We start from the raw sequence: 57671 nt of genomic DNA, 5'->3' as shown, positions 1-57671 counted from the left end.
CGGCTCGGCCGCGGCCAGCCACGACACGCCGCGGAGAAGACCGTCCTGATCGTCGTCGACCGCCCCCCTCGTACTCAAAAGGGTGTCGAGAACGTCTCGCATCGCGGCCGGAACCCGTGGGGAGACCGCGAGCAACCCCTCGGCCCGGCGCAGCCAGGCCTTCGTCGGGACCGGTTTGGTCAGCGACCTGGTGTGCTCCAGCGCGGCGAGCGTAGCCGGATCGTCGCGGAGCCGGGCGAGAACCGGATACACGGCCGTGCTGAACCGGTGGTCGGCGCCGTCGCCGCCGAGCCGGTGGTCGCTGCCCGGGAGGTCGGTGCCGAGCCGGGCCAGCGCCGCCCGGTAGCGCCCGGCGAGCAACCCGTCGCCGAGCTGGGCCGCGATGGCGGCGAGAGCCGCCGCACACTCGGCGAGCCAGGCGACCGGCGCCTCCTGGGCGATCATCGCGGGCACGTGGAAGGCGGCCGGCCCCCACGGGCGGTCGCCACGACTGAGTGCCCACACCAGGTCACCGCGCTGCCATGGCAGTGGCTCGCCGGGGACCTGCGCGAACACCGCGTCGCGATGCCAGCCGGCCACCGCCTGCGCATGCCACTGCAGCGCGTCGATCCGCAGGCACTCCGGGTCGTCGGGTGCGAAATTCAACGGCTCGGCCCGCTCCGGGTCGGCGGTGAAGGGTGCCGGCTCCGGCACGAGCGAACGCCACTGATCCATGCCCGGCATCATGCCGTCCGGGTACGACAAAAATCGCCGCCGGTCGGTATCGTGCGCCGGTGCCGAATCCATCACCGTCGCTCCGCGGCTCCGTACCCGAACCCGACCGCCGCGCGGAGCCCGGCCGCAGTGATGGGCCCGATCACCGCGCGGAGCCCGGCCGCAGTGAGGGGCCCGGCCGCAGTGAGGGGACGGGCCGTAATGAGGAGACCGGCCGCAATGACGAGCCCGGTGGGCCGGGCCTGGGCCGAGTGCTCAGGATCCTTCTCCCCGCGCTGCTGATCGCCGGTCTGATCGGGACCGTAGTGAGGTTCGGCCGCGAGGGCGAGGAGGCCGCCGCGAACCCGGTCGCCGCCTCGGTGTCCGTCCCGGCGCCCAGCACCGCGACGGCCACCGTCGCCGTGAAGGACACCGTGCGCGCGTCGATCGCCGAGGTGATGACCAGGCAGGGCGCCGCGCTGCTGGCCGGCGATCGGAAGGCGTTCGTCGGGGTGGCCGCGCCGTCGGCGAAGGACAGCGTGGCCTGGCTCGATGACCGGTTCACCACGTTGCGGGCGATGGGCGTCACCCGGTGGACGGTCACGGTCGGCGAGGTCCGGTCGTCGGCGAAATACTGGGAGGCCGGCGTCGACGTCGAATACTGCTTCGTGGCGAACTGTGTCAAGCCACTGAAGGCCGGCCTCAGCACCCACTGGAACGTGGGTTACGGCACGCGTACCGAGATCACCGAGATCTGGGACCGGGTCGTCGGCCGTACCATCCATCCCTGGGCTCAGTCGAAGCTGACCGCCGTGGCCGGCCGACGGGTGGTCGTCGCCGCGCCCGCCGCCCTGGCGGCGCGGATGCCGCGGGTGCTGGCCACCGCCGAGGCGGCCGCGAAGGTCGCGGACGGTTTCGCTGCGACCGACCGGCCCGGCCGGTACGTCCTCTACCTGGCGGGGGAGAAGGAGTGGGACGCCTGGGCGTACGGTGACGAGGGCAGCTGGGTCGACGGTTACGCCAACGCCGACAGCGAGGCCGTGGTCGTCCGCGCGTCGGCACTGAGCAGCGCCGATCTGGGCATGCTGCTGCGGCACGAGTTCGCGCACGTCGCGAGCCTGGTCGGGCGCAGCGTGGCGGTGAGCAACGCCGACGCCTGGTGGCTCAAGGAAGGCCTCGCCGACTACGCCGGCTTCGGGCCACGATCCTTCGGATCGTTCCCGCGTCGCACCGAAACCGCCGCTTTCGTCCGGAAAGGCTGGAACGGCGACCTCCGCGTGCAGGCACCCGGGCAGAAGGCCTCCGACCGGACCGCCTCGGCCCGCTACGGCGTCGCCTATCTCGGCGTCCAATGCCTCATTCAGCGGTACGGGCAATCGCGCGCGACGAGTTTCGTGCAGGCGGTGGCGGTCCAGGGAGTGACCATCGAAATCGCCGCGGCGCGGTCGCTCGGGGCGACCTGGAAGACGGTGAACAGCACCTGCGCGACCCAGATCCGCAAGACCGTCGGTTAGCTCGCCGGCACCTGTAGTAACCGCCGTGAGCTGCGGTGACGTATGTCGCACGGGTGCCGGACGGTTTCCGCGAGGTTGCCGGTTCCCTACCGACGGCCGGGCGGTCGCGCGCGGCGGACGGGTGTCCGGATCGGGACGCTCGGCCGGTGGGCGGTGGCTTCCCGGTGTGCGAGGTTGTCGCGAAGTTCCGCGCCCGAGACGGGGTGCGGAGATGAAACGCGATGCACACCGGCCCGCCGTGCCGGGGGAGAAGGACGAGATGGACGACGCTCTGGTGGCCTACAACGCCGGTCGGGTGGACGGGGCCGCCGGATACCGGGACCCGCAGATCGCTGAGGACCCGGAGGTCGGTGCCGATTACCGGGTCGGGGTCCTGGACGGCCGGATCGCGGCATTCCATCTGATCATGGAGGTGCGAAAGATCCTCGGAGTACAGGGGTCACTCTTCGAGCGCCCGGACGACGTCACCGGGTCATGATCAACAGCTCACAACAGCAGCTCGCGGCCAAGTGACCGGCCGTTATTCTGGCCGAAACATTCACTTGGTGGTCCCGAAACCAGGTCTTAGGACTCTTGCACCGGACGGCGGCACAGGATGGGGACCGGATGATCGAGGGCGCACTGGCCGGCTTCACCGTGGCGGTGACCGCGGAACGACGCCGGAATGAGATGGCTGCTCTGCTCGAACGACGCGGAGCACGGGTGATCAGCGCTCCCGCGATCACCATCATTCCACTGATCGACGACGAGGCACTGCACGCGGCGACCGCGGCCTGCATCGGGCTGGAACCACATCTGGTGGTCGCGACCACCGGTTTCGGGTTCCGGGGCTGGCTGGAGGCGGCCGAGGGCTGGGGGCTGGCCGAGACGCTGCGGGAGTCGCTGCGTAACGCGCGGATCATCGCCCGCGGCCCGAAACCGTGCGGCGCGATCCGGGCGGCCGGCCTGATCGAGGACTGGGCGGCCAAGACCGAAGCCTCCGAAGAGGTGCTCGAACGGCTGCTCAGCGAAGGTGTGGCCGGGCTCCGGATCGTCGTGCAGGAGCACGGCGAGCCGCAGACCGAGTTCGTGAAGGCGCTGCGTACCGCCGGTGCGGCGGTCGTCGAGGTGCCGGTCTACCGGTGGGCGATGCCACCCGACGTGGCGCCGGTCCGCCGGCTCGCCGAGCAGGTGGCGGCCGGTCAGATCGACGCGGTGACGTTCACCAGCGCGCCCGCGGTCAAGGCGTTCCTGCAGATCGCCGAAGAGGCGAAAGCGGACGTCGCGACGGCTTTCGGCTGCCGCACGCTCGCCGCCTGCGTCGGCCCGGTCACCGCGGCGCCCCTGGTCGAGCGTGGTATTCCCACCGTCATGCCGGAGCGTTACCGCCTGGGCGCGCTCATCAAGACGGTCACCGACGAGTTGCCGCGGCGCGCGGTCCGGTTGCAGGTCGCCGGAACCACCCTGGAGGTACGCGGACACGCCGTCCTGATCGACGAGGTGCCCCACGCGTTGGCTCCGGCGGCGATGTCGATCCTGTCGGCGCTGGCCCGAAAGCCGGGCGCCGTCGTCTCGAAGGACCAGTTGGCGGCAGCCCTACCCCGAGGCAACGACGGCCACGCGGTCGACGTGGCGGTGGCCCGCCTGCGCGCGGCCCTGGGTTCCGGCAAACACATCGAGACGGTGATCAAGCGCGGCTACCGCCTACGCATAGACGAAGAAGCCGCCTGAGACTCCGACCAGACCCGGCCCCACAGCCAACAGATCAACCCAAATCAAGACGTCAACTCAAGTCAAGACGTCAACTCAACTCACGACATCCGATCAACTCAAGACATCCGATCAACTCAAGACGTTCGATCGACTCAAGACGTCCGATCAACTGAAGCAAGACGAGTCGGCTGTTTGTGGGTCGGCTTGAATCCGGCGATGAGGCCGGAACTGGAAGTGCCCGATGTCCATGCCGGGCCACCAGGACACCGGGAAATGACGCTGAATCAGCGACGGCCGGCGGCGGTCATCGGAAATCCCGTCCGATGACCGTCCGGGCCGGAACGAACCGCGAGCCTGATGCGATGCCGGGCCGCTCCCCACCGCACTGCCTTGAGGAGATGCCCCATGAGCGAGTTCCCCACCCTGATCGCGGTCGCCCACGGCACCCGCTCACCCGCCGGTCGCCGGCAGATCCAGGAACTGGCCGCCTCGGTGGCCCGCCGCCGTCCCGGCCTGGACGTTCGCCTCTGCTACGTCGACGTGCAGGAACCCAAGGTCGCCGACGTCGTCGCCGGAGTCGGCAGAGAGCAGGAGGCTCGCCGCGGCAGGCCCGGGGAGACCGACGCCGTCGTCGTTCCGCTGCTGCTGTCCTGTGGATATCACGTTCGGGTGGACATCGCCGAGGCGGTGGCCGGGACCGGGATTCCGGTGACCGCGCCACTCGGGCCGGACGATGTCTTTCTGGAGAGCCTTCGCCGTAACGTGCCGGGCGGGGCCGACGCGATCGTGCTCGCCTCGGCCGGGTCTTCGGATCCGCTCTGGGTGCAGGGCATCCGCGAGGTGGCGGCGGAACTGCCCGGTCGGGTCGAGCTCGGCTACACCTCCGGCAGCGGGCCCCGGGTCGCCGATGTGGTGGCGCGGCTGCGGGCCGACGGGGCGAGGAACGTCGCGATCGCCGCCTACCTACTGGCCGAGGGCCTGTTCTACCGGACCCTGCACAACGCCGGCGCCGACTCGGTCACCCCTCCGTTGTGCCAGGACGGCGACGTCGCCGACCTGGTTCTGCGTCGGTTCGATAGCGCAATCCTCACAACCGTCGGTAGCGGTTTGTAGTCACAACCGTGGTGGAGCGGTTGTAGGGATTCCTGAACAACAGCGTCACCGCGAGGCGACGTAAGGGTTAACGGCAAGCCGAAAACATCTTCCCTGTGACGGCGACCCAGACGCATTGCCCGTACTGCGCACTGCAGTGCGGGATGACGCTGACGCCCGAGCTTCCCACGCGACTGGGGATGCCGGGTGTCCGGCTCGAGCCGGCCGAATTCCCGGTCAACCGGGGCGGCCTGTGCGCCAAGGGCTTCACCGCGGCGGACCTGCTGGACCACACGGACCGGCTGCTGACGCCGCTGGTCCGGAAGGAGCCCGGCAACCGGGAGTCTCCCCTGCGGGAGGCGTCCTGGGAGGAGGCGTACGAGCGGATCGTGACCGCGATCCGGGACAGTCAGGAACAGTTCGGCCCGGACAGTGTCGGCGCTTTCGGCGGCGGCGGGCTGACCAACGAGAAGGCGTACGCGCTCGGCAAGTTCGTGCGGGTGGCGCTGCGGTCGTCGGCGATCGACTACAACGGTCGGTTCTGCATGTCGAGTGCGGCGACCGCGGCCAACCGGTCGCTCGGGATCGACCGCGGCCTGCCGTTCCCGCTGGCCGACGTGGCCGAGGCGAAGACGGTGCTGCTGGTCGGCGCGAACCCGGCCGACGCGATGCCGCCGTCCATGCAGTACCTGGACACCGGCCGGGCCGGCGGCGCCAAGCACATCGTGGTCGACCCGCGCCGCACCAACACCGCGAACGGCGCCCACCTGCACCTGCAGCCGCTGCCCGGCACCGACTTGGCGCTGGCGAACGGGATGCTGCACATCGCGATCCGCGAGGGCTGGGTCGACGAGAAGTACATCGAGGAGCGGACCGAGGGTTTCGCGGCGGTCAGAACGGCGACCAACTCCTACTGGCCGGAGCGGGTCGAGCGGCTGACCGGCGTACCCGAGGCGCAGCTGCGGGAGACGGTGCGGCTGCTCGCCACCGAGGGCCCGAGCATGATCCTCACCGCCCGCGGCGCCGAGCAGCACAGCAACGGCACCGACACCGCGCAGGCGTGGCTCAATCTGGCTCTCGCGCTGGGCCTGGTCGGTAGACCCTTCTCCGGGTACGGCACGATCACCGGCCAGGGCAACGGGCAGGGTGGCCGCGAGCACGGGCAGAAGGCCGACCAGTTGCCCGGTTACCGCCGCCTCGACGACCCGGCGGCGCGCGCTCACGTGGCCGCGGTGTGGGGCGTCGACCCGGACGAGCTGCCACGGCCGGGCGTCTCGGCGTACGAAATGATCGATCGTCTCGGCGCCGAAGGCGGGGTCAAGGTCCTGTGGGTGCTGGCCAGCAACCTCGTGGTCTCCGCCCCGCACAGCAACAACGTCGTACAGAAGCTCAAGGATCTTGATTTTCTGGTCGTCTCCGACATCTTCCTGTCGGAGACCGCCGACCTCGCCGACGTCGTCCTCCCGACCGCCCAGTGGGCGGAGGAGGAGGGCACGATGACCAACCTCGAGGGCCGGGTGATCCGGCGGAAGATGGCGCTGCCGCCTCCGCCGCTGGTCAAAAGCGACCTGACGGTGCTGAACGAGCTGGCCGGGCACCTCGGCCGGGGTGAGTTCTTCACCGACGAGCCGCGTGCGGTGTTCGAGGAGCTGCGCCGGGCCAGCGCGGGCGGGATCGCCGACTATGCCGGCATCAGCTACGAGCGGATCGAGGACGAGCAGGGCGTGTTCTGGCCCTGCCCGGACGAGACCCACCCGGGCACGAAACGGCTGTTCACGGAGGATTTCCCGACGGCCTCCGGCCGGGCCCGGTTCATCCGGGTCGATCACCGCGATCCGGCCGAGGTTCCGGACGAGAGTTTTCCGTACGTGCTGACGACCGGCCGCAACATGCAGCAGTACCAGAGCGGCAACCAGACCAGACGGGTGCGGGCGCTCACCGTGGCGCTGCCCGAACCGCGCGCCGAGATCCACCCCGACCTGGCCCGCCGGCACGGGATCGCCGACGGTGACCTGGTCGAGCTGCGCAGCCGCCGGGGCGCCGCGACGTTGCGGGCCCGGCTCAGCGACGGCATCCGCCCGGACACGGTGTTCGCGCCGTTCCACTGGCCCGGCGCGAACGCGCTGACCAATCCGGCCCTCGACCCCCACTCGAAGATGCCCGCCTTCAAGGTGTGCGCGATCGCCCTGGCCAAAGCCGAAGACGGGAGCTTCTGACCATGTACTCCACACCTCGCTTTCTGCAGGGCGTGTTCGCCTTCGAGGGCAAGGGCCTCGACGAGCCGGCCCCGCTCGGCGCCTCGCTCAGCTACACGGTGCCGGCCGGCGCGACCGGTCAGGCCGTCTACTTCCGCGGCGGCAACGCCAGCGACGAACTGATCTGCGTCGTGCTGGTGCGCGACGGAGCTCCCATGCGGTACTTCCCGGTCGGCGCCAAGGGCGACGTCCACGTGCCGCTGCGGGTGCTGGAGGACCTCGCCGGTGGCACCACGGTGGAGCTGTGGCTCGCCGCGCCGGCCGGACTGAACGGAACTGTGATCGTGGACCTCGGACTGGTGGAGATCTGATGACTCAGCGACTCGTTGTCATCGGCAACGGCATGGCGGGCGCCCGGACGGTCGAGGAGATCCTCGCCCGCGGTGGGGACTTCTCCATCACGATGTTCGGTGACGAGCCCTACGGCAACTACAACCGGATCATGCTGTCCAACCTGCTCGCCGGGGTGGAGGACGAGGCCGGGATCTACCTCAACGACCTGAGCTGGTACGCCGACAACGACATCACCCTCAACGCCGGGGTACGGATCGAGCGGATCGACCGGTTCGCCAAGAAGGTGTACGCCACGGACGGCACCGCCACGCCGTACGACAAGCTGATCATCGCGACCGGCTCCAGCTCGTGGACGCCGCCGATGAAGAACGTCCACAACCCGAAGCGCGGCTTCCACCAGGGTGTCTTCGCGTTCCGGACGCTCGACGACACCCGCGGCATGATCCGTTACGCCCGGGACCACGAGCGCGCGGTGGTGATCGGCGGCGGCCTGCTCGGCCTGGAGGCGGCCCGCGGCCTGCAGAACCACCTGAGCGACGTGACGCTGCTGCACGCCATGGGCCACCTGATGGAGCGGCAGCTCGACGAGAAGGCCGGCCACATGCTGCAGGCCAGCGTCGAGAACAAGCTCGGCATCAAGGTGATCACCAATGCGATGACCACCGAGATCCTCGGCAAGGACCGGGTCACCGGGGTCAAGCTGGCCGACGGCACGGTGATCCCCTGCGACGTCGTGGTGATCGCCGCCGGCATCCGCCCGAACACCCAGGTCGCCGCGGACAGCGGGCTGACCGTCGAGCGTGGCATCGTGGTCGACGACCAGATGCGGGTGCAGGACGAGGACGACATCTACTCGGTCGGTGAGTGCGCCCAGCACCGCGGCAATCTGTACGGCCTGGTCGCGCCGCTGTGGGATCAGGCGAAGGTGCTCGCCGACCACATCACCGGCCGCAACGTCGAGGCCGCCTACACCGGCTCGAAGCTCTCCACCAAGCTCAAGGTCGCGGGTATCGACGTCGCCTCGATGGGCCTGATCGCCCCGGAGACCGACGACGACGAGGTGATCATCTACAGCGAGCCGAAGAAGGGCGTCTACAAGCAGCTGATCATCCGGGACGGCGCGTTGGCCGGCGCGATCCTGGTCGGCGACAACAGCAAGGCCGCCAGCCTGATCCAGTCGTTCGACCGCGCACAGGCCCTGCCCGAGGAGCGGGCCGAGATGCTCTTCGACATCGGCGGCCCGGCGGGTGAGGTGAAGCCCGAGGACATGCCGGACGACGCGCAGGTCTGCAACTGCAACGGTGTCAGCAAGGGCGCCATCTGCGGTGTCGTCAACGCCGGCTGCAAGACCGTCTCCGGCGTGATGGACAAGACCCGGGCCGGCAAGGGCTGCGGCACCTGCAAGCCGCTGGTGCAGCGGATCGTCGAGTGGGCGGCCGGCGGTGAGGCCGAGGAGGACCCGGCCGCCTCCTGGTACGTCCCGGGCGTGCCGATGCCGAAGCCGGAGCTGATGGCCGCGATCCGCAAGTACGAGCTGAAGAGCGTCTCGGCGGTCTTCGACAAGCTGGTGCCCGGCGGTGAGCACGACGCCAAGAGCAAGATGGGCCTCGCCTCGCTGCTCAAGATGATGTGGGCCGACCAGTACGAGGACGAGCGCGACGCCCGGTTCATCAACGACCGGGTGCACGGCAACATCCAGAAGGACGGCACCTTCTCGGTGGTCCCGCAGATGAAGGGCGGCGTCACCACCCCGGCCGAGCTGAAGCGCATCGCCGAGGTCGCCGAGAAGTACAACGTGCCGATGGTCAAGCTCACCGGCGGCCAGCGGATCGACCTGCTCGGCATCCCCAAGGAGCAACTCCCGGCCATGTGGGCGGACCTCGACATGCCTTCCGGGTACGCCTACGCGAAGAGCTTCCGCACGGTCAAGACGTGTGTCGGCTCCGACTTCTGCCGGTTCGGTGTCGGCGACTCGACTGCGCTCGGCATCGCGATCGAGGAGCGTTACCAGGGGCTCGAAGGCCCGGGCAAGATGAAGCTCGCGGTCACCGGCTGCCCGCGGAACTGCGCTGAGGCGTACGTCAAGGATCTCGGGGTCGTCGCGATCGACGGCGGTAAGTGGGAGATCTACGTCGGCGGCGCCGCCGGAGCCCACATCCGCAAGGGCGACCTGCTCTGCACGGTCGACTCGGCCGAAGAGGTGATCCGTCTGACCGGCCGGTTCCTCCAGTACTACCGGGAGAACGCGAACTGGCTGGAGCGCACCTACGCGTTCGTCCCCCGGATCGGCATCGAGCGGATCCGCGAGATCGTCATCGAGGACGTCGACGGCATCGCCGAAGCCCTGGACGCCGCGGTCGAAGAGGCCGTCCAGTCCTACAAGGACCCCTGGAAGGAGCGGGCCGTGCCGGCCACGCCCGGCCAGTTCCGAACATCTCTTCCCCTGACCGTTCTCCCCCAGGTTCCGGTGCGCTCATGACCATCGCCCCCATCGCCGAGACCGTCCTCGGCCCCATCGACGAGATCCCCTTCGGCGAAGGACGCACCTACGCCGTCGGGTCCGACATGATCGCAGTCTTCCGCCTCCGCGACGGCTCCCTGCGCGCGGTGTCGGCGGTCTGCCCCCACAAGGGCGGCCCGCTCGCGGACGGTCAGATCGACAACCGGGTTGTCGTCTGCCCCTTGCACCTCTACGCATGGGACCTCGCCACCGGGTGTTCCCAGTCCGGACAGCCCCCGATCAACGTCTACCCGGTCCGGGTCGATGACGGTCACATCATTTTGGGAGACTGACAATGACTGCGACACTTCCTACGATCTCTCCCGAAAGGCCCGCGGCGAAGACGCTGAAGGGCCACTGGATCGACGACTGGCGGCCCGAAGACCCGACGTTCTGGGACAACGGTGGCAAGCAGATCGCCAAGCGCAACCTGATCTTCTCGATCTTCTCCGAGCACATCGGCTTCTCGGTGTGGTCACTCTGGTCGGTCATGGTGCTGTTCCTCGGCCCCGCCTACGGCTTCGACCCGGCGCAGAAGTTCCTGCTCACCGCCGTACCCACGCTTGTCGGGGCGGCGCTGCGGATCCCGTACACCTTCGCCGTCGCCCGCTTCGGTGGCCGTAACTGGACCATCATCAGTGCGTCGCTGCTGCTCATCCCGTCGGTCCTGATGTCCTTCATGATTCAGCCGGGCGTCGAGTACTCGACCCTGCTGATCCTGGCGGCCCTCGCCGGTGTGGGTGGCGGCAACTTCGCCTCCTCGATGGCCAACATCAACGCGTTCTACCCGGACCGGCTCAAAGGCTGGGCGCTCGGCATCAACGCAGGCGGTGGCAACATCGGCGTCCCCGCGGTGCAGTTGGTCGGCCTCCTCGTCCTGGCCACCTTCGGTGCCGGCAGCCCGGGCATCGTGGCCGGTGTCTACATCCCGCTGATCGTGATCGCGGCGGTCGGCTCGGCGCTCTACATGGACAACCTGACGCAGGCCCGCAACGAGAAGCGCGGCATGCGCGACGCCGCCAGGGAGGGCCACACCTGGGTGATGTCGGTGCTCTACATCGGCACCTTCGGGTCCTTCATCGGCTTCGGGTTCGCCTTCGGCCAGGTGCTTCAGGTGCAGTTCGCGGACATCTTCAACACCCCGGTCAAGGCCGCCTACCTGACCTTCATCGGCCCGCTGCTGGGCTCGCTGATCCGGCCGTTCGGTGGCGCGCTCGCCGACAGGTTCGGCGGTTCCAAGGTCACCTTCATCAACTTCATCGCGATGGCGGCGGGCGCGTCGATCGTGCTCTTCGCGGCGCAGCAGCGGTCACTGCCGCTCTACCTGGTCGGGTTCATCACCCTGTTCATCCTCAGCGGACTGGGCAACGGCTCGACCTACAAGATGATTCCGGCGATCTTCAAGCAGAAGTACGCGGGGGACGAGCACCGGTCGAGGCGGATCTCCGGTGCGGTCATCGGCATCGCCGGAGCGATCGGCGCGGTCGGCGGTGTGCTGGTGAACCTGGCCTTCCGGCAGTCGTTCCTGACCTACAAGGACGCGGACGCGGCGTACATGGCGTTCATCGCGTTCTATGCGCTCTGTGTGGTGATCACCTGGGTGGTGTACCTGCGACCGGCGGCCCGCACCAAGATCGCTGTCTGATCGGCCCAGCAGCATACGGCTGAAAGTATGAACTCCCGCAGTGTGACTGCGGGAGTTCATGCTTTTGGGGTGCGCGTTGCCCGCGGTCAGCGGCCTTGATGGTTCCTACGATCCATCCTGTCCAGAAATTACCCTTTCCTCCAGAATCGGTGATCGTATGAACAAGATGACCCGTGCCCTCGTCATGACCGGTGCCGCCGTAGCCGCCGGTGTCTCGGTGGCCGCCGGGCCGGCCGCCGCTGGGCCCGCTGCCGGGCCTGCCGCCGTACGGTCGGCCCCGGTGGCCCCGGCCGGTGTCACCTCGGTCGCGCCGCAGAAACCGAGCTTCCAGCGCAGCGACCGGATCTTCGGCTTCTACAACAGCCCGCGGACCTGTCACAAGATCGGGCGGATGGGCCAGTGGAAGAACCAGTGGCAGCGGTACAGCTGCTTCAAGGTCTACCGGGGCTTCCACAGTGGGGAATGGGCGCTGAAGGTCTACTACGGCTGGAACTACCACCACGGTTCCAAAGGTGACTACGCCCCGGGCGGCGACAACTACGGCGGTTACGGTCAGCGGAAGAGCTGACTACGATCGGTTTTGGCAGCACTACCGTGCGTTGATCGATCGGAGAAGGCGGCATGGACCCGTGGCCCGAGATCCACCGGCAGCGGATCGCCGTCGCCGACCTGCTCGCCGGGCTCCGCGACGATCAGTGGGCGGTGCCGTCGCTGTGCGCCGGGTGGACGGTTCGGGACGTCGCCGGGCGCCTGACGTTGCAGCAGCTCGGACTCCGGGACCTGGGCGACATGCTGCGGCACTGGAAGGGCGGCATGAGCCCGACCATCCAGGACGCGGCACGTCGCCGGGCCGCCGCGTGGACCCCGGAACGGCTCGTCGCCGACATCCGCGACACCGCCCCGCTGCGCCGTCGGAACCTCGGCGTCACCCCGATGGAGACGCTCATCGACCTGCTGGTTCATTCGCAGGACATCGCCGTACCGCTGGGTATCGATCATCCGATGCCGCCTGAGGCGGCCGCCTCGGCCGCCCGGCGCACGCTCACCATGCGGTTCCCGCCGCCGCCCCCGTCGGTACGCCTGATGGCCGGAGTCCGCTTGACCGCCACCGACCTGCCATGGACGTTCGGTGACGGCCCCGAAGCCCGCGGCCCGATCGCCGCGCTCCTGTTGATCATCACCGGCCGCTCGGTGGTGTTGCCACAGCTCACCGGCCCAGGCGCCGAGCTCCTGGCGACCCGCCTGTCACCCTGACCGGTCCCCGCGCCCCGGGCCGGCGCGGGGACCTGTGTCCCGGGTCCGACCGCGACGCGCCCCTCGAAGCGGGAGAGCCGGTTCGCGCTTGGTGGCGGCTACGGGGTCGGGCGAGGGCGGCGGCCCCACAGGACCAGGCCGGTCAGGAGCAGCGCGCCGCCGAGGGCGACCATCGCCACCGCGGTGCCGGTGCGGGCGCCGCCGATGAAGTGTGATGCCACGATCCAGCCGCCGCTGATGTCGAAGACCAGCACCATCAGGCCCTGCGGGATGACCGGGATCCAGCCCGCCATCAGCAGGATCAGTGCCCAGGCGGTGGCGCGGTTGGCGCGGTACCAGTCGGCGTCCCAGGTCAGCGGGATCGGCGTCTCCGGTGGACGGGTTCGCTGGCCGGCGGCGGTCAGTACCTCGGCGCGGCCGGTGGTGAGGCGGTCGTCGGCCAGCCACACGCCACCGGACCAGGCCGCCGCGCCGGCGGCCAGACCGAGGAGCGGGGCGAGCCAGCGCAGGGACTCCAGCCCCCAGATGATCATGGCCATCGGTGCGGCCGCGACGACCAGGCCGGCTCCGGAGGCGACCAGCACGCTGATGATGTCGGTCGGATTGTCGGCCGACGTCGGGTGCCGCGGGTCCGGCACCGGGCGGACTCGCAGCAACGACACCCACACGGGTACGGCCGCCCCCGCCCCCAGCACCGCGGGCAGCACCGCGAGCGCGGGCAGCGGGTCGACGGTCGGGGCGAGCAGGACCCCGGCGAGGGTAAGGACCAGTGCGATCGGCGCGACCAGCAGCAGCCAGGCCAGGGCCCGTCCGCGGACCTCGGCCCGTTCGCCATCGGGAGTCGTGAACGGAATCCACAGCGCGGTGCCGTCCAGCCCGACCAGTCCGGCGGACATGGCGGCGGCCCACAGCGCGGCGAGCACACCGGCCCACGGCACGAACACCTCCGCGCCGGCGATCATCGGCAGCCCGGCGAGCAGTGTGCCGTAGACGACGGCGAACGCCAGATATTGCACCCGCAACGGATGCCGCACCCAGGTGCGCAGCTCCCGGCCGGCGACCGCCCACACCGGACCCGGCCCCCAGCGGTCACGGTCCGCCGCAGCCCGGGCGACAAAACCGGACGATTCGGTGGCCGGGATGGCTGTGGAGGAGACGGGTGGCGTGGCGGAGGCGGTAGCGGGGGTGGCTGTGGAGGAGGCGGTGGGCTTGGGGGAGGCGGTGGCCGGGGCGGGTGTGGTGGAGGCGGAGGGCCGGGCGGAGGCGGTGGCCGGGGAACGGCGCGGGCGCCAGGAGGTCCCGGCGACCAGGGCCCGGCGGACCAGCAGGAGGTACGCCAGGGCGAAGGCCAGCACGAGACCGGCCAGCCCGGCGATCATCCCGAAGCCGCGGGGCGCCGTGCCGGTCGCGGCGGACACCGGCCAGCTTCCCGGGAACCACGGCAGCCAGTGCACGACATCGGGCGGCACCCCGTCGAGCAGATCCGTGATCCATGGTGCGACCGCCCAGACCGAGCCGAGCACGCCCATCACGGTTCCGGTGAAGACTCCGGTGAGGATCGCCCCGACCGGGCCGCCCGCGTGTCCGATCGACTCCAGGGCGAACGCCGACCCGATCAACCCGACCAGCCACAGCAGCAGGGCGCCGAGTCCGGCGACCAGGGCGCCACCCGTGCCATACCGGGCGGCGTGGACGGGCAGCGACGCGAGCGCGATCAGCGACACCAGCGGACCGATTCCGACCGCCGACGCGAGAAGCAGCCCGATCGCGGCGGAGAGGCTCCCGACCGGCTCCAGGCGCAGATGCGACGGCCGGACCCGGCCGCGTCCGCCGCCGAGCATGAGCGGCAGCACGATCCAGCCGAGCACCCACGTTCCGGCCAGGATGGCGAGAGTGTGCGGGTTCCCGTACCACCCGAATCTGATCAGCCAGGCGGCCGCGAGCAGACCGGCGATCGCGGCCACCGCCGGACCCGGATGCTCGCGCAGCGAGCGCTGCAACATGGTCGCCCGCATCCGTGCGGGCGTGCCGACGGCGCTCATCGGACCAGCCAGGTCAGGCCGTCGCCGCCGGTCTCGGCGCCGACGAGTTCGACGAACCGGTCCTCGAGGGGGATGCCCCCGGCGACCTCGGCGACCGTGCCCGCCGCGACCACCCGGCCCTGGTGGATGACGGTGACGTCGTCGCACATCTGCTCGACCAGAAGCATCGAGTGGGTGGACAGGACGACCGTGCCGCCACTGTCGACGAACCGGCGCAGCACCCGCCGGATGCTCGCCGCGGACACCGGGTCGACGGCTTCGAACGGCTCGTCGAGCACCAGCAGCCGGGGCGCGTGCAGCAGCGCCTGGGCCAGGCCGACCTTCTTGCGGTTGCCGGTCGAGCAGTCGGCGAGCGGGGTGGCGGCGGCCTTGGTGATGCCGAGGACCTCGATGAGTTCACCGGCCCGCTCGGCCGCGGCGGCCCGCGACAGCCCGCGTAGGCCCGCGCTGTACCTGAGGAGTTCCGCTCCGGTGAGCCGTTCCGGCAGGTCCAGGCCATCCGGCAGGACACCGGTGACGGCCCGTGCGGCGGCCCGGTCGCGGATCGCATCGTGGCCGAGGATGTCGATCTCGCCGGCGTCCGGTACGACCAGGCCGACGGCCATGCCGATGGTGGTGGACTTGCCGGCGCCGTTGGGCCCCACGATGCCGTGGAACGTGCCGGGTGCCACGGTCAGGTCGACGTGATCCACCGCCCGGAACGTTCCGAAGGTTTTGCAGAGTCCTCGAATCCGGAGTGCAGGCGATGACATGCGCGACAGGATAGTCAACTGCGCATCGACGGGGGTTCCCATCGGCCTGCGTTGATGGCAGCGTGTCACCACATGGGATGGAGAAGATCTTTCACCGTGGCGGCCGTCGCGGTCCTCGTCGGAGCCTCGGTGGGATCCGCCGGGCCCGCCGCGGCTCACGGGTCGTCGTACCGCTATCTGAGCCCGGGTGGCCAGCCGCGCCTCGTCGAGAAGGTGCCGGTCAACGTGGTCTTCATCGGCTACGAGCCGCAACAGGTCGGGAAGAAGTCGTTCCTGGGCGAGCTGGCCGGCGGATACGAGCCGGTGGTCCGGTCGCGCCTCAACTACGGCGTCACCGAGAAGCTCGGCATCACGTACAAGTACGACTACCGGCTCACCTACGCCGACCGGAAGTACGAGGACCGGTTCTTCGGCCAGCTCAGCAAGCTCGCCAAGCCGGCTGACCTGACGACGTTCCAGCAGGCGTACAACGACCAGGCGAACAACGTCCTGGACATCGCGAACAACAACTTCATCGACGCGCCGAGTGTGGAGAAGTGGCTGGCCTACAACGCGCCGGCCGGCGTCGACACGCGACGTAACACCGTCTTCTTCATCAACTGGTTCGGCCGGTCCGACTTCAAGCACCACGTCTACACGAAGATCGGCGAGCCGGACCCGGACACCGGCTACGACTTCGGCGCCAACCGGGCCAGCCGTAAGGTGATCGCCTGGGGCGGCACCACCGCCGATGACGAGGAGACCGGTCTGGGCAGCACCCGCCGCGTCTGGTTCCACGACCTGTCGGCCGGTCCCGAGTCGTGGACCAGCAACTACGACGTCGACAACCGTGACCTCGACGGCGACGGTGTCGAGGACTACCGGATGCCGCCGACCTGGGAGTACACCGCGGGCGGCTACCGGGCCCCGGCGGCCCTCGCCGGCGACCTCGGCAAGATCACCCGCTACGTGGCGCTGAACCTGCTGTTCACCACCTCGCCGCTGTACCCGGTCGAGCTGCCGACGGCCGAGCCACCGAAGACACTGAACATCGACGACAACACGTACGAGGGCTGGCCCGGCGTCAACGCGTCCGAGGAGTACACCACGCCGTCGCTGCTCAAGGCCGAGCTGGCCGAGTTGCGCTGGCGCAACAAGTTCTCCTACGACACGCAGGATCTGCCGTACGACGCCAAGGCCGAGGCGTGCTACCTGGGCGCGGCGGTCACCGGCGAGTCCTGCTACCCGGAGACCGGTTTCCCGGCGTTCGCCAACCTGTACCTGTACAACAAGGAGAACCTGGACCGCGCTCTCGACGACCAGGGCAAGGTCGACTACGAGATCCCGCTGTTCAACTACTCCGTCGGTGAGGGTGTCCCGACGCCGGGTCTCGGTGTCGCCGACGACGACTACGTCACCGGCGACCAGAGCTACGTGTTCTCGTTCATCTCCCCGGACGTGGTCGCCGCCGGTTACGGCCTGACCACCACGCAGATCCACGAGGTCGGCCACCACCTGGGCATGAGCCACCCGCACGACGGCTACGACAGCGCGACCGGTGTGGACTACGGCCCGGGCAACGAGTTCTACTTCGTCAACGCCGGTGACGAGAACAACTCGATGATGAGCTACATCGACGTCAACTGGGACTTCAGCCAGTTCGACCGCGACAACAGCGACCGGTTCCTCACGGCCGCCTACTGGGAGGCCGCGAACCGTCTGGCCGCCGGTGTCCCGGCCGGCCAGGGCAAGTACGCGCTGAAGACCGCCGACGTCCTGCTCGGCGGCGCGTCGAAGGCGTTCGCCGCGCACGACTACCGGGCCGCCTACGCCCTGGCCGAGAAGGCCTACGGCACGGTCGCCGCGATCCCGGGCGTCGACGCCGACGGCTTCGCCGCCACCCTCAAGGCCGAGGCCGACCAGTCCCGCCGCACCACCGATCTGCACAGCCCGCACGAGTTCATCGACACTCTGGCTCCGGACAGCCCGCGCAGCCAGCCCTAACCCCCCTTGCCGGTCCCGGTTCGCGCCGGGACCGGCATCCTCATTCGGTACGGCTACCCGCTCCCCTCGCACCAGGAGGTTCGCCGGAGCGCATCCGGGAAAGGTCGGGGCGCCGTGTGGGCGGCGCTTGACTTCAACCGTTGTTGAGGGCCGAGCCTGATCCGATGACCGAGATCCCGCCCGCCCGTCCACTCACCGGCGGCCACGCCCGATGACCGGGACCGCGCATCTGCGCCGTACACCGCTCGATCGGCGGGTGCGTTCGATCGGGCTGTCCCTCGCCCTGGGCGGCCTGATGGTCGTGATCGACACGACGGTCACCACGGTGGCGGTGCCCGCGATCGTGTCCGGACTGGACGCCTCGCTGCCGGCCGCGCAGTGGGCGACCGCCGGCTACCTGCTCGGACTGGTCGCGGTCATCCCGCTGGCCGGTCGGCTGTCGGCCCGCTACGGCGCCCGTCGGGTCTACCTCACCGCGCTGCTCGGGTTCACCCTGTTCTCCGCCCTGGCCGGGCTGGCCTGGGACGTCACGTCGCTCGCCGTCTTCCGGGTACTCCAGGGCCTCGGCGGTGGCCTGCTGAACCCGGTCGGCCAGGCCATCGGGCTGCGGGCGGCCCCGCGGGAAGCCCGCGGCCGCCTGATGAGCCTGCTCGTGCTGCCGCTGGTGATCGGCCCGGTGCTGGGCCCGCTGCTGGCCGGCCGGCTGATCGACACCGCTTCGTGGCGCTGGATCTTCCTGCTCAACATCCCGGTGGGCCTGGCGGCCGTCCTGATCTGCGCCCGCGTCCTGCCCCACGACATCCTCCCGTCCCGTAGTCGTAGTGGTGGCCGACGGACCTTGGTCGGCCGGCTCGCAGGGCTGTCCCGGAGGCCCGGTGACAGCCCGGAGAGCCGGCCGGATTGGGGTGGCCTGGTGTTGCTCTCCGGCGGTGCGGTGACCGTCGTCCTCGGGGCCACCCTGGTCGAGCGGCCGGCGAGTGCCGGACTCGGGCTGATCCTGGCCGGGCTGGCGATGCTCGGCGGGTTCGGGTGGCGGGCGCGGCGGGTCGCCGAACCGATCGTCGACCTGCGGCTGCTGCGGTACCGGCCGGTCCGGGCCGGGGTCGGAGTGCTGATCCTCTTCGCGGCCGCCTACTTCGGGTCGATGGCGGTGCTGCCGCTGTTCGTGCAGGGGGTCCGGGGTGATCCGGCGTCCGTGGTCGGCGTGATCGGGATTCCGCAGGCGATCGTGGTCGGCCTGGTGGCACAGGTCGCGACCCGGCTCGTCGACAGGTTCCCGGCCCGGCGGATCGTGCTCGCCGGAACCGCCCTCGGCACCCTCGGCGGCGCGGCCCTGCTGGTGGCCGTCGGCACCGACGCCGGCTACCCGTGGATCATGGCGGCGACCATGGTGCTCAGCGCCGGTTCGGGGGCGACGCTGATGCCGACCATGACGGTCGCGCTGCGGGACCTCGACCACGCCGAGACACCCCGCGGAACCACCCTGCTCGCGCTCGTGGTCCAGCTGTCGAACGCGCTCGCCGGCGCGGTCACCGCGGTCACTCTCAGCGTCCTGGTGGCGAGGGCGATGCCCGGCTCGGGCGGGGGAGTCCCGGCGATGCTCGCCCTCGACGACGCGGCCCGCGAGGCGCTGCGCCCCGGCCTGGCCGCCGCGGTCGCCGCCGCCTACCTGCTCCCGGTCGCGCTGCTGGCCGGAAGCTGGCTGATCGCCTACCGGTCGCTGCGCCCCGCGAGATGACAGACCCGACCGCGAGCGACGGCTGGGTGGTGGCTCGGGAGGGCGGCTTCGCGGCCGGACGGTGTGCGGGACGGCGGGGGCCTTCTCCGGTCCGGGCGGTGCGGTGGGTGGACCGGAGGCGGCGGGACGGGTGGCGTGCGGTCGAGGCGGTTGTGGCCGTACCGGATGAGGGGTGGAGAAGCGGCCGGGCGCCGGAAGACGCGGGAAAGGCCGCACCCCCGTCGGAGGATGCGGCCTTTCGCGGTGATGCGGAGGGGTCAGCCCTTGACGCTGCCGGCCAGCAGCCCTCGGACGAAGTAACGCTGGAGCAGCAGGAACACCGTGACCGGCACGATGATCGAGACGAACGCGCCGGCGGACAGCAGGTACCAGGCGGTGCCCCGGGTGCCGGAGAGGTTGGACAGCTGCACGGTCAGCGGGGAGATCGCCGGTGCACCGGCGAACGTCAGCGAGACCAGCAGATCGTTCCACACCCAGAGGAACTGGAAGATGCCGAACGCGGCCAGGGCCGGGGTCAGCAGCGGCAACAGCACCCGGAAGAAGATCGACACGTGGCCCGCGCCGTCGATCCGGGCCGCCTCGATGAGGCTGGCCGGCACCTCCTTGATGAAGTTGTGCAGCAGGTAGATCGCCAGTGGCAGCGCGAACGTCGAGTGCGACAGCCAGACGGTCCAGAACGTGCCGTCGATGTCCCACGACACGAACAACTGGAGCAGCGGCAGCAGGGTGACCTGCAGCGGAACGATCTGCAACGCGAAGATCGCGATGAACAGGAAGTTCTTGCCGCGGAAGTTCATCCACGCGAACGCGTACGCCGCGAGCGACGCCAGGCACAGCGGGATGACCACCGACGGGATCGTCATGACCAGCGAGTTCAGGAACGAGTCGGGCAGGTTGGCGCCGGCCTGCTCCGGGTCCAGGACCGCCTTGTAGTTGTCCAGCGTGAACAGCGGGTTGGTGAACGCCGTCCACCAGCCGGAGCGCCGGATGTCCTCGGGTGTCCGGAAGGACGTGATGAGCAGACCGAACGTCGGGATCGTCCAGAGCACGGCCAGGACTACCGCGGCGAGCGACGCCCACGGCGAGGTGAGTTTCGCCTTCGCTGTGGCGGCTGCGGACAGCTTCTTGGTCTCCGACTTCGAGGCCGGCGTGGTGGTCAGCGGTGCTGCGGTGGTCATCACGCCTCCGATCGGCGAAGCTGGCGGATGTTGTACACGACGATCGGGATGACGAGGATGAACAGCACCACCGCGAGCGCGGCGCCGAGGCCCCGGTTGTCGCTGCGGAAGGTCTGGCTGTAGAACTCGTTCGCGATGACGCTGGTGTCGAACCGGCCGCCGGTCATGGTCTGGACGATGTCGAAGACCTTGAGCGTGCCGATGGCGATGGTGGTGACCACGACGATCACCGCCGGGCGGATCGCCGGGAGGGTGACGAACCGGAACATGCCCCACGGGCCGACACCGTCCAGGCGGGCGGCCTCGATGATGTCGTCCGGGATCGCCTTGATGGCCGCCGACAGCACGGTCATCGCGAAGCCGGCCTGGATCCACACCATGACGGCGATCAGCAGGAACGTGTTCAGCGGCGACTCGATGAGCAACTGCACGGGTTCGCCGCCGAGCCAGACGATGATCTGGTTGATCAGGCCGATCTGCTTGACCGTGCCCTGGTCGGGCCGGTACTCGTACATGAACTTCCAGATGACGCCGGCCGCGACGAACGAGATCGACATCGGCAGGAAGACCAGCGCCTTGGCGAACGACTCCATCCGGGCCTTGTCGACCAGGATCGCGTAGAGCAGGCCCACGCCGGTGGCGACGAACGGGGTGACGAGCACCCAGAACGCCGTGTTCCGGAGAACCGTCAGCTGCTCCGGATCGCTCAGGATGGTCGCGTAGTTCTCGAACCCGATGAAGTTCTTCAGCGACGCGTCGAAGAACGACTGGTAGATGGTCCGCAGACCGGGGTAGAGCAGCCCGACGCTGAGCATCAGCACGGTCGGGGCGAGGTAGAGCGCGGCGACCGCGCGGTCGGCCTTGCCGGTGAACCGGCCGGCGATGAACAGGATCAGGCCGATGACAGCGGCGAACAGAAGGATCGCCGCGCCCATCTGCAGGAGTTTCTGAGATGTCGTGGTGGCGGTGGTGAACACGCGGCCCGTTCCTCCTCAGTGCGTACGGAGGGGTGAAGAGGTATCTAGTGAAGAACAGAAGTGATCAGACTGCTAGGGCCGGTCGGGCGATATCCCGACCGGCCCCGGTGCAGCTAGTAGGTCACTTGGGCCACGCGGCCTCGATGGCGTCGAGGGTGGTCTTGGTGTCCTGACCGGTGATCCAGTTGGTGCTCTGCTTCCAGAACGCGTTGGAGCCGACCGCGGCGGGCATCATGTCCGAGCCGTCGAAGCGGAACTGCGCGTTCGGGTCCTGCAGGATCTTGGCCGACAGCTGGTCGATCGGGTTCACCAGGTTGGAGATCTGGAGGCCCTTGTTGGCGCTGACCCAGCCGGAGGAGACCTTCGCCTTGGCGTTGGCCCAGGTGTCGGTCGCCAGGTAGGTCTGGAAGGCCTTGACCTCGGGACGGTCCGCGAACGCGAGGACGAACTCGCCACCACCGAGAACCGGCTTCTTGTCGGCGGTCTCACCCGGCAGGTAGAAGGCGTAGACGTCGCCGTCCTCGGCCACCTTGGTGTTCTTGTCGAAGTTCGCCGCGTAGAAGCTGGCCTGGCGGTGCAGCGAGCAGTTGCCCTCGATGATCTGCAGGCCGGCGTCCTGGAACGTGGTGCTGGCGATGCTCTTGACGTCGCCGAGACCGCCGTTGACGTACTTGTCGTTCTTCAGGTACTCGCCGACGGCGTCGAGCGCCTTGGTCGACTCGGCGCTGTTGAACGGCAGCTCGTGCTTGACCCACTTGTCGTAGGCCTCGACACCGTTGAGCCGGAGGTAGAAGTCCTCCATCCAGTCGGTCAGCGGCCAGCCGGTCGCCTCACCGGAGGAGATGCCCGCGCACCACGGCTTCTTGCCGGTGGCGGCGATCTTGTCGCTCAGCGCCTTGAGGTCGGCGAGCGTGGTGGGGACGGTGTAGCCGTTGTCCTTGAACTCCTTGGGGGAGTACCAGACCAGCGACTTCACGTTGGCGCCGAGCGGGGCGGCGTAGAACTTGCCGTCGACCGTCCCGTACGCCTTCCAGTCGGCGCCGAAGTTCTTGTCGACGAGCGCGGCCGTCTCGGCGGGGGCCTCCTTGGCCTTGCCGGTGGCGACCAGGCGCTGCAGCAGGCCCGGCTGCGGCACGTAGGCGACGTCCGGCGGGTTGCCGGCCTCGGCGCGGATCAGGACCTGGGTCTCGAAGGACTTGTCGCCCTCGTACTTGATGGTGACGCCGGTGCAGTCCTCGAAGGGCTTGTAGGACTGCTTCTGCGGAGCGTCCTCCGGGGTCACGATGCCCGTGTAGATCGAGACTTCCTTGCCCTTGAGGTCACCGAACGCGGCGTAGGGCGCGCAGTCGATGGCTCCGACGGAGGCGGCCGGAACCGTGCCCGTGCCTCCGTCTTCCTTACTGTCCGCGCAGGCGCTCAGGCCGAGAACCAGGCCCGCGCTGAGGGCACCGGCGAGCGCGACCCGCGATCGCGAACTCCCACGTTGAACGAACATACCGCTCCCTATGTCATGTAGCGCCTCCGGCGTCTTGCGACACCGCCGTCCGAAGCGCTTCTTGACCAACAGTCAAGAGGTAACCAGCAAGTTGCGCAATGATTTCAGCGCGATCGAGTCGGTAACGATATCGCTGCGACCTACCGGCACCTTAACCGGTTAAGGAGATTGGCGGAAGAGCCTACCGTTCCCCGACTTGAGAGGTGGGTCTTTACCCGTATTTGTCCGTACTAAACGGCACTCGCGTATGGTGTGAGCCGGTTTTGCTGGGTTCGGGTTGACCCTTCTGCCTAAACCTGCAAAAAAGAACCGCCGCGGCGGCCAGTGGCCACCGCGGCGGTTGACGCGCGTCTACGTGCGGTTTATCCGGATACCGCCACGTAGCGGTAGCCGAGTCGACGCATCCGGTCGGCGTCGAGCACGTGCCGGCCGTCCAGCAGGATCGGGGTGCGCATCAGGCCGACGAACTTCGACCAGTCCAGTTCCAGGTACTGCGCCCACTCGGTGACCAGCACGACGGCGTCGCAGTCGGCGAACACGTCGTCGATGGTCTCGCTCAGGTAGGCCGACAGCTCCGGCTGCTCGATCCGGAACCGGCCGGTGGCCACCGGGTCGTGCAGCTTGACCCGGGCTCCACGGGCGATCAGCGAGTTCGCGATGTCCAGGGCGGGCGCGTCGCGCAGGTCGTCGGTGTTCGGCTTGAACGCCAGACCGAGCAGGCCGATCTTGCGGCCCTTGAGGATGCGCAGTTCGTCCTGCAGCCGCTCGACCGCGATGGCCCGCTGCCGGCTGTTGACCTCGCGGGCCGCCTTCACGATCGGCATGTCGAGGTTGTACTCCGAGGCGGTCGCGATCAGCGCCTTGGTGTCCTTGCCGAAGCAGGAGCCGCCCCAGCCCACGCCCGGCTGCAGGAACCGGGAGCCGATCCGCTGGTCCAGGCCCATGCCCCGGGCCACCTCGGTGATGTCGGCGCCCACCTTGGCGGCGAGCTGGCCGATCTCGTTCGCGTAGCTGATCTTCAGAGCCAGGAACGCGTTCGCCGCGTACTTGATCAGCTCGGCCGACGCCAGGTCGGTGGAGACCAGCGGGACCGCGTTGGCGTCCTCCGGCCGGGGCAGGAAGGTCGGCGGGGTGAACGTCTGGTTGATGATCGGCCGGTAGAGGCGGTTGAGCACCTCGAGGCTGCGCGCGTTGTCCGAGCCGATGACGATCCGGTCCGGGTAGAGGGTGTCGGCGATGGCGTTGCCCTCACGGAGGAACTCCGGGTTCGACGCGACGGCGAACTCGACGCCCTCGGGCCGGTCCGCGCGCTGCTCGAACGAGTCGCGCAGGATGGCGTCGACCCAGTTGCCGCTGCCGATCGGCACGGTGGACTTGTTGACCACCACGGTGAACTCGTGGTTCAGGCTCTGCGCGACGAGCTCGGCGGCACGGCGGAGGTAACGGAGGTCGGGACTGCCGTCCTCGGCCGACGGGGTCTGCACCGCCACGAACACGACGTCCGCGCCGGGAACGGCCTCCTCGTACGAGGTGGTGAAGGTGAGGTTCTGCGCCGCCTCGGCGAGCAGGTCCTCCATCCCGGGCTCGTAGATCGGGCACTTGCCGCCGCGCAGCATGTCGACCTTGGCCTGGTCGAGGTCGACACAGGTCACCTCGTGACCGAGGAAGGCCAGGCTGACGCCCGTGGTCAGGCCGACATAGCCGGTACCGATAACGCAAACCTTCATGCAATCTCCTCCACCGCTATGCCGTACCCGCGGTTACGCCACGTATTCGGAAAGTGGCCCAACCGGCCTCTCGCCGGGCCGGCCGGCCGGCGCCTCGGATGGTGCCGACCTGCGTGTTCCGGCCGAATGATACACAGCCCTTCCAGCGGTCAAATGTCACCGAATGTCGCATTGGTGCTGACGAGGTGAACGGTCGGTAGAACATAACCGCGACGTTTCCGGCTCTTGACATGAAGATGACAGCGACCGACGCTTCTGGGAGCGCTCCCACTCATGCCTTTCAATGAAAGGGTCATCCCCCATGCGAAGGTCCCCCGGCTTCGCCATCGTCGCCGCCCTCGTGGCGGCAGCGACGGCGGTCGTCGTAGCCTCCGGTCCACAGGGTGCCGCCGCCGCTCCCGCAGAGCCCTACACCTGGAAAAACGTTCGCATTGACGGTGGCGGGTTCGTGCCCGGCGTCGTCTTCAACCCGGGCGAGAAGGACCTCATCTACGCCCGCACCGACATCGGCGGGGCCTACCGCTGGAGCCAGTCGGCGCAGAGCTGGACCCCGCTGCTGGACTGGGTCGGACAGGACGACTGGGGCCACAACGGCGTTCTGAGCATCGCCGCCGACCCGGTCGACACCACCCGCGTCTACGCCGCCGTCGGCATGTACACGAACTCCTGGGACCCCAACAACGGCGCGATCCTGCGTTCCACGGACAAGGGAAACACCTGGTCACGGACGTATCTGCCGTTCAAGGTGGGCGGCAACATGCCGGGTCGGGGGATGGGCGAGCGACTCGCCGTCGACCCGCGGAACAACCGGAACGTCTATTTCGCCGCCGAGGGCGGAAACGGGCTCTGGCGCAGCACCGACTACGGGGCCACGTGGGCAAAAGTGGCCAACTTCCCGAACGTCGGTAACTACGTCGCCGACCCGACCGATACGAACGGCTATCTGAATCAGAACCAAGGTCTGACATGGGTCACCTTCGACCCGGCGTCACCGGCTGTATACGTCGGGGTGGCGGACAAGGAGAACCCGGTCTACCGGTCGCTGGACTCCGGCGCCACCTGGGAGCGGGTCGCCGGCCAGCCCACCGGATATCTCGCGCACAAGGGTGTCATTCAGGGCAAGTACCTCTTCATCGCGACCAGTGACACCGGCGGGCCGTACGACGGCGCGGCGGGTCAGGTCGCCCGCCTGGACACCACCACCGGCGTCTGGACCGACATCTCGCCGACCCCGGTCGCCGACCGCTACTACGGCTACTCCGGTCTGACCGTCGACGCCCAGAAACCGGGCACCCTGATGGTCGCCACCCAGATCTCCTGGTGGCCGGACGCGATCTTCTTCCGCTCCACCGACTACGGAGCCACCTGGACCCGCGCCTGGGACTGGAACGGCTACCCGAGCCGGACCAAGCGTTACACCATGGACATCTCGGCGAACCCGTGGCTGGACTTCAACAGCGCCGCCCAGGCGCCCGAGGAGAGCCCGAAGCTCGGCTGGATGAACGAGTCCCTGGCGATCGACCCGTTCGACTCCAACCGGCTGTTCTACGGCACCGGCGCCACCCTCTACGGCACCACCCAGCTGACCAACTGGGACAGCAACACCACGTTCACCATCAAGCCGTACGCCAAGGGCATCGAGGAGACCGCGGTCCAGGACCTGGCCAGCCCGCCGACCGGTGCCCCGCTGGTCAGCGCCCTCTATGACGTCGGCGGCTTCTACCACGCCGATCTCGACACGGTGCAGGCCGGCTTCCACGACACCCCGGCCCTGGGCAGCAACACCGGCCTGGACTTCGCCGAGCTCAGCCCGTCGTTCTTCGTCCGGGTCGGCAACGCCGACGCGGCACCGCACATCGGCATCTCCAACGACGGCGGCAAGAGCTGGTACCAGGGCCAGGAACCGTCCGGAGTCACCGGCGGCGGCACCGTCGCGGTCGGCGCCGACGCGAACGCCGTGGTCTGGTCGCCGGTCGGCGTGGGCGTGCACTACTCCACCACGCGCGGCAGCACGTGGAGCGCCTCGACCGGCATCCCGGCCGGGGCCAAGGTGGAGAGCGACCGGGTCAACCCCAAGACCTTCTACGGGTACGCCGCCGGCAAGTTCTACACGAGCACCGACGGCGGTGCGACGTTCACCGCGTCGGCCGCCGCGATGCCCGCCGACGGCCGGGTCAACCTGAAGGCGGTGCCGGGCGTCACCGGCGAGGTGTGGCTGGCCGGCAAGACCGGGCTGCTGCGCTCCACCGACTCCGGCAAGACGTTCGCCACCATCGGCGGCGGCGTCACCGAGGGCGTCAACGTGGCCTTCGGCAAAGCCGCGCCGGGGGCCACCCGCCCGGCGGTCTTCCTGGTCGGCACGGTCGACGGCGTCGACGGTGTCTTCCGGTCCGACAACACCGGCGCCTACTGGGTCCGGATCAACGACGACAAGCACCAGTACGGCAACGCCGGCGACGCGCTGGCCGGTGACCCGCGGATCTACGGCCGCGTCTACCTGGGCACCAACGGCCGGGGCATCCTCTACGCCGACCGGCAGGGCGGCCCGACCAGCCCGACCCCGTCGGTGTCGTCGTCCTCGTCGGCGAGCCCGAATCCGTCGGCCTCCGTGTCGATCTCGGTCCCGCCGTCGGTCACGGTCTCGCCCAGCACCTCGACCAGCGGTTCGGCCGGCTGCACCGCCACCTACAAGGTCACCGGCCAGTGGGGCGGCGGCTTCCAGGGTGAGGTCACCGTCAAGAACACCGGGACCGCCACCACCGGCTGGAAGGTCGGCTGGTCCTACACCGCCGGGCAGGTCGTCACCCAGAGCTGGGGCGGCACCGCCACCCAGTCCGGGTCGGCCGTGTCCGTCGTGAACGCCGGCTACAACGGCGCGCTGTCGTCCGGGGCTTCCACCACCTTCGGATTCCTCGGTAGCAACACCGGCACCACCAACCCCGTTCCGTCCCCGATCACCTGCTCCACCACCCCGTAGTCCGGGTACCAGGCGGCGCCCGGAGCCTTACCGGGCGCCGCCACCACCCGGCGGAGAGGAAATCCCCGTGACCCCATCCCCCAGAAGCGCCGGTAGGTTCCGGCGCAGAGTCGCACTCGCCGGCGTCGCCGTACTCGGCGCCGGCGCGGTCCTCGCGGCCGGCGCCCCGGCCTACGCCGCGGCCGGCTGCACCGTCGTCTACAAGGTGCAGAGCCAGTGGACCGGCGGCTTCACCGGCGACATCCAGATCAAGAACACCGGCGACCCGCTGTCCAGCTGGAAACTCGAGTTCGACTTCCCGGACGCGGCGCAGAAGGCCGTGCAGGGCTGGAGCGGCGTCTACAGCCAGAGCGGCCAGCACGTCACGGTGAACAACGCGGCCTGGAACGGGTCGCTGGCCACCAACGCCACGGTCGGTACCGGCTTCAACGGCACGTTCGGTACGGCCAACCCGGTGCCCACCGCGTTCACGCTCAACGGCACCGCCTGCAACCAGGCCGCCAACGCGCCGACCGTGGCGATCACCAGCCCGGCCGCCAACACCCGCTACACCGCGCCGGCGTCCATCCCGATCGCGGCGACCGCCACCGCGGCCAGTGGGCAGACCATCAGCAAGGTCGAGTTCTACCACGACGGCCTGCTGCTGGGCACCGACACGGCCGCGCCGTACACGTACTCCTGGGACGGGGTGCCGGCCCAGACCGCCGCGTACCACGTGCAGGCCATCGCGTACGACAACGCCGGCACCAAGAGCAGCACCGCCGACGTGCCGGTCTTCGTGGACGCCGCGACCACCCCGGCGATCGTCGCCGACGCCACCTCACTGGCGATCAACCCCGGCGCCAGCGGCTCGTTCAAGCTCGCGTTGAGCAAGGCGCCGACCGCGAACGTCACCGTGGCCGTGGCCCGCTCGGCGGGCTCCACCGCGGTCACCGTGACCCCGGCGACGCTCACCTTCACCACGTCGAACTGGAGCACCGGCCAGGCGGTCACCGTCGCGGCGGCCAGTACGGCGACGGCCGGTTCCACCGCGACGATCACCGCGAGCTCGACCGGCTACACGTCGGCCCAGCTGGGCGTCACGGTCACCGAGCCGGGGTCGGTGGACACCCGGTTCACGCAGCTCTACAACGACCTGAAGAACCCGGCCAACGGCTACTTCAGCCCGGAGGGCGTGCCCTACCACTCGATCGAGACGCTGATCGACGAGGCGCCCGACCACGGTCACGAGACCACCAGTGAGGCGTTCTCCTACTGGCTGTGGTTGGAGGCCGCCAACTCGCGGATCACCGGTGACTGGGCGCCGTTCAACAGCGCCTGGACCACGATGGAGAAGTACATCATCCCGTCGCACGCCGACCAGCCGACGAACGCGAACTACAACGCGTCCAAGCCGGCGACGTACGCGGCCGAGTACCCGCTCCCGTCGCAGTACCCGTCCCAGCTCGACACCAGCGTCTCGGTCGGCACCGACCCGCTGGCCGCCGAGCTGAAGAGCGCCTACGGCACCGACGACATCTACGGCATGCACTGGCTGCTGGACGTCGACAACGTGTACGGCTTCGGCCACTGCGGTGACGGCACCACGCGTGTCGCGTACATCAACACGTTCCAGCGCGGCCCGCAGGAGTCGACGTTCGAGACCGTGCCGCAGCCGTCCTGCGACACGTTCAAGCACGGCGGCCCGAACGGCTACCTGGACCTGTTCACCAAGGACGCGTCCTACGCCAAGCAGTGGAAGTACACCAACGCGCCGGACGCCGACGCCCGCGCCGTGCAGGTCGCCTACTGGGCTCTGCAGTGGGCCACCGAGCAGGGTAAGCAGTCGCAGATCTCGACCACCGTCGCCAACGCGGCCAAGATGGGCGACTACCTGCGCTACTCGTTCTACGACAAGTACTTCAAGCAGCCCGGCTGCGCGTCCACCTCGTGTGCCGCGGGTACCGGCAAGAACGCCTCCAACAACCTGATGTCGTGGTACTACGCCTGGGGCGGGGCCTACGACACCAGCGCCGGGTGGGCGTGGCGCATCGGTTCGAGCGTCAGTCACTTCGGCTACCAGAACCCGATGGCCGCGTACATCATGTCCAACGTCAGCGCCTTCAACCCGAAGTCGCCGACCGCGAAGGCCGACTGGCAGGCCAGCCTCGACCGGCAGCTGGAGTTCTATCAGTGGCTGCAGTCGTCCGAGGGCGCCATCGCCGGCGGTGCGACCAACAGTTGGAACGGCAACTACTCGGCCCGGCCGAGTAACGTGCCGCAGTTCTACGGGCTGTCGTACGTCGAGGCCCCGGTCTACGAGGACCCGCCGTCCAACCGCTGGTTCGGCATGCAGACCTGGTCGCTGGAGCGGCTCGCCGAGCTGTACTACGTGACCGGCAACGCCAAGGCCAAGGCGGTGCTCGACAAGTGGGTGCCGTGGGCGCTGGCCAACACCACGATCGGGGCGAACACCTTCGCCATCCCGTCCGACCTGCAGTGGTCCGGCGCGCCGGCCACCTGGAACCCGTCGAACCCGGCGGCCAACACCAACCTGCACGTGACCGTCCTCAACCACAGCCAGGACCTCGGGGTGGCCGGCTCGTACGCCAAGCTGCTCACCTTCTACGCCGCCAAGTCCGGTAACGCGCAGGCCAAGGCGGCGGCCAAGGGTCTGCTCGACGCGATCTGGGCGTTCAAGGACAGCAAGGGCGTGTCGAGCACCGAGACCCGCGCCGACTACAACCGGATGGACGACGTCTACAACGCCTCCACCGGTCAGGGCATCTACATCCCGCCGAACTGGACCGGCAAGATGCCGAACGGCGACGTCATCAAGCCGGGTGTCTCGTTCCTGGACATCCGCAGCTTCTACCGCAACGACCCGGACTTCCCGAAGCTCGACGCCTATCTGAAGGGCGGCCCCGCGCCGACCTTCAACTACCACCGGTTCTGGGCGCAGGTCGACGTGGCCACCGGCTACGCCGAGTACGCCCGGCTGTTCCCCCAGGGGTGATCATGAAACGCCTTCGTTTGGTCGCGGTGGCCCTGTTCGCCGCCGCGGCCGGGATCCTGGCCCTGCCCAGCTCCCCGGCCCAGGCCCACGGCGCCATCCAGGTGCCCGGCAGCCGCACCTGGTTCTGCTACCAGGACGGCCGTAACCCGTCCACCGGCGCGATCGAGCCGAAGAACGCCGCCTGCGCGGCGGCGGTCGCGGCCAGTGGCGTCACGTCGCTGTACAACTGGTTCGCCGTGCTCCGCTCGGACGGGGCCGGGCGGGTCAGCGGATTCCTCCCGGACGGCCAGCTGTGCAGTGGTGGCACCGGTGGGCCGTACAACTTCACCGGGTTCAACCTGGCCCGGACCGACTGGCCGACCACCCACCTGACGGCCGGCGCGAGCGTCCAGTTCAAGTACAACAACTGGGCCAAGCACCCCGGCACGTTCTACCTGTACATCACCAAGGACGGCTACGACCCGACCAAGCCGCTCGCCTGGGGCGACCTGGAGCCGACGCCGTTCGACCAGGTGACCAACCCGCCCGCGAACGGCGGGCCGGGCACCGACGACGGGCACTACTACTGGACCGGGCGGCTGCCCGCGAACAAGACCGGTAAGCACCTGATCTACTCGGTGTGGTCGCGCTCGGACAGCACGGAGACCTTCTACGGCTGCTCCGACGTCGTCTTCGACGGCGGCAACGGCGAGGTCACCGGCATCGGCGGCGGCACCAGCCCGTCGCCGAGCAACCCGGGCAGCCCGTCGCCCAGCAACCCGGGCAGCCCCTCGCCCAGCAACCCGGGCAGCCCGTCGCCGTCCACGCCGACCAACCCGGGCGGCTGCACCGCGATGTACAACATCACGTCGGCGTGGTCCGGCGGCTTCCAGGGCGAGGTCATGGTGCACGCCGGGACCTCGGCGGTGAACAACTGGAAGATCACCTGGACCTGGCCCGGCGGGCAGCAGCTCGCCCAGCTGTGGAGCGGCAAGGCGGTCAGCAGCGGATCGCTGGTCACGGTGACACCGGAGAGCTGGAACTCGAGCGTGCCGGCCAACGGCCACGTCACGTTCGGATTCCTGGCGACCGGGACCTCGGCGCCGACGGTGCAGAACCTGGCCTGCACCACAGCGTGACGCAGTCGGAAGATTGACGCCCAGGTGACGGTTCCCCCGGCAGTGTGACTGATGTCGCGCTGTCGGGGGCGCTGTACACCGGAGGGTGGCTTGACGGCGAACCGCGAAGATACCTACTTTTACCGCATATCCGCGAAAAGCTCTCTTATCGGCTTGTCCGATACCGTCCGTCGGCCGGCGTTCCACCGGGCCGTGACCCGTCGTGGCCTGCTGCTGGCCGGCGCCGGGGCGACCGTGGTGATGGGCACCCCCGGCCGGGCCGGTGAGGGCGATCCGATCTACCACCGCCCGGCCCGGGTCGGCACCTGGGCCGCCGCGCTCACCGCCGTCCCGGCTCGGAAGGTTCTCACGCTCGCCGGCAAGACGGTACGGCAGGTGGTGCACACCAGCGTCGGCGGCGACCTGCCACGCGTCACCCTGTCCAACGAGTTCGGCGCCGAGCCGGTGCGGATCGGCCGGGCCACCATCGGCGTGCGGGCCGGCGCCGGGGGCTCCTGCGACACCGTTCCCGGCAGCCTCCGCCCCCTCACCTTCGGCGGTGCCGCCGGAGCCGTCCTGACCCCGGGCGGCCTGCTGGTCAGCGACGTGGCCGACCTGATCCTCGCGCCCGGCGCCGACCTGGTGGTCAGCCTCTACCTGCCGGACAAGGTTCGGGTCGGCACGGTCAGCCCGCGGGCCAAGCAGTCCAACCTGATCACCGACGGCGACGCCACCGCCACCGACAGCCCGCGCCGGGGTCGGCGTACCACCCGCTACCTGTGGCTCACCGGGGTCAGCGTCCGCGCGGTCGGCGACGCCACCGCGATCGTCGCGCTCGGCGACTCGATCACCTGCGGCACCCAGACCACCGACAGCGCCAACCACCGCTGGCCCGACCTGCTGTCCAGCCGGCTGCGCCTCGAGCGCCGCGCGCGCGGCCTGCTCAACGCCGGCCTCAGCGGCAACCGGCTGCTCTTCGGATACGAGGACCGTACCGGCGACGCCGATGTCAAGGCGTCGATCGGGCCGGCCGCGCTGCGCCGTTTCGACCGCGACGTCCTCGGTCAGCCGGGGGTCCGCTACCTGGTCACCCTGATCGGGGTGAACGATCTCGGCAACAACACCGGCCTCACCTCGAGCCGGCTGATCGCCGGGCACCGCGAGCTCATCGACAAGGCGAGGGTCAACGGCCTGCGGGTGTACGGGGGGACGCTGCTCCCGTTCGGCGGTGCGGTACGCCGTTACGACAACCCGGCCAACGAGACGAAGCGGCAGGAACTCAACCACTGGATCCGGACCGCCGGAGCCTACGACGCGGTGATCGACTTCGACGCCGCGGTCCGTGACCCGCGAGCCCCGCACCGGATGCGGGCCCGCTACGACTGCGGTGACGGCCTGCACCCGAACGACCTGGGCACCGCGGCGCTGGCCGCGGCCGTGCCGCTGGACCTGTTCGACGTCGTCCAGACCTGATCACGACCGGAAACGGACAGCCGGGGAGCCCTCGGGCCACCCCGGCGACAATCCATGATGGACGTGTGCGGCGCCCACGACCCCCCGTGGCCCGTGGACGCCGGACCATGGTGCCGATCTCGGTTTGCAAAACGCTTGCACGTCGGCAATTGTTCTAGGCTCGTGGCGGGGATCACCGGCACGTGACGGGGAACCACCGGGAGACCAACCGAGATGCACTGGCGGCTGCTGGGACCGGTCGAGCTGTCACACGACGGGCACGAGGTCGATCTCGGACCCGGCAAACAGCGCTGCCTGCTCGCCGCCCTGCTGCTCACCCCGCGCCAGGCGGTGCCGGCCGGCACCCTGATCGACCGGATCTGGGGTGACTCGCCGCCCCGCTCGGCCACACCGCTCGCGCCGTACGCGACCCGGCTACGGCGCGTCCTCGACCCGGTCCTCGGCCCCGGCAGTCTCCGGTTCGCGGCCGGCGGCTACCTGATCGACTGCGATCCCGAGCTCGTCGACCTGCACCGGGCCCGCCGCCGGATCTTCGAGGCGCGCGCCGCCGAGGAGTCCGGTGATGACGAGCAGGCCGGGCGACTGCTGCTCGGCGCACTCGACGGTTGGGGCGACGAGGCACTGGCCGGGGTGCCCGGCGACTGGGCGGCCCGGGTCCGCGACGCCCTCGGCCGGGAACGGCTCGACGTGCTGACCCGCCTGGGCCGCAGCGCCCTGCGTCTGGGGCGGGCCGAGGAGACCGCGGAACGGCTCGCCCCGTTCGCCGCCGAGCACCCGACCGTCGAGGGCCTGATCGCGGTGCAGATGCGCGCCCTGGTCGCGGCCGGGCGGCCGGCACAGGCGCTGGAGACGTTCGCCCGTACCAGAGATGCCATCGCCGACCGGTTGGGCAGCGAACCCGGACCCGAACTGACCGCCCTGCACACCCGGATCCTGCGTGGCGATCCGCCGCCCGCGGCGCCCGCGCGCCGCGCCGAGCTGTCCCAACTGCCGGCTGACGCCATCGCCTTCACCGGCCGCCGCGCCGAACTCGGTGAGCTCGACCGGGCGATGGCCGTCGGTCTGCGCCTGGCCGTCGTCACCGGCCCGCCCGGCGTCGGCAAGACCGCCCTCGCCGTGCACTGGGGCCACCGGTCCCGGCACCGGTTCCCGGACGGGCAGCTCTATCTCAACCTGCGCGGCTTCGACCGCAGCGACGAGGTGATGAGCGCCGACGAGGCGGCCCGCAACCTGCTCGCCGTCCTCGACCCCGGCCGGCCCGTCCCGCACGGCCTGGACGCCCGCACCGGCCTGCTGCGCGGCCTGCTCGCCGGGCGGCGGCTGCTGCTGGTGTTGGACAACGTCCGCGACGCCGCCCACGTACGGCCGCTGCTGCCCGGCGCCGGTGCGACGGTCGCCGTCGTCACCAGCCGGGACCGGCTCACCGGCCTGGTCGCCTCACACGGCGCCGCCCCGGTGCCGCTGGACGCCCTCGACCCCGGCGCCGCCGGTGAACTGCTGGCCGGGCGGCTCGGCGCAACCCGCCTCGCCGCCGAGCCGTGCACCGTGGCCGCTCTGGTCGCGGCCACCGCCGGGCTGCCGCTCGCCCTGGTCACGGTCGCGGCACGGGCCGCCATCAGGTCCGGTGCGGCGCTCGGTGACCTGGCCGCCGAACTCGCCGGTTCCCGCCTCGACGGCCTCGACGGCGATGACGAGACCGACCCGCGAACCGTGTTCTCCTGGTCCTACCGCTCGCTGAGCCCGGCCGCGGCCCGACTGTTCCGACTGCTCGGCGCCAACCCGGGCCCGGATCTGTCCGCCGCGGCTGCGGCCTCGCTCGCCGCCGTCTCCACCTCCACCGCGGACGCCTCCGCCACCACCGCCACCTCCGCCACCGCCGCCGCCGTGTCCGCGGACGCCGCTACGGCTTCCGGCGGGGATCACGTCGGGGATGCCCTCGCCGAACTTGTTCGGGCCAGCCTGATCAGCGAGCACCGGCCCGGACGTTTCGTGATGCACGATCTGCTCCGGGCGTACGCCGCCGATCTGCTCTCCGAAACCGAACGCGGTCCGGCCGTGCGCCGCCTGCTGGACCACCTGCTGCACACCGCCCGGACGGCCGCGCTCAACCTGGACCCGAAACGGCGGCCGCTGACCATCCCGCCGCCGGCGGCCGGGGTCCGGCCCGAGCCGCTCAGCGGCGAGGCCGAGGCGTTGCGCTGGTTCACCGCGGAGCACGCCGTGCTGATGGCGGCGCTGCGGCAGGCCGCCGACCTGGACGATTACGGCTGGCAGCTGCCGTGGGCGCTCGACGACTTCCTGGACCGGCAGGGCCACTGGGACGACTGGGCGGCCGCCGAGCGGATCGCCGTCACCGCCGCCGGCCGTCGCGGCGAGGCCCGGGCCGAGGCCCGCGCCCACCAGTCGCTGGCCCGCGGGTTCGTGCAGGTCGGCCGATACGACGAGGCCGAACCCCACTATGCCGAGGCGGTCCGGCTCTATGAGCGGCTGGACGATCCCGGCGGCCGGGCCAACATCCTGTTCGGGATCGCCTGGATGCGCGACCAGCAGGGCCGCAACGCCGACTGCCAGGAACTGGTCCGGCAGGCCCGGCCGCTCTATCGGGCCGCCGGTGATGTGGTCGGCGAGGCCCGTGCCCTGAGCGCACTCGGCTGGTCGCTGGGCCGCGACGGCCATCATGACCTCACCCTGCGCTACTGCCGGGAGGCGCTCGCCCTGCACGACGAACTCGGCGACCGGCACGGGCAGGCCGCCACCTGGGACAGCATCGGCTGGGCACACCACCACCTCGGCGACCACGATCTGGCGGTCGCGGCGTACCAGCGGTCGCTCGACCTCTACCGGTCGGCCGGGGACCTCGCCAACGAAGCCGACATCCGGGAACATCTCGGCGACACCTACGCGGCCGCGGGTGACACCGTGGCCGCCGCCGGGCAGTGGCGGCAGGCGCTCACCCTGCTGGAGAAACTCGACCACCCGGGCACGGCCGGGCTGCGCGTCAAATTGCGGCTGAGCTGAACCGGCTCGGATCGCCCGCCCCGACCCGCAGGATCTCCGGCTCGCCCTCGGACAGGTCGATCACCGTGGTCGGCTCGGTGCCGCAGTCACCGGAATCGATCACCGCGTCGATCGAGTGGTCGAGGGTCTCCTTGATCTCCCAGCCCTGCGTCATCGCCTCGGTCTCACCGGGCAGCAGCAGCGTCGACGAGACCAGGGGCTCACCGAGTTCGGCCAGGATCGCCTGCGCGGTGGTGTGTGCGGTGATCCGTACCCCCACCGTCTTCTTCTTGGGGTGCAGGAGCCGCCGCGGCACCTCCTTGGTCGCCGGGAGGATGAACGTGAACGGCCCCGGCGTCGAGGCCTTCACCGCCCGGAACAGCGCGTTGTTGATCGTCACGAACTGGCCCAACTGGGCGAAATCGTGACACATCAGTGTGAAATGGTGTCTGTCGTCGAGGTGACGGATCGCCCGGATCCGATCCAGCGCGTCCTTGCTGCCCATCCGGCACCCGAGCGCGAAACACGAGTCGGTCGGGTAGGCGACCAGCCCGTCCGAGCGGATCAGCTCGACGATCTGATTGATGCTGCGCGCCTGCGGATTGTCCGGGTGCACGTCGAAGTACTTGGCCACTCCCGACAGCTTAGGCTTCGATGATGGGGAGTGTTCACCGCCCGGCGGTACGGGTGATCTGTTTCGACGCCGACGGTCGTGTCCTGCTGATGAACTGGGCGGATCCGGTCTCCGGCGGGCGCCTCTGGGAGCCGCCCGGCGGTGGCATCGATCCGGGCGAGACCCCGCTGGAGGCGGCCCGGCGCGAGCTCGCCGAGGAGACCGGCCTCGACCCGGCGGCGATCGGGGAGCGCTTCCTGGAGGTGCAGCGCGACACGGTCTGGAAGGGGACCCACTTCGTGGGCCCGGAGCAGTTCTTCACGGCGTCGTTCGCCGGCTCACGGCCGCCGGTGGTCCGGGCCGGCCTGCTGCCGTACGAGCAGAGCGAACTCCTCACCCACGCCTGGATCCTGCCGGCCGAGCTGTCCGCACTCCCGGACCCGCTGGAACCGCCGTCCCTGCCGGCCCTGCTCCCGGAATTCCGCTCCTGGACCTGACGCCCGTTCAACTCTCCCGGCCGAGTAGACGGGCCGCGAACGCCGGGTCCCGAAGAGCCTGTTCGACCACCAGTTCAGTCAGTTCCCGCTGGTCGAGGGCCTCGACCGCCTGCCAGAGCCCGGCCCGCTCCGGTTCGTCGGCGTCCTCGTCCGCATCGTCGTCACCATGCGGAACCCCGGCCGCGGCGAACTTGATCCCGTCCTCGAAGGCGGCCAGCGCCACCGCGACGGCATGCGCGCAGAGACCGTCGTCGCCCGCGTCGGCCGGGCAGTCACAATCGCCGGTGAACACCCGGTCGACCACGCCCACCCACGGCTCGAACCGGTCCGCGCCGTCGGTCACCACTGCCCGGGCGCCACCGCCGACCGGCTCCAGTTCGTCGACGTCACCGTTGTCGAGCAGTCGCTCCGCCGCCGCAGCGACCGCACCCGAAATCGAACCGCGAAACGCCGGCACATCGATGATCACAGCCACGGCCGACACCCTACCCATGTCGCCGGGCCGATCGACACCGCGAACGCGCGGGGCGGGACACGGCGAGGCGAGGCAGGGCCGGGCGGGCGGAGTGGTCAGGGGCCGGGGGCGGGGGTGAGCCAGGCGGCGGTGTCCGGGGGGAGCAGGCCGTCCGGGGTCAGCGGGCCGCTGGACAGCAGCAGGTCGCCCGGTGGCAGCGGGACCGGGGTGCCGCCCATGGCCACGACCAGGGTGAAGGTGGGTCGCCAAGCGGTCAGGCGGTCGTCGTGGGAGACGGTCAGGGTCACCGGGTCGTCGGGGGAGAGGTGCAGACGGCGGCGCAGTGCGATCGCCTCCCGGGTCAGTGGCAGCGTCGGCGACGTCAGGTGGCCGGCCCAGTCGGACGGGACCGGCAGCCACGGTGCGGCCGCGCCGGGTGGGGAGAAGCCGTCCGGCCAGGGCAGGGGCACCCGGCAGCCGTCGCGGGAGAAACCGGAACGCCGCCAGGCCGGGTCCTGGCGGGCCGCGGCCGGCACGTCCGCCTCCGGCAGGCTGTACTCCTGGCCCTGGTAGAGGTAGGCGGAGCCGGGCAGGCCGAGGATGGTGAGCAGGGCGGCGCGGGCCCGGTCGGCGTTGCCGTAGCGGGTGGCGGTGCGTGTCACGTCGTGGTTCTCCACGACCCAGGTCACCGGGCGGTGGGCGAGCAGCCGGGTGGCGGTGTCGCGCCAGGCGACCGCGCTCCACGGGGCGACCAGGAACTCGAAGGCGAACGACTGGTGCAGCCGGTCCTCGCCGACGTATCGCGCGGCCCGGTGCGGGTCGAGGTTGACCTCGCCGATCAGGGCGCGCGGGGGATCGTACCCCGCAATGATCTTGCGCCAGCGGCGATAGACCTGGATCGTCTCGGGCTGGTCGCAGGCGTGCGGGTTGCCGCGTAAGCGGCCGGGCTCGGGGATCGTGCCGGGCGGCAGCGACGGCAGGCCGGCCGTTTTGAACAGGCCGTGGGCGACGTCGATGCGCAGCCCGTCGACGCCGCGGTCGAGCCAGAATCGGAGCACCTCGTCGAAGAACGGGGCGGTACGCGGATCACGCCAGTTCCAGTCGGGCTGCTCCGGCGCGTAGAGATGCAGGTACCAGGAGCCGTCGGCGATCTGCGTCCAGGCCGGCCCGCCGAAGACGCTGGGCCAGTTGTTGGGTTCCGCGGCGAAGTGGAACCGGGCGCGGGCCGACGGATCACCGGCGAGCGCGGACCGGAAGACCGGGTGCTGGTCGGAGCAGTGGTTGGGCACGATGTCGACGATCACCCGCAGGCCGAGCTCGTGCGCGCGGGCCACCAGGGTGTCGAAGGCCGCGAGATCGCCGAAGAGCGGGTCGACGTCGGTGTAGTCGCTCACGTCGTACCCGTGATCGGCCTGGGGTGACCGCTGGAACGGGGTCAGCCAGATCGCGTCGGCGCCCAGCCCGGCGATGTGCCCGAGCCGGGCCGTCAGGCCCGCGAGATCACCGACGCCGTCTCCGGAGGCGTCCGCGAAGGATCGCGGGTATACCTGGTAGACGACGCCGTCGCGCCACCACACGCTCAGCGGCGGTGCGACCGGTTCTGGAAGCGGGCGAACAGGTTGCGCAGCCGCTGCTGGTTCTCCGGCTTGGCGAGCTGGCGGCGGCCCTGATCGACGATCTGCCGGCCGCGCGGACTGGACAGGAAGGCCTGGATGCGCTGCGTGATGGTAGCCATGCATCCCATATGCCCAGCGGGGCCACGGCGGAATCATGGCGGCGTGTCCCGTTCCGGGGAATGCTGGGGTGTGGCAGAGCCGCGAACGTGAGGGAGCCGTTGTGGAGACCGACCTTTTCATCGCCGGGAAGTGGGTGCCCGCATCGGCGGGCGGGCGGTTCGACGTGCTCGATCCGGCGACCGGCGACGTCATCGCCTCGGTCGCCGACGGCGGCGAGGCCGATGCGATCGCCGCGGTGGAGGCGGCGGCCGCGGCGGGTCCGGGGTGGGCGTCGACCCCTCCGAGGGTACGGTCGGAGGTGCTCCGCAAAGCGTTCGAACTGATGACCGATCGGGCGACTGAGCTGGCGAAACTGATCAGCCTGGAGAACGGCAAGGCTCTCACCGACGCGAAGGGCGAGGTGACGTACGCCGCCGAGTTCTTCCGCTGGTTCGCCGAGGAGGCGGTCCGTGCCGAGGGCGCGATCGCGACCGCCCCGTCCGGCGCGAACCGGATCCTGGTCGTCCGCCAGCCGGTCGGCGTGTGTGTGCTGGTGACGCCGTGGAACTTCCCGGCCGCGATGGCCACCCGCAAGATCGGCCCGGCCCTGGCGGCCGGCTGCACGGTGATCCTGAAACCGGCAAGCGACACCCCGCTGACCGCGCTCGCGATGGCCGCGATCCTGGCCGAGGCCGGGGTGCCCGAGGGCGTGGTGAACGTGGTGCCGTCGCGCAGCTCGGGCAAGGTGGTGTCGGCGATGCTGCGCGACGCCCGGGTGCGCAAGCTGTCGTTCACCGGCTCGACCGAGGTGGGCCGGATCCTGCTGGCCCTGGCCGCGGAAAACGTGGTGAACACGTCGATGGAGCTCGGTGGCAACGCGCCGTTCGTGGTGTTCGCCGACGCCGACCTGGATGCCGCGGTGGACGGCGCGATGATCGCGAAGATGCGCAACGGTGGCGAGGCGTGCACCGCGGCGAACCGGTTCTTCGTCGAGGAGCCGGTGGCCGCCGAGTTCGCGCGCAGACTGGCGCAGCGGATGTCGGCGCTGGTGGTCGGCCCCGGCACGGCCGAGGGGACACAGGTCGGCCCGCTGGTCAACGAGGACACCGTGGCGAAGGTGGACGAGCTGGTCAGGGGCGCTCTGGACGGTGGTGCGGAGGCGGTGACCGGTGGCCGCCGGCCGGACGGTCCGGGCTTCTACTACCCGCCGACGGTGCTGACCGGGGTGGCCGCGGACGCGCCGATCCTGCGGCAGGAGATCTTCGGCCCGGTCGCGCCGATCGTCACGTTCACCGGCGAGGCGGAGGCGGTCCGGCTGGCCAACGACACCGAGTACGGCCTGGTGGCGTACGTCTACACCGGCGACCTGGCACGCGGTATGCGGGTGAGTGAGGCGATCGAGGCGGGCATGGTCGGCATCAACCGGGGCCTGGTCAGTGATCCGGCGGCCCCGTTCGGCGGGGTGAAGCAGAGCGGCATCGGCCGGGAGGGCGGCCACGACGGCCTGCTGGAGTATCTGGAGTCGAAGTACATCGCCGTCAACTGGTGACGGTGCGCCGGGCCGACCGGACGGTTTCCGTGGGACTCCTGCGGCCGGCCGGCGGCGTCGGTCGGCCAACTCGGTCCTGATGGCCGATTCCGATCATTCCTCCCGCAGCCGTTCGGCGGGTCCCGCCGGTCCGGACGGCCGGAATCCGGTGGCCGAAACGGAAACGAAACTAACCAATCACGGACAGTGATTGTTGGCAGTCACCGCAGAGAAATGAATAATCTTGTTCTCCGGCCCCCACCCGATGATGATCACGTTGCGCGTTGACCGATACTTGGCGGACCGTTCAGCGCCCACCGCAGCTCGGGTCACCCTGAGAGGACATCTATCGCCATGCGCAAGTCTTTGCTAGCCCTGGTCGCCGCCGGCCTGCTGACGACGGCCACGCTCACGGCCTGTGATGACGGGGGCGACACCGCGGAGACCGGTAGCGAAAGTGCGACGACGTCGAACGGTGGCAGCGAGATCACCGGCGACGCCGGTATCGGGGTGATCCTGCCCGACACCAAGAGCTCCGCCCGCTGGAGCACGGCCGACCCGGCGTACCTCCAGGCGGCCTTCAAGGCGGCGAACGTCCCGGCGCAGATCGTCAACGCCGAGGGCGACAAGGAGAGGTTCAAGCAGCTCGCCGACAACCTCCTGACCAACGGCGCCAAGGTTCTGATCATCGCGAACCTGGACGCGGCCAGTGGCAAGGCGGTCATCGACAACGCGAAGTCGCGCAACGTCCCGGTGATCGACTACGACCGGCTGACCCTGAACGGCACCGCCGACTACTACGTCAGCTTCGACAACGAGAAGGTCGGCGAGCTTCAGGCCAAGGCGCTGCAGAAGTGCCTGGCGGACAGCCCGACGGCGCCCGCCACCCCGGTGATCGCCGAGCTCAACGGCTCACCCACGGACAACAACGCGTACCTGTTCAAGGACGGCTACGACGGTGTCCTGAACACGCTGTACGACAACGGCACCTTCTCCAAGGGCCCGGACCAGTTCGTGCCCGAGTGGGACAACGACGAGGGCCGCGAGATGTTCGCCCTGATGCTCAAGCAGTACCCGAACATCGGCGGGGTGCTCGCCGCCAACGACGGTCTCGGCAACGCGGCCATCGAGGTGCTCAAGGAGAAGGGCATGAACGGCCGGGTCCCGGTGACCGGCCAGGACGCGACGGTCGAGGGCCTGCAGAACGTGCTCGCCGGCGACCAGTGCGTCACCATCTTCAAGGACGTGAAGCTGGAGGCGAACGCCGCCGCCGACCTGGCCGTCAAGCTGTACAAGAACAACACGGTGAAGGTGCCGGTCGCGGACAAGCTGAAGGACCCGGAGTCCGGCCTCTACATCCCGTTCGTGAAGCTGAAGCCCGAGGCGATCACCAAGGACAACGTGAAGTCGGTCGTCGAGAACGGATTCGTCGACGCCAACACCCTGTGCACCGCGAAGTTCAAGGCGGCCTGCAAGGCCGCCAAGATCATCCAGTAACGACGTCTCCGGGCCGGCAGGCCGCCACTCAGTCCGCGATCCTGATCCGGACCCGGCGGTTCTGCCGGCCCTTGCTTTCCACCTTGACCACCTCGACCCGGCCGACCTGCGCGGTCGACGCCACGTGGGTGCCGCCGTCGGCCTGCACGTCCAGCCCCACGATGTCGATCACCCGGATCTCCGGATGATCGAGCGGCGGCAACGCGTCCTGGGTACGGACCAGCGTCGGGATCTCCAACGCCTCGGCTCGCGGCAGCACCCGCGCCACGATCTTGCGGTCGGCGCTGATCTCCGCGTTCACCGCGTCCTCCAGCGCCTGCTTGAACCCCGGCGGCACCTCCGGCAGGTTGAAGTCCATCCGGGCTTCGCCCGGTTGCATGTTTCCGCCGGTCACCAGCGCGCCGAAGTCACGGAACACCGTGCCGCAGAGGATGTGCAAACCCGAGTGGGTACGCATCAGGCTGGTCCGCCGCTCGTCGTCGATCGCGCCCCGCACCGTCGTACCGGCAGTCGGCACCGGATCACCCGGTGCCGGGATCAGGTACTGCTCGTCGCCCTTACGCGTGTCGACGATGCGAGTGCGCACACCCTCCCAGAGCAGCACCCCGTGATCCGGCGGCTGGCCGCCCCCGCCCGGGTAGAAGGCGGACCGGTCGAGCACGATGCCCGCCTCCGGATCGGCCGGATCGGACCACACCACGGTGCAGTCCCATTCGCGTACGGTCGGGTCACTCCAGTCCAGGCGTTCGGTCACGAAACCGAACTCTAATCGGTCAGAACCACCAATCGGCGCGTTGCGCGCGTCATCGCCACGTACCTGTCGACCGCCCCCTCGACACCGTCCCCGAACAAGTCCGGGTCGATCAGCACGACCAGGTCGAACTCCAGCCCCTTGGCCAGCTCCGGGGTCAGCGACCGGACCCGCTCCCGAGCCCGTCCATGGACCGGCCGGTGCCCGATCACGCACGCGGTCCCCTCGGCGTGCTCGGCCGACCACGAGTCCAGGATCGAGTCCAGTTCGCCGACCCGGCCGTGATGCACCGGGATGCCACTGGATCGGATCGAGGTGGGCACGTTGGCGTCCGGCAGCACCGCCCGGATCACCGGCTCCGCCTCGGCCATCACCTCGGCCGGGGTGCGGTAGTTGACCGAGAGCGAGGCGAGCGTGATCCGGTCGAGTCCGGCGCGCTCCAGCCGCTCGGCCCACGACCCGACGAACCCGTGCCGGGCCTGGGCGCGATCCCCGACCACGGTGAGGCTGCGGGACGGGCAGCGCACCAGCAGCATCCGCCACTCGGCGTCGGTCAACTCCTGTGCCTCGTCCACCACGATGTGCGCGAACGGTCCGGCCAGCGGATCCGCGTCGTCCTCCGGGAGCGCGCGGCCCTCGTCCAGCACCTCCCGCAGGTCCTGCTGCCGCAGCATGGTCATCAGGCCCTCGCCGTCGTCGTACTCGTTCGACGCGATCAGGTCCTCCACCACCCTTTCCATCTCGGCACGCCCGGCGGCGACGGCCACGGCCCGACGGCGTCGGGCCCCGGCCGCCCGCGGGTCGCCGAGCAGGCGGCGGGCCGCGTCCAGCAGCGGCAGATCGGACACCGTCCAGGCCCGCGGGTACGGCCGCTGCAGCGCGCGGATCTCGGCGGTGCTCAGCCACGGCGCGCACCGGCGTAGGTAGGCCGGCACCGACCACAGGTCGGCCACCAGATCGGCCGCCTGCAGCACCGGCCACGCCCGGCCGAAGGCGGCCCGCAGATCGGGGTCCCGAGCCAGTTCCGCCTCGCTCACCTCGGACCGGTCGCCCAGGATGGCCAGCAGTTCGGCCCACACCTGGTCGCGTGCCTCATGATGCGGGGTGCCCGGATCCGGCACGGCGAACGCCTCCGCCCAGTCGGCGGCCGTCACCGTGACGTCCTCGACGGCCAGCTCGACGGTCGGCGGCTCCTGGTAGAACCGCACCGCCGCCTCCATCGCCTCGACCAGCCGCGCCGACGACTTCAGCCGGACCACCTCCGGGTCGGTCTCCGGCGCCGCGCCCGCACCCTCCGGGACCAGGTCCCGCAGCGTGCACGTCTGCACGTCCTCCTCGCCCAGGTTGGGCAGCACGTCCGAGACGTACGCCAGATAGGGCTCGTGCGGACCGACGAACAGCACTCCGCCCCGGCCCTTGGCCAGGCTCGGGTCGGAATAGCGCAGGTACGCCGTCCGGTGCAGCGCCACCACGGTCTTGCCGGTGCCCGGCCCGCCGTCGACCACCAGTGCCCCGGCCGCCCCGGCCCGGATGATCGCGTCCTGGTCGGACTGGATGGTGCCGAGCACGTCCCGCATCCGCGGTGACCGGCTGCCACCCAGGCTCGCGATGAACGCCGACTGGTCGTCGAGCGCCGCCGCGTGCTCCGCGAACTCACCGGCGGCGAACACCTCGTCCCAGTAGTCGTTCACCCGGCCGTCCGCCCACCGGTACCGGCGGCGGGACACCAGGCCCATCGGGTTGGCGTGGGTGGCCCCGAAGAACGGTTCGGCCGCCGGTGACCGCCAGTCGACCAGCAGCCGACCGCCCTCGCCGTCGGTCAGTCCGAACCGGCCCACGTAGACGGTGTCGCCGTTCGCGTACACCATCCGGCCCAGGCACAGGTCCAGGCTGAATCGCCGCAGCGCCCGCAACCGGGAGCTGAGCCGATGGACCGCGTCGTCCCGGTCGACCGCCTGCCTGCCCTTGCCGGCCGGCGCCTTCCGCTCGGTCTCCAGTTGCTCGGTCACCTCGGCGATCGACCGCGCCAGGCTGGTGGCCATGCCGGTGAAGTGTTCCTCGTCCGCGGCGATCAGCGCCGGCGCGGCCTTGGCGGCGAGCCGCTCGGGCAGAGCGAAGGCGCTGGTGGTGGAGAGAGTCACGAGATCCCCGTTCGCGCAGAGTTTGTGCTTGAGCAGCGATTCTGCGCCGGGTATGGGGTCTTGCCGCAAGGCCCCCTATGTGCTATAGGTTAGAAATGGCGGAGGAACCTCCCTCGAGGAAGGAATCGCCGAGAGCCGTCCGTCGGTAGAGCACTGACCGTCCCGACCGGGCCCGCTCCACCAGCCCCGACCGCAGCAGCACCGCCAGGTGATCGCCGACCGCGCCGGGTGCCATCCCGAACGCTCGTGCCAGCTGACTGGTGCTCGCCGCGTCGCCCAGCGAATCCAGCAGCAGCGCCCGCGACCGCCCGAGCAGCGCTGCCAGATGCTCCGGCGCCGCCGCCGGTTCGCTCTCCAGCAGCGTCGCCACCCCGCGCGCCGGGTAGACGATCGCCTTCGGCCACGGCTCGTCACCGTAGACGGCGATCTCCGGCCAGATGAACACCGACGGGATCAGCAGCAGCCCGTCCCCACCCAGCGGAATCGTGTCGGTGGTCCGCCCGGACGTGTCGATGCCGCCGTCGCGCCACCGCACCTTCGGATGCAGCCCGGCCAGTGCCGCCGCCCACCCGTCGCGCCCCAGCTCAGCCGCCCGGTAGACGACGTCACGCTCGCACAGCAGCCGCATCCTCGGCCAGTCGGCGGCCAGCACCGCCGACCACGCCGCCGCGAACGCCCCGGCCAGCCGCTCCAACACGTCCGCTCCGGTCAGCACGGCCCGCGCCGCGTCCCCGGTGTCCGGCCGCCGTTCCAGGTAGAACTCGATCTCGGCCCGGGCGGCGGCGACCGGAGCCGACCGCAGCGCGGCCAGATCGTCGGCGATGGTCTGCCCGATCCGCCCCGGCGGCGGGCACAGGAACGTCGCCCCCGACGTCGGCGTGTGCAACGCGAGAACCGCGTCCACCGCCGGATCCGCCGCCCGCACCCGCGCGAACGGCCCGCGCAGCCGCCCCAGCCAGGCCTCCGGAATGCCCCGGTTGTGCGGCCCGGCCAGCGCCCGCATCACGTTCTGCAGCTCGAACACCGGCGACAGCGCGAACCTGGTCCGCAGCAGATCCTCCGCGCCCACCTCGAACCGCATGCCCCGACCTTACGTTCAGAGCCGAAACATTCGCGGCTGCGGCCCGGCCCCGGCACGCTCACCGGCATGACCGTCGCCGCCCGCCCGGCCACCTACCGTGAGGTGTTCGCGGAACCGAGTTTCCGCACCCTGTTCGCCGCCCGCACGTTCGCCATCAGCGCCACCTCGCTGCAGATCTTCGCGCTCTCCGTGCTCGTCTACACGACCACCGAGTCGCCGCTGCTCAGCGCGGTCGCGTTCGGCGCCGGATTCCTCCCGCAGTTCGCCGGTGGCCTGCTGCTCGGCTCGCTGACCGACCGGCTCCGCCCGCGTCCGCTGATCGTCGCCGGATACGCCGTCGAAGCGCTGCTCTCGGTCGTCCTCGGCCTCGCCGACCTGCCGGTCGGGTCGGCCCTGGCCCTGGTCGCGGCCATCGCCTGCTTCACCCCGGTCTTCAACGGCGCGGCCGCTAAGGTGATCGCCGAACGCCTGACCGGCGACGCCTACGTTCTGGGTCGTGCCGTCTCCAGCATGTCCTCCTCGTTCGCCCAGCTTCTGGGCCTGGCCGGTGGCGGCGTCGCGGTGGCCGCCCTGGGTGCCCGCCACGCCCTGCTGCTGGCCGCCGCGTTCTTCCTGGTCGCCGCCGTGATCGTCCAGCTGTTCCTGCCCGCGACCGCCACACCACGCGCCGTCCTCTCCGGAGCCGACGCGACCGCCGGTTCGGCCGTCGCCTCCCGTAGTGCTGATTCGTCCGGTCCGGCCGTCGCCTCCCGGGGCGGCGATTCGCCAGATTCGGCTGTCGCTTCCTCGGGCGTCGATTCGGCCGGTTCGGCTGTCGCTTCCCCGGGTGTCGATTCGGCCGGTTCGGCGGTCGCTTCCTCGGGCGTCGATTCGCCCGATTCGTCGGCATCCGTTGCGGCGGAGACGCGGCCGGACGGGCGTCGGAGGAACGCCGTCCGGGACAGCTGGACCGGCGCCACGGCGATGCTGGCCGACCCCACGATCCGCCGCCTGTTGCTCGCCCAATGGCTGCCGTCCGCGTTCGTGGTCGGCGCCGAAGCCCTGCTGATCGCCTACAGCGCGGATCGTGGTCTCCCGCCGGGCGCCGGAGCGGTGCTGATGGCCGGCCCGGCGGTCGGCATGCTCATCGGAGACCTGATCGTCGGCCGCTTCGTCCGCCCGATCTGGCGGGAACGCCTGTCCGGCCCACTGGTGCTGCTCCTGGGCGCCCCGCTGCTACTGCTCCCGGCCGACCCGCCGCTACCGTTGACGGCAGCCCTGCTGGTCCTGTCCGGCACCGGCTTCGCGTACAGCCTCGGACTCCAGCGAGCTTTCCTGGAGTCCGCCCCCGAACATCGGGTGGGTCAACTGTTCGCCCTGCTCTCGACGGGTTTGATGGCCCTGCAGGGGGTGGGTCCGCTACTGTCCGGCGCGGTGGCCGAATTGACCACCCCGGCCACCGCGATCGCCGCCGCCGGTGCGGCGACGATGCTGGTGGCGGCGACGACGAGAAGACCCCGCTAGAACAGGTCAGGCCAGCAGCTCGCGGACCCGGGGGATGACCTCGGTGGCGTACAGCTCGATGCACCTGGTCAGGTGTTCGGTGGGGAGGGGGCCGTGTGAGTATTTCAGGTCGAAACGGTCGACCTCCAGCGCCTTGACCGTCGCGGCGATCTTCTGGGCCACGGTCTCCGGGGAGCCGACGTGCCAGGCGCCCTCGGTGACGTCGGCCTCGAAACGGGACCGGGTCGCCGGCGGCCAGCCGCGCTCACGGCCGATCCGGTCGAGGTTGCGGCGGGCGTGCGGCCACAGGATGTCGACGGCTTCCCGGTCGGTGGCGGCGACGAACCCGGGGCAGTGCACTGCGATCGGCTGCGGTTCCTGTTCGAGTTCGTTGAGGGCACGCCGGTACAGGTCGGTGTAGGGCGCGAACCGGGCGGGCGCCCCGCCGATGATCGCCAGCACCAGCGGCAGGCCGTACTGGGCGGCGCGGACCACCGACTCGGGGCTGCCGCCGACACCGATCCAGGTGCGGATGCGGCCGGACCCGGTCTTCGGGTAGACCTGCTGGTCACGCAGCGGCGGCCGGATCGAACCCGTCCACGTGACCGGGCCCTCGTCGAGCAGCTCCGCCATCAGGTCCAGCTTCTCGGCGAACAACCGCTCGTAGTCGGCCAGGTCGTAGCCGAACAGCGGGAACGACTCGGTGAACGATCCGCGGCCGAGCATGATCTCGGCCCGGCCGCCGGACACCGCGTCGAGTGTGGCGAAGCGCTCGAAGACCCGTACCGGATCATCGGAACTCAGGACCGTGACCGCCGTGCCCAGCCGGATCCGCTCGGTCCGCGCGGCGATCGCCGCGAGGACGATCTCCGGAGAGGAGATCGCATAGTCGTCGCGGTGATGCTCGCCGACGCCGAAGAAGTCGAGACCGAGTCGGTCGGCGAGCACACCCTGCTCGACGACGTCCCGGATGACCTGGGCGTAGGGCTTGCCGTTGACGTCGCCGAAAGTGTCGAGACCGAATTCCACCGCCAAGATCCTACCGGCGGCCTTTCAGGCGCCGGCCCATCTCCTTCGCGATCTCCTTCTTGGCGTCCCGCTCGGCCATCACCTGCCTTTTGTCGTACGACTTGAGGCCCCGAGCCAGTCCCAGCTCGATCTTGGCCCAGCCGTCCTTGAAGTACAGCGACAGTGGCACCAGGGTGAGGCCCGACCCGTCCTTCAGCTGGTTGAGGATCTTGATGATCTCGACCTTGTGGAGGAGCAGTTTCCGGGTGCGGCGCGGCGCGTGATTGGTCCACGAGCCGAACCCGTACTCCGCGATGTGCAGCCCGTAGAGCATGATCTCGCCCTCGTGCTCCTGCGCGAACGTGTCGACCAGCGACGCCCGGCCCAGACGCAGGGACTTCACCTCGGTGCCGGCCAGCACCAATCCGGCCTCGTAGGTCTTCAGGATGGCGTAGTCGTGCCGGGCCTTCTTGTTCGACGCGACCAGCTTGACGCCCGTCTCCCTAGGCATCGGGGTCGGCTCCGCCGAGGTCCTCCGGGATCGGCCGGCGCATCGAGTAGGTGACGCTGCTCAGCCGATGTGGCTCGTCCTTCACGTGGATGACCGCCCGGTCGTACGCCTGCCAGCCGGCCTGTCCGGCCCGGTTCAGATGCCGCAGGTCGTCGAAACGCTCGTCGGTGCCCCAGCGCAGCACCCCGGTCGGATGGTGGAACGTCGCCGTCCAGTCCATGAAACGGTCGGCGCCGAGCGTGCCCGCCGCGCGGTACTCCAGTCGCGCGTATTCCCAGTTGTCCACGCCGATGATTATGCCGCCCGATTGGACCTATTGCTGTTCGGTAGTGAGCGTCTGTCCGTCCAGATGCCGGAAACCGGCCGCCACCAGCGCTTTCAGGACCTCGTGATCGACGTCGGCGAGTCGCTTCAGATAGAGGCAGGATTTGCCGGTGCTATGCGGGCCGAGCCGGTCCAGCAGTTCCGGATAGCCGTCGAAGCCGGCCGAGATGTAGAGGGTCAGCGCCTGTTTGCGCGGCGACATCCCGACCGCCGGCCAGTCACCGGACCGGCCGGACGCATACCGGTAGTGGTAAGCGCCGAACCCGATGATCGCCGAGCCCCACATCACCGGCTCGGCACCGGTCGCCTCGGCCATCAGCGCGCACGCCGCCTCCGCGTCGGCCCGCCGTTTCGGATCGGCGACCGCGGCCAGGAAAGCGGGCACGTCCCCGTCGTTACGTGTGGTCTTCGGTTCCGCCATATCGGCCAGAGTAGGCTCCCCGGCCATGAGTCGAGGGGACGGCGTGTTGCGGCACGAGTCGGTGCATGACGGTTTCGTGGCGGCGCAGGGCCAGCGGCAGGAGATCGCCGAAGCCATCGACAGGCACATCGAGGAGCATTTCGGTACGGTCGACTTCGTCTACCACGAGGTCGGGTCACACCTGGTGGGCGTGCACGTCTACGTGATCGCGCCGACCGAGGCCCGGCCGTTCCGGACACTGATCACCTCGGGCATGAGCGAGTTGCCGATGACCGTGCCGGCCGGGGTCAGCCCGTACGCCGAGGTCATGCTCTGTCTTCCGGCGGACTGGCCGATGGGCGAGTCATACCCGAGCGAGACCGCCCCGGACTGGCCGATCGCGGTGCTCAAGCAGGTGGCGCGCTTGCCGCACGAGTACCGCACCTGGATCGGCGAGTGGCACTCGATTCCGAACGGCGACCCGGCCGAGACGTACGCCCCCGACGTCCCGTTCTGCGGTGTGGTGATCACCCCGATGCTGCGGACCACGGCCGAGGCCCGGGTCATCACCGCCCCCGACGGCACCGAGATCAACCTGCTCGCGGTGATCCCGCTGCACCGCGACGAGATCGCCGTGAAGATCGAGCAGGGCACCGACGCGCTGATCGAGGTATTGGATCGTGGCCGGGTGACCGAACTGCTGGACCCGGGACGGCCGTCGTTCGCCGTGGTGGAATAGGGCTTGATCAACTCGGTTAGCATCCCGTGACGTGCTGGGATGTGTCAGAGGTTTGTCCGGGCCGCGGTGGGTCGCGGTTCATGTTCTGGTCTACGTGGGGCTGCTCGCGGTCGCATCGGTGATCGATCTGAGTCCGTCGGCCGGTTCGACGTGGGGCGGCGCCCTGGTGGCGTACGCCGCCGCGATGCCCTTCATTCTGCCGTTCTCAGTGCTGCCGGTGGCGCTGATGCTGGGTGTGCTCTGGCTGATGCGTCACCTGCGGGCGTGGCTGTTCCGCGTGTCCGCGGTCCTGCTCTGCTGCCTGCCGGTGGTGCTGATAGCCGCCGAGCCGCGGATGCTGCTCTTCTACCTGCCGGCGCAGGCGCTGCTGGGGCTGCTCCTGGTGCAGCCGGTCCGGGTGGCCGACCACGAGGTGGGCGCGCACGCCTTCTGAGCACGCCCACCTCGACGAGATGATCCGGGTCAGCTGATCGCGGCCTGGACGGCCGGCAGCCAGCGGGCGGCGATCTTCACGTTGCCGGCGTCGTTCGGGTGCACGCCGTCGTACGTGTCGGTGGTGGTGTTGAAGCCGGTCCACTGGTCGACCACGGTGACCGGGGAGGCGGCGGTGCTCAACGACGCGGCCCAGGCCGGGATGGCGGCGTTGAGAGTGACTACGCGCTGACCGCAGTCGGTGCAGGTGGGCGGATTGAGCGGGATGATCTGCGCGACGATGATCTTCATCTTCGGGTTGTACGCCCGCATCTGCCCGACCAGCGTGGTGTAGGCGTTCAGGATCGTGGCGGCCGGGATGTTGCTCCACGCGTCGTTGGTCCCGAAGTGCATCAGCACCACGTCCGGCCGGCTGGCGGAGATCCAGGCCGGCAGCTGGTTCTGGCCGGCGACGTTGGTGACCAGGTAACCGCCGTGACCCTCGTGCTCCCCGTCGTAGGGGAAGCCGCAGCCGTCGCCGGGCAGGGTGCCGACGAAGTCGACCTTGGCCGCCGGGAGCTGCTGCCAGAGCAGGGCGCGCCAGCAGCCGGGTGAACCGGTGATCGAGTCGCCGAGCGCCATGATCCGGGTGACGGTGCCGGTGCTGGGCGACGGGTTGGGTGTGCCGGTGCCGTCGCTGGGTTCCACCACGACTCCTCCGGTGCAGGTGACGCCGTTGAGGCTGAAGCTTGCGGGCACCGGGTTGCTGCCGGTCCACGATCCGTTGAAGCCGAACGACGCCTTGCCGTTGGTGGCCAGCGCACCGTTCCAGGCGGCGTTGCGAACCGTGACCGTGGACCCGGACTGGGTGACCGATCCGTTCCACAGCTGGGTGATGGTCTGCCCGGACGAGAACGTGAACACCAGCGACCAGCCGGCGACCGGATCGCCGAGGTTGGTGACGTCGACGGCGGCGCCGAAGCCACCCTGCCACTGGCTGCTGACCGTGTACTTGACGGCGCAGCCGGCGGCCGCGCTCGCGCTGGTGGCGACGGCGAAACCGCCGAGGGTCAGCAGGGCCGTGACGAGACTGAGGACAGTCCATTTTCGTCTTTGCACGGGAAGCCTCCGGGGATGTGCTTGACGGGCGTGCGGGGACGGAGCACGCTGGGAGCGCTCCCAATTAACGCACATCAATGGGTGTCGGGAGAACGGTCATCCGTCGATTCGTCGTCGCGCACGAAAGGGCAGTTCGAGTGGCTGCGCCGAGCAGTGGAACGCACGCAGTGGAAGCGCATGGAGAGGCGCTGGTGCTGGGCGAGACGTGCGGCGCGAATGGGATGGGTGCCGCATGGGTGGGCGGCTGTGGTGGAGTGGGGTCGTCGGCGCGGGGGCGCCACGATCACACGGCGGTCGCCCACCGGGAGAGCGGGGAGGCGGGCGGCTACGGGGCCCGACTCCCCGCGTTCCAGCGCCGTGCCACTCGCGTTCCCCACCGGCTGGCCGTGAGGACTGCCGTGAGGCCTCAGTGACAGCCCCCAGGACCAGCTGGGCATGGTCGGCGGCCGGGCGGCATCACCGTCGCGGTGGGTCGGGGCAGGTGAGCAGGGAGCTGGGGCCCAGGTTTCGGATCGAGGCGTCCAGGACGTGGGCGGTGTGCGCCAGGGCGATCACCCCGCCCCGCCGACGAACCGCGGCGGCGACCTGCATCAGGCACCCCGGATTGGCGGTGACCAGCAGTTCCGCGCCGGTGGCGAGCACCGCGTCGGCCTTGCGGTCCCCGAGTTCGGCGGCCGGCTCCGGGTTGAGGACGTTCCAGACCCCGGCCGAACCGCAGCAGATCTCCGCCTCGGCGATCGGCCGCACCTCGAGCTCCGGAATGCCGTTCAGCAATGCCCGTGGCTGAGCGCGAACCCCCTGAGCATGCCCGAGATGGCAGGCGTCGTGGTAGGCGACCGACATCGGCAGCGGATGCCGGCGGGCCACCGGGCCGAGTTCGACGAGCAACTCGGACAGGTCGCGGACCTTCGCGGTGAACGCGGCGGCCTTCCCGGCCCACTCCGGGTCGTCGGCGAGCAGTTCGCCGTACTCCTTCAGCGAGGAACCGCAACCCGCGGCATTGACCACGAAGTAGTCCATCCCGGTCCGCTCGAACGTGTCGATCAGCTGTCGCGCGAACCGTCGGGCCTCCTCCCGGCGCCCGTTGTGCATGCTCAGCGCGCCGCAACAGCCCTGGCTCGGCGGAATCAGCACCTCACAGCCTTCGGCGGCGAGCACCCGTACCGTCGCGGAATTGACGTCCGGGAAGAACGCCGACTGAACACAACCGGTCAGCATGCCGACGACCGCGCGCCGTTCGCCGCGCGCCCGGACGCGCGCCGGCGGGCGCGGTACACCGCGCAGACGCGGCGCGAGGGAATCAAGGGTGGCCAGGGTGGGCGCGAGCCGCTGCAGGATTCCGGTGCGTTCGACGAGCCTTTGCAGACCCAGACTCTGGTACGCCCGGAGCGGCCCCCGGAGAAGCCGGAGCCGTTTCGGGTATGGGAACAGCGCGAAGATCGCCGCCCGCAGGGCCCGATCCCGGGTTCCGCGCTGGTGGCGGCGCTCCACCTGGGCGCGGGTGTCCTCGATCAGCCGGTCGTAACGCACCCCGGACGGGCAGGCGGTGACACAGGCCATGCAGCCGAGGCAGTTGTCGAAGTGCCCGACCATCGAATCGCTGAGCGGCTCACCGGAGAGACCCTGCCCGATCAGGTGGATCCGGCCGCGTGGCGAGTCCATCTCCTCGCCCCACAGCACATAGGTGGGGCACGTCGTCAGACAGAAACCGCAGTGAACACAATCGGACACCAGGTCGGCGCTGGGCGGATGATGGCCGTCGAACGCCGTCCCGCTCTCCGCGGCCCGAAGCACGTCCGTCGTGGAAGCGGCCGACGCTGTCCCGAGGCGGTCCGGCGCACCGCCGGGCACCCGTGGTGCGGGCAGCGCCTCAGCGGGCGGGGTCCCGGTGCCCCGGGGAGTGTCGAGGGGGAGCGGCTCGGGATCGGTGGTCTCGGGCATCAGATACCTCCCACGAAGCGGCCGGGCGCGAAGCGGTGATCAGGGTCGAACCGGTCCTTCACCCGACGCATCAGATCGAGGCCGGGCACCGGGCCCCACATGTCGATCATGCCCCGCACGGAAGGCGGCGCGGTCAGCACCACCGCGTGCCCGCCGACCACCGTGGCCACCGCCCGCAGGACTTCCACGACGTGGGCCGTGGCCGCCGGATCGACGGGGGCGCCGGCGTAGAGGACTCCGGTCCCGGCCGAGCCCCGGACCGTCAGGCCGGCCTCGACCGCTGTGCTGACCAGGGACGGGACTCCGGAGAGGGTGCCGGTCAGCTTGAGGGCCAGGGCGTCACCGGTCGCCGGCCAGGGCGGCGTGTCCCACCACGGGGGCGGTGTGTCGGTCACCTCGCCGTTCAGCAGACGGGCCAGGGCGGTGGCACGGTCGCGGACGCCGGTCTCGGTGCCCTCGACGAGGACGGCCAACTCCGGTTCGGCGCCGGGGGCGGCGTTGATCTCCAGGGCGCTCGCTGCGGACTGGGCGGTCAGGACGTTCGCCGCGTGGGTGGGTGGGGCGATCGCCCGTACGAAAAGGGTGAAGAGCGGGACCGGATGCAACCGGAAGACGCATTCGGTGATGAGCCCGAGCGTGCCCTGCGATCCGGTGTAGAGCTTGCCCAGGTCGTATCCGGCGACGTTCTTGACCACCTTGCCGCCGGATTTGGTGATCCGGCCGTCCGGCCGGACGACGGTGATACCGATCAGCAGATCGCGGGCCGTGCCGTAACGCAGACGCCGGGGTCCGCTGGCGTTCGCCGCGACCGTGCCGCCGGCCGTCGCCGTCGCGGGCGCGTCCAGGGCGAGTTGCTGGCCGGGCAGACCGTGCAGCTCGGCCATCGGGGTGCCGGCCCGGACCACGGTGATCAGGTCACCGGCGGCGTGCTCGACGACGCCGGCCAGCCGTCGCGTGTCGATGATCAGGTCGAGCTCGCGTGGTGGCGGGCCCTGGTGGATCTTCGTGCCGCCGCCCCGGATCACCACGGCGAGATCCCGGCTCGCGGCGATCAGCGCGGCCGCCTCCTCGGTGGTCGCGGGTGCCGCGACGAGGCGAGCCGGAACCCCGGCGACGACATCGTCGTCCCCGGCCTTGACCGCGAGATCATCCAGAGCGCTCACCGCAGACCCCCGAGGGCACCGCGGCAACGCTCCGCGCCGCGATCTTGTGGAGTTCCGCGGGACAGGTGTGACCGAGGTCCACAAGATCGCGAAAGGCTGGGCATCAGAAGACCTCCGCCACGCCGGCCTCCTGCAACGGGTGGGCGCCGCGATGGTGGCCGGGCCGCTCCCCGCACAAGCGCGGCGTCGGGAAGACCTTGCCCGGATTGGCGATCCCGTCCGGATCGAAGGCGCACCGCACCAGCTGCATCGTGTCCAGATCGTCGTCGGTGAACATCCGTGGCATGTAACGCGCCTTGTCGACCCCGACCCCGTGCTCCCCGGTGATCGAACCGCCGTGCTCGATGCACAGGTCGAGGATCGCCCCGGAGACGGTCTCGGCGCGCTCGGCCTCACCGGGCACATCGTCGTCGAAGAGGACCAGCGGATGCAGATTGCCGTCACCGGCGTGGAAGACGTTGGCGACCCGGACGCCGTGCTCGGCGGCGACCTCGTTGATCCGGCGCAGCACGGTGGGCAGCGCGGTCCGCGGGATCACCCCGTCCTGCACGATGTAGTCGGGGCTGATCCGGCCGACCGCCGCGAACGCCGACTTGCGGCCCCGCCAGATCAGCTGACGCTCGGTGTCGTCGGCGGCGACCCGGGTCTCGAAGGCGCCGTTCTCCGCGCAGAGCCGGCTCACCTCGTCGAACTGGGCCGCCACCTCGGCGGCCGGCCCGTCCAGCTCGACGATCAGCACCGCGCCCGCCCCGGCCGGATAGCCGCAGCTCACGGCCGACTCGGCGGCCTCGATGGAGAGCGCGTCCATCATCTCGATCGCGGCCGGCACCACCCCCGCCGCGATGATCGCCGAGGTGGCCGCCCCGGCCTGGTCGGTACCGGTGAACGCGGCCAACAGGGTGCGGACCGTCTCCGGCAGCCTGGTCAGTTTCACCGTCACCTCGGTGGCGACGCCCAGGGTGCCCTCCGAACCGACGAAGGCGCCCAGCAGGTCATACCCCGGCGTGTCCGGCGTCGCCCCGCCGAGCCGGACCAGGTCGCCGTCGGGAGTGACGACCTGCAGGCCGGTCACGTGGTTGGTGGTGAACCCGTACTTGAGGCAGTGCGCACCGCCCGAATTCTCCGCCACGTTGCCGCCGATCGAACAGATCTGCTGGCTGGACGGGTCCGGCGCGTAGTAGTAGCCGTGCGGCGTCGCGGCCTGGGTGACCTGCAGGTTGATCACACCGGGCTGGACCACGGCACGCTCGTCGGCCGGCCGCACCTCGAGGATGTCCCGCAGCTGCGAGGTGACGATGAGGACACCGTCGGCGTGCGGGAGCGCCCCGCCGGACAGGCCGGTGCCGGAGCCGCGGGCCACGAACGGCACCCGCTCCTCGGCGCAGGCTCGGACCACGGCGGCGACCTGGGCGGCGGTCCGGGGAAGGACGACCAGCGCCGGAACGACCCGGTAGTGGGAGAGGCCGTCACACTCGTACGTCCGCAGCCGTTGCCGGTCGGTGATCAGCTGGTCCGGCGCCAGCTCGGCTTGCAGCCGCGACAAAAGGGTCATCCGAACCTCCTCGGCAACACTGCCCACCGCCACGCTAACCGTGATCGGCTCCCCGCGCGACGGGGGAAATCGAACCTGTGGATAAGCGGGTGGTGGCCGGGGTGTCACCGCCTGTGGATACTTTTCCGCCTGGTCGCGGCGTCTGCCAAGATGGCCGGATGTTCCTGACCGCCAGACCCGTCCGTGCCGCCCTGGGCGCCGCCTGTGCCCTGGTGATGATGGCCGCCGGGTGCAGCTCCTCCGACGACGGTGAGCCGGATGCCGGGCTGATCACCGTGACCACCATGCGGGGCTCGTTCCTGCAGCCGGCCGAGATCGGCCCGGCGTGGACCGCCCCGGAGGAGAGCGCCGCGCCGACGACGCTCGTCAGCTTC

At 70.2% G+C, this 57671-nt stretch carries 47 protein-coding genes (2 of these 47 running past the window's edge); 25 read left to right on the top strand and 22 right to left on the bottom strand.

What is annotated here, in order from left to right:
* Positions 1–714, bottom strand: the 5' portion of a protein-coding gene (locus Q0Z83_RS28375; protein ID WP_317786275.1) for a hypothetical protein. Its footprint begins 330 nt before the window's first position; 714 of the gene's 1044 nt are visible here — the first part of the coding sequence; its start codon is at positions 712–714; its stop codon lies off the left edge, out of view.
* 251 nt (positions 715–965) lie between these two features.
* Here Q0Z83_RS28375 and Q0Z83_RS28370 point away from each other — a divergent pair, with 251 nt between their 5' ends.
* The 11 genes from Q0Z83_RS28370 to Q0Z83_RS28320 all read left to right on the top strand — a co-directional run bounded on the left by Q0Z83_RS28370 (position 966) and on the right by Q0Z83_RS28320 (position 12939).
* Positions 966–2207 carry a hypothetical protein gene (locus Q0Z83_RS28370; protein ID WP_317786274.1) on the top strand — a complete coding sequence of 414 codons (1242 nt, stop codon included), beginning with the start codon at positions 966–968 and terminating at the stop codon, positions 2205–2207.
* A 211-nt stretch (positions 2208–2418) separates the two neighbouring features.
* Positions 2419–2685 carry a hypothetical protein gene (locus Q0Z83_RS28365; RefSeq protein ID WP_317786273.1) on the top strand — a complete coding sequence of 89 codons (267 nt, stop codon included), beginning with the start codon at positions 2419–2421 and terminating at the stop codon, positions 2683–2685.
* Positions 2686–2816: 131 nt separating this feature from the next.
* Complete coding sequence (locus Q0Z83_RS28360; protein ID WP_317797150.1) at positions 2817–3917, top strand: uroporphyrinogen-III synthase; 1101 nt, start codon at positions 2817–2819, stop codon at positions 3915–3917.
* Positions 3918–4304: 387 nt separating this feature from the next.
* Entirely contained in the window at positions 4305–5012 is a 708-nt protein-coding gene (locus tag Q0Z83_RS28355; RefSeq protein ID WP_317786272.1) for a sirohydrochlorin chelatase, read from the top strand.
* Positions 5013–5107: 95 nt separating this feature from the next.
* Complete coding sequence (locus tag Q0Z83_RS28350) at positions 5108–7207, top strand: molybdopterin oxidoreductase family protein (protein ID WP_317786271.1); 2100 nt, start codon at positions 5108–5110, stop codon at positions 7205–7207.
* Positions 7208–7209: 2 nt separating this feature from the next.
* Positions 7210–7557 carry a molybdopterin oxidoreductase gene (locus tag Q0Z83_RS28345; RefSeq protein ID WP_317786270.1) on the top strand — a complete coding sequence of 116 codons (348 nt, stop codon included), beginning with the start codon at positions 7210–7212 and terminating at the stop codon, positions 7555–7557.
* Positions 7557–10019, top strand: coding sequence for a nitrite reductase large subunit NirB (gene nirB, locus Q0Z83_RS28340; protein ID WP_317786269.1), 2463 nt, complete (start codon positions 7557–7559; stop codon positions 10017–10019). The genes Q0Z83_RS28345 and nirB overlap by 1 nt, the downstream gene beginning before the upstream one ends.
* A complete protein-coding gene (locus Q0Z83_RS28335; RefSeq protein ID WP_317786268.1) occupies positions 10016–10333 on the top strand; it encodes a Rieske (2Fe-2S) protein in 318 nt (105 codons plus the stop codon). Before nirB ends, Q0Z83_RS28335 begins: the two co-directional genes overlap by 4 nt.
* A 2-nt stretch (positions 10334–10335) precedes the next feature.
* Positions 10336–11685, top strand: a complete 1350-nt coding sequence (locus tag Q0Z83_RS28330; protein WP_317786267.1) for a nitrate/nitrite transporter — start codon at positions 10336–10338, stop codon at positions 11683–11685.
* Between the two features lie 157 nt (positions 11686–11842).
* Positions 11843–12253 (top strand): hypothetical protein, encoded by a 411-nt coding sequence (locus Q0Z83_RS28325; protein ID WP_317786266.1) that lies wholly within the window; start codon positions 11843–11845, stop codon positions 12251–12253.
* Positions 12254–12306: 53 nt separating this feature from the next.
* On the top strand, positions 12307–12939 hold the full coding sequence (locus Q0Z83_RS28320) for a maleylpyruvate isomerase family mycothiol-dependent enzyme (protein ID WP_317786265.1): 633 nt from the start codon (positions 12307–12309) through the stop codon (positions 12937–12939).
* A gap of 98 nt (positions 12940–13037) precedes the next feature.
* Here the strand turns inward: Q0Z83_RS28320 and Q0Z83_RS28315 are convergent, their stop codons facing one another.
* Together Q0Z83_RS28315 and Q0Z83_RS28310 are read right to left on the bottom strand one after the other, a co-directional pair.
* On the bottom strand, positions 13038–14981 hold the full coding sequence (locus Q0Z83_RS28315) for a hypothetical protein (protein WP_317786264.1): 1944 nt from the start codon (positions 14979–14981) through the stop codon (positions 13038–13040).
* The gene (locus tag Q0Z83_RS28310) at positions 14978–15733 is read right to left on the bottom strand and encodes an ABC transporter ATP-binding protein (protein WP_317786263.1); all 756 of its coding nucleotides are present in this window, start codon (positions 15731–15733) and stop codon (positions 14978–14980) included. Before Q0Z83_RS28310 ends, Q0Z83_RS28315 begins: the two co-directional genes overlap by 4 nt.
* Before the next feature lie 72 nt (positions 15734–15805).
* On the opposite strand from Q0Z83_RS28310, the gene Q0Z83_RS28305 reads away from it, so the two are divergent.
* Both Q0Z83_RS28305 and Q0Z83_RS28300 read left to right on the top strand, forming a co-directional pair.
* Positions 15806–17716, top strand: a complete 1911-nt coding sequence (locus Q0Z83_RS28305; protein ID WP_317786262.1) for a zinc metalloprotease — start codon at positions 15806–15808, stop codon at positions 17714–17716.
* 256 nt (positions 17717–17972) lie between these two features.
* Complete coding sequence (locus tag Q0Z83_RS28300) at positions 17973–19454, top strand: MFS transporter (protein ID WP_317786261.1); 1482 nt, start codon at positions 17973–17975, stop codon at positions 19452–19454.
* Between the two features lie 257 nt (positions 19455–19711).
* Here the strand turns inward: Q0Z83_RS28300 and Q0Z83_RS28295 are convergent, their stop codons facing one another.
* The 4 genes from Q0Z83_RS28295 to Q0Z83_RS28280 form a co-directional block, all read right to left on the bottom strand.
* Complete coding sequence (locus Q0Z83_RS28295; RefSeq protein WP_317786260.1) at positions 19712–20632, bottom strand: carbohydrate ABC transporter permease; 921 nt, start codon at positions 20630–20632, stop codon at positions 19712–19714.
* Positions 20632–21609 carry a carbohydrate ABC transporter permease gene (locus Q0Z83_RS28290; protein ID WP_317786259.1) on the bottom strand — a complete coding sequence of 326 codons (978 nt, stop codon included), beginning with the start codon at positions 21607–21609 and terminating at the stop codon, positions 20632–20634. The genes Q0Z83_RS28295 and Q0Z83_RS28290 overlap by 1 nt, the downstream gene beginning before the upstream one ends.
* Positions 21610–21730: 121 nt before the next feature.
* Positions 21731–23104, bottom strand: coding sequence for an ABC transporter substrate-binding protein (locus Q0Z83_RS28285; protein ID WP_317786258.1), 1374 nt, complete (start codon positions 23102–23104; stop codon positions 21731–21733).
* Positions 23105–23466: 362 nt separating this feature from the next.
* Positions 23467–24831 (bottom strand): UDP-glucose dehydrogenase family protein, encoded by a 1365-nt coding sequence (locus Q0Z83_RS28280; RefSeq protein ID WP_317786257.1) that lies wholly within the window; start codon positions 24829–24831, stop codon positions 23467–23469.
* Between the two features lie 1009 nt (positions 24832–25840).
* On the opposite strand from Q0Z83_RS28280, the gene Q0Z83_RS28275 reads away from it, so the two are divergent.
* The 5 genes from Q0Z83_RS28275 (at position 25841) to Q0Z83_RS28255 (ending at position 36391) form a co-directional block, all read left to right on the top strand.
* Complete coding sequence (locus Q0Z83_RS28275; RefSeq protein ID WP_317786256.1) at positions 25841–27808, top strand: cellulose-binding domain-containing protein; 1968 nt, start codon at positions 25841–25843, stop codon at positions 27806–27808.
* A gap of 67 nt (positions 27809–27875) precedes the next feature.
* The gene (locus Q0Z83_RS28270; RefSeq protein WP_317786255.1) at positions 27876–30803 is read left to right on the top strand and encodes a glycoside hydrolase family 48 protein; all 2928 of its coding nucleotides are present in this window, start codon (positions 27876–27878) and stop codon (positions 30801–30803) included.
* A 2-nt stretch (positions 30804–30805) separates the two neighbouring features.
* Entirely contained in the window at positions 30806–31921 is a 1116-nt protein-coding gene (locus Q0Z83_RS28265; RefSeq protein WP_317786254.1) for a lytic polysaccharide monooxygenase, read from the top strand.
* Positions 31922–32074: 153 nt separating this feature from the next.
* Positions 32075–33373, top strand: a complete 1299-nt coding sequence (locus Q0Z83_RS28260; RefSeq protein WP_317786253.1) for an SGNH/GDSL hydrolase family protein — start codon at positions 32075–32077, stop codon at positions 33371–33373.
* Between the two features lie 213 nt (positions 33374–33586).
* Positions 33587–36391: an AfsR/SARP family transcriptional regulator gene (locus Q0Z83_RS28255; RefSeq protein ID WP_317786252.1), complete on the top strand. Its 2805-nt coding sequence runs from the start codon at positions 33587–33589 to the stop codon at positions 36389–36391.
* On the opposite strand, the gene Q0Z83_RS28250 is transcribed toward Q0Z83_RS28255, so the two are convergent.
* The gene (locus Q0Z83_RS28250) at positions 36372–37004 is read right to left on the bottom strand and encodes an L-threonylcarbamoyladenylate synthase (protein ID WP_317786251.1); all 633 of its coding nucleotides are present in this window, start codon (positions 37002–37004) and stop codon (positions 36372–36374) included. The genes Q0Z83_RS28255 and Q0Z83_RS28250 overlap by 20 nt on opposite strands.
* Before the next feature lie 20 nt (positions 37005–37024).
* Between Q0Z83_RS28250 and Q0Z83_RS28245 the strand changes: the two genes are divergently transcribed.
* Positions 37025–37480 (top strand): NUDIX hydrolase, encoded by a 456-nt coding sequence (locus Q0Z83_RS28245; RefSeq protein WP_317786250.1) that lies wholly within the window; start codon positions 37025–37027, stop codon positions 37478–37480.
* A gap of 7 nt (positions 37481–37487) precedes the next feature.
* On the opposite strand, the gene Q0Z83_RS28240 is transcribed toward Q0Z83_RS28245, so the two are convergent.
* The 3 genes from Q0Z83_RS28240 to Q0Z83_RS28230 all read right to left on the bottom strand — a co-directional run bounded on the left by Q0Z83_RS28240 (position 37488) and on the right by Q0Z83_RS28230 (position 39669).
* The gene (locus Q0Z83_RS28240; protein ID WP_317786249.1) at positions 37488–37955 is read right to left on the bottom strand and encodes an SWIM zinc finger family protein; all 468 of its coding nucleotides are present in this window, start codon (positions 37953–37955) and stop codon (positions 37488–37490) included.
* Between the two features lie 95 nt (positions 37956–38050).
* Positions 38051–39517, bottom strand: coding sequence for an alpha-amylase family glycosyl hydrolase (locus tag Q0Z83_RS28235; protein WP_317797149.1), 1467 nt, complete (start codon positions 39515–39517; stop codon positions 38051–38053).
* A complete protein-coding gene (locus Q0Z83_RS28230) occupies positions 39514–39669 on the bottom strand; it encodes a hypothetical protein (RefSeq protein WP_317797148.1) in 156 nt (51 codons plus the stop codon). Before Q0Z83_RS28230 ends, Q0Z83_RS28235 begins: the two co-directional genes overlap by 4 nt.
* Before the next feature lie 101 nt (positions 39670–39770).
* Between Q0Z83_RS28230 and Q0Z83_RS28225 the strand changes: the two genes are divergently transcribed.
* Positions 39771–41198 carry an NAD-dependent succinate-semialdehyde dehydrogenase gene (locus Q0Z83_RS28225; protein ID WP_317786248.1) on the top strand — a complete coding sequence of 476 codons (1428 nt, stop codon included), beginning with the start codon at positions 39771–39773 and terminating at the stop codon, positions 41196–41198.
* A gap of 333 nt (positions 41199–41531) precedes the next feature.
* Positions 41532–42674, top strand: a complete 1143-nt coding sequence (locus tag Q0Z83_RS28220) for a sugar ABC transporter substrate-binding protein (RefSeq protein ID WP_317786247.1) — start codon at positions 41532–41534, stop codon at positions 42672–42674.
* Positions 42675–42702: 28 nt separating this feature from the next.
* On the opposite strand, the gene Q0Z83_RS28215 is transcribed toward Q0Z83_RS28220, so the two are convergent.
* From Q0Z83_RS28215 to Q0Z83_RS28205, 3 genes are all read right to left on the bottom strand, one after another.
* Positions 42703–43428 carry an alanyl-tRNA editing protein gene (locus Q0Z83_RS28215; protein ID WP_317786246.1) on the bottom strand — a complete coding sequence of 242 codons (726 nt, stop codon included), beginning with the start codon at positions 43426–43428 and terminating at the stop codon, positions 42703–42705.
* An 11-nt stretch (positions 43429–43439) separates the two neighbouring features.
* A complete protein-coding gene (helR, locus tag Q0Z83_RS28210; protein ID WP_317786245.1) occupies positions 43440–45566 on the bottom strand; it encodes an RNA polymerase recycling motor ATPase HelR in 2127 nt (708 codons plus the stop codon).
* Positions 45567–45648: 82 nt separating this feature from the next.
* Complete coding sequence (locus tag Q0Z83_RS28205; protein ID WP_317786244.1) at positions 45649–46647, bottom strand: ArsR/SmtB family transcription factor; 999 nt, start codon at positions 46645–46647, stop codon at positions 45649–45651.
* Positions 46648–46713: 66 nt separating this feature from the next.
* Here Q0Z83_RS28205 and Q0Z83_RS28200 point away from each other — a divergent pair, with 66 nt between their 5' ends.
* Positions 46714–48150 (top strand): MFS transporter, encoded by a 1437-nt coding sequence (locus tag Q0Z83_RS28200; protein WP_317786243.1) that lies wholly within the window; start codon positions 46714–46716, stop codon positions 48148–48150.
* A 6-nt stretch (positions 48151–48156) separates the two neighbouring features.
* Here Q0Z83_RS28200 and Q0Z83_RS28195 read toward each other — a convergent pair whose 3' ends face one another.
* The 4 genes from Q0Z83_RS28195 to Q0Z83_RS28180 are packed head-to-tail and all read right to left on the bottom strand — an operon-like array spanning position 48157 to position 50393.
* A complete protein-coding gene (locus tag Q0Z83_RS28195; RefSeq protein ID WP_317797147.1) occupies positions 48157–49167 on the bottom strand; it encodes an LLM class flavin-dependent oxidoreductase in 1011 nt (336 codons plus the stop codon).
* 1 nt (position 49168) lies between these two features.
* Positions 49169–49648, bottom strand: coding sequence for an SsrA-binding protein SmpB (gene smpB / locus Q0Z83_RS28190; RefSeq protein WP_317786242.1), 480 nt, complete (start codon positions 49646–49648; stop codon positions 49169–49171).
* The gene (locus Q0Z83_RS28185) at positions 49641–49934 is read right to left on the bottom strand and encodes a hypothetical protein (protein WP_317786241.1); all 294 of its coding nucleotides are present in this window, start codon (positions 49932–49934) and stop codon (positions 49641–49643) included. Before Q0Z83_RS28185 ends, smpB begins: the two co-directional genes overlap by 8 nt.
* Before the next feature lie 27 nt (positions 49935–49961).
* Positions 49962–50393: a DUF1801 domain-containing protein gene (locus Q0Z83_RS28180; RefSeq protein WP_317786240.1), complete on the bottom strand. Its 432-nt coding sequence runs from the start codon at positions 50391–50393 to the stop codon at positions 49962–49964.
* 25 nt (positions 50394–50418) lie between these two features.
* Between Q0Z83_RS28180 and Q0Z83_RS28175 the strand changes: the two genes are divergently transcribed.
* Together Q0Z83_RS28175 and Q0Z83_RS28170 are read left to right on the top strand one after the other, a co-directional pair.
* Positions 50419–51111 (top strand): suppressor of fused domain protein, encoded by a 693-nt coding sequence (locus tag Q0Z83_RS28175; RefSeq protein WP_317786239.1) that lies wholly within the window; start codon positions 50419–50421, stop codon positions 51109–51111.
* Between the two features lie 52 nt (positions 51112–51163).
* Positions 51164–51544, top strand: coding sequence for a hypothetical protein (locus Q0Z83_RS28170; RefSeq protein ID WP_317786238.1), 381 nt, complete (start codon positions 51164–51166; stop codon positions 51542–51544).
* A gap of 29 nt (positions 51545–51573) precedes the next feature.
* On the opposite strand, the gene Q0Z83_RS28165 is transcribed toward Q0Z83_RS28170, so the two are convergent.
* The 4 genes from Q0Z83_RS28165 to Q0Z83_RS28150 form a co-directional block, all read right to left on the bottom strand.
* Complete coding sequence (locus Q0Z83_RS28165; protein ID WP_317786237.1) at positions 51574–52641, bottom strand: cellulose binding domain-containing protein; 1068 nt, start codon at positions 52639–52641, stop codon at positions 51574–51576.
* 456 nt (positions 52642–53097) lie between these two features.
* Positions 53098–54582 (bottom strand): (Fe-S)-binding protein, encoded by a 1485-nt coding sequence (locus Q0Z83_RS28160; protein WP_317786236.1) that lies wholly within the window; start codon positions 54580–54582, stop codon positions 53098–53100.
* A complete protein-coding gene (locus Q0Z83_RS28155; RefSeq protein ID WP_317786235.1) occupies positions 54582–55745 on the bottom strand; it encodes an FAD-binding oxidoreductase in 1164 nt (387 codons plus the stop codon). Before Q0Z83_RS28155 ends, Q0Z83_RS28160 begins: the two co-directional genes overlap by 1 nt.
* Before the next feature lie 103 nt (positions 55746–55848).
* On the bottom strand, positions 55849–57297 hold the full coding sequence (locus Q0Z83_RS28150; RefSeq protein ID WP_317786234.1) for an FAD-linked oxidase C-terminal domain-containing protein: 1449 nt from the start codon (positions 57295–57297) through the stop codon (positions 55849–55851).
* A 158-nt stretch (positions 57298–57455) separates the two neighbouring features.
* Here Q0Z83_RS28150 and Q0Z83_RS28145 point away from each other — a divergent pair, with 158 nt between their 5' ends.
* Positions 57456–57671 carry the 5' portion of a hypothetical protein gene (locus Q0Z83_RS28145; RefSeq protein ID WP_317786233.1) on the top strand. The gene runs 480 nt beyond the window's last position, so 216 of the gene's 696 nt are visible here — the first part of the coding sequence; its start codon is at positions 57456–57458; its stop codon lies off the right edge, out of view.

This window comes from Actinoplanes sichuanensis (assembly GCF_033097365.1).
Taxonomy (GTDB): domain Bacteria; phylum Actinomycetota; class Actinomycetes; order Mycobacteriales; family Micromonosporaceae; genus Actinoplanes; species Actinoplanes sichuanensis.
Note: the sequence above shows the minus strand (reverse complement) of the source record. Positions and strands in the feature narration are given on the sequence as shown.

Coding starts and splice junctions, on each gene's coding strand:
- Q0Z83_RS28285 (WP_317786258.1), bottom strand. CDS start 23,104: ATGTTCGTTCAACGTGGGAGTTCGCGATCGCGGGTCGCGCTCGCCGGT.
- Q0Z83_RS28245 (WP_317786250.1), top strand. CDS start 37,025: ATGATGGGGAGTGTTCACCGCCCGGCGGTACGGGTGATCTGTTTCGAC.
- Q0Z83_RS28160 (WP_317786236.1), bottom strand. CDS start 54,582: ATGCCCGAGACCACCGATCCCGAGCCGCTCCCCCTCGACACTCCCCGG.
- Q0Z83_RS28175 (WP_317786239.1), top strand. CDS start 50,419: ATGAGTCGAGGGGACGGCGTGTTGCGGCACGAGTCGGTGCATGACGGT.
- Q0Z83_RS28365 (WP_317786273.1), top strand. CDS start 2,419: ATGAAACGCGATGCACACCGGCCCGCCGTGCCGGGGGAGAAGGACGAG.
- Q0Z83_RS28335 (WP_317786268.1), top strand. CDS start 10,016: ATGACCATCGCCCCCATCGCCGAGACCGTCCTCGGCCCCATCGACGAG.
- Q0Z83_RS28330 (WP_317786267.1), top strand. CDS start 10,336: ATGACTGCGACACTTCCTACGATCTCTCCCGAAAGGCCCGCGGCGAAG.
- Q0Z83_RS28265 (WP_317786254.1), top strand. CDS start 30,806: ATGAAACGCCTTCGTTTGGTCGCGGTGGCCCTGTTCGCCGCCGCGGCC.
- Q0Z83_RS28255 (WP_317786252.1), top strand. CDS start 33,587: ATGCACTGGCGGCTGCTGGGACCGGTCGAGCTGTCACACGACGGGCAC.
- Q0Z83_RS28315 (WP_317786264.1), bottom strand. CDS start 14,981: ATGAGCGCCGTCGGCACGCCCGCACGGATGCGGGCGACCATGTTGCAG.
- Q0Z83_RS28320 (WP_317786265.1), top strand. CDS start 12,307: ATGGACCCGTGGCCCGAGATCCACCGGCAGCGGATCGCCGTCGCCGAC.
- Q0Z83_RS28200 (WP_317786243.1), top strand. CDS start 46,714: ATGACCGTCGCCGCCCGCCCGGCCACCTACCGTGAGGTGTTCGCGGAA.
- Q0Z83_RS28230 (WP_317797148.1), bottom strand. CDS start 39,669: ATGGCTACCATCACGCAGCGCATCCAGGCCTTCCTGTCCAGTCCGCGC.
- Q0Z83_RS28205 (WP_317786244.1), bottom strand. CDS start 46,647: ATGCGGTTCGAGGTGGGCGCGGAGGATCTGCTGCGGACCAGGTTCGCG.
- Q0Z83_RS28325 (WP_317786266.1), top strand. CDS start 11,843: ATGAACAAGATGACCCGTGCCCTCGTCATGACCGGTGCCGCCGTAGCC.
- Q0Z83_RS28355 (WP_317786272.1), top strand. CDS start 4,305: ATGAGCGAGTTCCCCACCCTGATCGCGGTCGCCCACGGCACCCGCTCA.
- nirB (WP_317786269.1), top strand. CDS start 7,557: ATGACTCAGCGACTCGTTGTCATCGGCAACGGCATGGCGGGCGCCCGG.
- Q0Z83_RS28305 (WP_317786262.1), top strand. CDS start 15,806: ATGGGATGGAGAAGATCTTTCACCGTGGCGGCCGTCGCGGTCCTCGTC.
- Q0Z83_RS28310 (WP_317786263.1), bottom strand. CDS start 15,733: ATGTCATCGCCTGCACTCCGGATTCGAGGACTCTGCAAAACCTTCGGA.
- Q0Z83_RS28345 (WP_317786270.1), top strand. CDS start 7,210: ATGTACTCCACACCTCGCTTTCTGCAGGGCGTGTTCGCCTTCGAGGGC.
- Q0Z83_RS28295 (WP_317786260.1), bottom strand. CDS start 20,632: ATGACCACCGCAGCACCGCTGACCACCACGCCGGCCTCGAAGTCGGAG.
- Q0Z83_RS28180 (WP_317786240.1), bottom strand. CDS start 50,393: ATGGCGGAACCGAAGACCACACGTAACGACGGGGACGTGCCCGCTTTC.
- Q0Z83_RS28220 (WP_317786247.1), top strand. CDS start 41,532: ATGCGCAAGTCTTTGCTAGCCCTGGTCGCCGCCGGCCTGCTGACGACG.
- Q0Z83_RS28280 (WP_317786257.1), bottom strand. CDS start 24,831: ATGAAGGTTTGCGTTATCGGTACCGGCTATGTCGGCCTGACCACGGGC.
- Q0Z83_RS28150 (WP_317786234.1), bottom strand. CDS start 57,297: ATGACCCTTTTGTCGCGGCTGCAAGCCGAGCTGGCGCCGGACCAGCTG.
- smpB (WP_317786242.1), bottom strand. CDS start 49,648: ATGCCTAGGGAGACGGGCGTCAAGCTGGTCGCGTCGAACAAGAAGGCC.